The 57,671-nt window shown below is 50.4% G+C and carries 13 protein-coding genes (1 of these 13 running past the window's edge); 8 read left to right on the top strand and 5 right to left on the bottom strand.

Going from position 1 to position 57,671, the window contains the following annotated elements:
• The 3 genes from aptA to Xsto_RS00790 all read left to right on the top strand — a co-directional run.
• Positions 1-176: the 3' portion of an omega-aminotransferase AptA gene (gene aptA, locus Xsto_RS00805; protein WP_099123804.1), read on the top strand. It extends 1,186 nt beyond the left edge of the window; the window shows 176 of its 1,362 coding nt (coding positions 1,187-1,362); its start codon lies off the left edge, out of view; it ends in the stop codon at positions 174-176.
• Between the two features lie 104 nt (positions 177-280).
• Entirely contained in the window at positions 281-643 is a 363-nt protein-coding gene (locus Xsto_RS00800; RefSeq protein ID WP_099111707.1) for a nuclear transport factor 2 family protein, read from the top strand.
• A gap of 613 nt (positions 644-1,256) precedes the next feature.
• Complete coding sequence (locus Xsto_RS00790; protein WP_169926568.1) at positions 1,257-1,661, top strand: ASCH domain-containing protein; 405 nt, start codon at positions 1,257-1,259, stop codon at positions 1,659-1,661.
• On the opposite strand, the gene Xsto_RS00785 is transcribed toward Xsto_RS00790, so the two are convergent.
• The 4 genes from Xsto_RS00785 to Xsto_RS00770 all read right to left on the bottom strand — a co-directional run bounded on the left by Xsto_RS00785 (position 1,639) and on the right by Xsto_RS00770 (position 51,878).
• On the bottom strand, positions 1,639-3,378 hold the full coding sequence (locus Xsto_RS00785; protein ID WP_244590311.1) for a cyclic peptide export ABC transporter: 1,740 nt from the start codon (positions 3,376-3,378) through the stop codon (positions 1,639-1,641). The genes Xsto_RS00790 and Xsto_RS00785 overlap by 23 nt on opposite strands.
• Complete coding sequence (locus tag Xsto_RS21835; RefSeq protein WP_099123800.1) at positions 3,327-37,403, bottom strand: non-ribosomal peptide synthase/polyketide synthase; 34,077 nt, start codon at positions 37,401-37,403, stop codon at positions 3,327-3,329. The genes Xsto_RS00785 and Xsto_RS21835 overlap by 52 nt, the downstream gene beginning before the upstream one ends.
• Entirely contained in the window at positions 37,400-50,467 is a 13,068-nt protein-coding gene (locus tag Xsto_RS00775) for a non-ribosomal peptide synthetase (RefSeq protein ID WP_099123799.1), read from the bottom strand. Before Xsto_RS00775 ends, Xsto_RS21835 begins: the two co-directional genes overlap by 4 nt.
• Positions 50,468-50,996: 529 nt before the next feature.
• On the bottom strand, positions 50,997-51,878 hold the full coding sequence (locus tag Xsto_RS00770; protein ID WP_169926567.1) for a DMT family transporter: 882 nt from the start codon (positions 51,876-51,878) through the stop codon (positions 50,997-50,999).
• Between the two features lie 302 nt (positions 51,879-52,180).
• Here Xsto_RS00770 and Xsto_RS00765 point away from each other — a divergent pair, with 302 nt between their 5' ends.
• The 3 genes from Xsto_RS00765 to Xsto_RS00755 all read left to right on the top strand — a co-directional run bounded on the left by Xsto_RS00765 (position 52,181) and on the right by Xsto_RS00755 (position 55,019).
• Positions 52,181-53,518 carry an aminotransferase-like domain-containing protein gene (locus tag Xsto_RS00765; protein ID WP_099123798.1) on the top strand — a complete coding sequence of 446 codons (1,338 nt, stop codon included), beginning with the start codon at positions 52,181-52,183 and terminating at the stop codon, positions 53,516-53,518.
• Positions 53,519-53,710: 192 nt separating this feature from the next.
• Complete coding sequence (locus tag Xsto_RS00760) at positions 53,711-54,460, top strand: SDR family NAD(P)-dependent oxidoreductase (RefSeq protein ID WP_099123797.1); 750 nt, start codon at positions 53,711-53,713, stop codon at positions 54,458-54,460.
• Positions 54,461-54,551: 91 nt separating this feature from the next.
• Entirely contained in the window at positions 54,552-55,019 is a 468-nt protein-coding gene (locus tag Xsto_RS00755) for a MarR family winged helix-turn-helix transcriptional regulator (RefSeq protein ID WP_099110277.1), read from the top strand.
• A gap of 76 nt (positions 55,020-55,095) precedes the next feature.
• Here Xsto_RS00755 and Xsto_RS00750 read toward each other — a convergent pair whose 3' ends face one another.
• Complete coding sequence (locus Xsto_RS00750) at positions 55,096-55,599, bottom strand: GNAT family N-acetyltransferase (RefSeq protein WP_099110189.1); 504 nt, start codon at positions 55,597-55,599, stop codon at positions 55,096-55,098.
• A gap of 155 nt (positions 55,600-55,754) precedes the next feature.
• Between Xsto_RS00750 and Xsto_RS00745 the strand changes: the two genes are divergently transcribed.
• Both Xsto_RS00745 and Xsto_RS00740 read left to right on the top strand, forming a co-directional pair.
• Positions 55,755-56,339 (top strand): TetR/AcrR family transcriptional regulator, encoded by a 585-nt coding sequence (locus tag Xsto_RS00745; protein WP_099123796.1) that lies wholly within the window; start codon positions 55,755-55,757, stop codon positions 56,337-56,339.
• Positions 56,340-56,394: 55 nt separating this feature from the next.
• Positions 56,395-57,498 carry an alkene reductase gene (locus Xsto_RS00740; protein ID WP_099123795.1) on the top strand — a complete coding sequence of 368 codons (1,104 nt, stop codon included), beginning with the start codon at positions 56,395-56,397 and terminating at the stop codon, positions 57,496-57,498.
• Positions 57,499-57,671 lie beyond the last annotated feature (173 nt).

Genomic DNA, 57,671 nt, shown 5'->3' with positions numbered 1-57,671 from the left:
GGAATGGCGATGGCGTGATACGTCCTTTTGAAGCTGGAATTGCATTATGGAAAGCCGGTTTTTATGTCCGCTTTGGTGGCGATGGACTCCAATTCGGCCCAATGTTTAATGCTAAACCTGAAGACCTTGACCGGATGTTCAATGCAGTAGGTGATGTTTTGCATCAGGTTAAATAAAGGGAAAGAGTCCTATCCGACTTTATCTATAGAATTTGTAGATTTATTTCAATATACAACTATCAAAAAATTAGCAGGCGAAGGACAACGGAGAGATAAAATACATGAGTGATAACGCAAAGCGTAGTAAATGGGTATACGAATTTTTTGAATTCATTGATAACAGAGAGTTTAATAAAATTTTAAACCTTGTCACCAAAGATGTTGTATATGAACGACCCGGCTATTCTACAATTCAAGGCAAGGAGTCTTTATTTAATTTTTATTCTAAAGAAAGAGTAGTGCTAGAGGGTAAACATACAATAACAAATATAGTCACCGAAGGAAGTTCCTCTGTATTTATCGGTGTTTTCTCTGGCACATTAAAAAATAAGGAGCATATTGAACTTTCGTTTTGTGATTTTTGTCAGTTTGACAATCATTTGTTAAATAAAAGGAAAACCTTTTTCTACTCCCCTCTGATTTAGTTTTTCGGAAATGTCCCACCAATACCCACTTTATAGAACAAGATTTTATAACTTGGTGAGGTGGCTTCCATCTCGTTTCTGACTAATATAAATTTGATGCTAAGCAAAGACCCTGTAACCCATCTGGGCTTTGTTTGGCTTTGTCTCCGGATTCGAGTGAACTAGATCAGGCTATTACGATCAGAACAGTGATATTCATAACCTGCCCAGTAACAAGTCCCCCTCTAAAAACAGAAATACTCATACCGTTCGCCGTATTGCTATCACTTGCTCTGTTTTTTGTTCTGAGTAGTCTTGATGTCTTTTGCAACCTTAATGATATGCTTTGTACCTTTTTTATAGGCGCATGCGTGGGCAATAGCCAGCGCATATAAGTGTTACCATAAAATTGGAGTAAAAGTGCAGCGGGCAGGAGAAGAGGCGTGGGATCATCGCCAACATACTTCTCATTTAGAAAAGCTGTCTTTACTTTTTTCTGGGGGCATTTTGGCTTTAAGTTTACGCAACACAAATATAATTCCTAGATCTTCTTCCTTATGGCAAAGACCTAAGTGAAAATATTGCCGCTAATAGTAGTTGTCACATAATAGTTGTAACGATGGAATCTCATAACATGATGAATATGGTCAAAAACAAATATCCGGCAGCAGAACACTGGAAGTTTGGTGATTCTCCTGAACTACAGGACGTTCTTGCTGAATTAGTCTCCAAAGAAATTAAAACTGCAACCAGCTGTTCATTTTCCTCCTATAAACAGTGTGGCAGCAGTATTTTAATTGGTAATGAATACATTGTATTGAACAGCAAAGATACGCCAGCCTGTGTTGTCAGAGTGATGGCGCTACACCTCATAAAATTCTCAGAAATGACAACTGAACTCGCCTGGAAAGAAGGCGAGGGAGATCGTTCGGTGAAGCACTGGCAACAGGAACATCAATGTTTCTTTGAACGTGAAGGTTCATTTTCACCGGACATGGAAGTTGTTGTCATCGAATTCAAAGTGATTGATGCTCTGTAACGCCATTGTGTATATCAGATGTCTGCCCGGTCAGCTGACCATTTTCCAGCTTGATGCAATGATCGGCTAAATGGAAAAAACGGTCGTCATGAGTAATCGCCAGTACAGCTTTACCGCGTGCCGCCAATTCGGGCAATAGTTCCTGATAAAATACACTTTTAAATAGTGGGTCCTGATCAGCGGCCCACTCATCGAACAGATAGAATGGTCGATCTTCCAAATAAGCAACCACTAAAGCGAGGCGTTTCCGTTGCCCTTGTGAAAGCTCACGAGTTGAAAAACAACCATCCTTAATTTTAACCTTGTGCTCCAAATGTAATTTAGCGAGCAGGGCGTTCGCTCGTGCATCCAGTACTGAATCTGTATCAGTCAAACCTATCAGTGTTTCAAAGAGATGAAAATCCGAGAAAATGGCGGAGAACAGCTGACGATAGTTAGCTCTGTTGCTATCAGTAATCAAATTTCCGTCAACAGTCATTGTGCCGCTTTCCGGTGTATACAGCCCGCTTAACAGTTTGGCCAGTGTCGTTTTCCCACTGCCGTTACCGCCAATCAGAAAAGTGATTTCTCCGCGTTTAAGCGTCATATCGATTGGGCCAAGCTGAAACATATCGTCTTCTTTCTCACGATAATAGCTGTGTGTAATGCCTGACAGTTGCAGTAAATTAGCGTTACCAAATTCGCTGGCAGAAACCTGCTCGTCCAAGTGATCCTGCTCAGTCAGTTCAGACAGAACATAACCGATGCGGTTTAGCGATACGCGAGCCGCATTCAGTGATGGAATACTGTTCAGCAGACTGTCCAGCGGCATCAATATAAACAGAAAGACAATCACGTAACCTGCGATTGTAGTGACTTTCAGTCCCGGTATTACCGCCGGAGCGAAAATAACCAGCCCGAGAAATATATAAAATAGAAGATACATCCAGCCGGCACCAAAGGCATAAACACTGAAAGCACGGATACGATGCTGTCTAACCGCACCAATTTCACGGCCAAGTGAATGGGTGAAGAAAGCCTGAGCGCGTGAAAAATGTAACTTTAGCTCTTTTGCTCCGGTAAATAAGGCATTGAAATGATTAAACAGGCGATCTTGTGACTTACCTGCTGCTTTTAGTGATGCGAGTGCGCTGGTTCCACCGACAGCATAGCCGAGTGAGCCAATCACTATCACCGTTAATACCAGAAAAAACACTGACCATGACAGCCACGCCAGATAGCCCAGACAGCCCAGCACAATGGAACTCTGCGTCACAATATTGGGTAAGGTGAAAAACAACAGTGAAACATTGGTTGTATCATCGGTGATGATAGACTGGGCACGGGAAGCGCCCAGTATTTCTATCTGGCGAAAAGGAGCACGGGTAATACGCTCAGAGATAAACTCACGCATCCTTGCGATGGTATTTTGGCTGAGTCTGGCGAAAATCACCCCGCTCATTATATGACAGACAATTGCCAACACCGCCAGAATACAGAAATATCCGGCGAGTAAGTGATAACTATTACCAGACGTGGTGACTATTCTGTTAACCAATGTGATAAGGAAAACGTTGGAAATGCCATTAACGATACTGGCTAAAATGGCAATGAGCAGGATCCAACGTGAACGATTTAAAAGTGTGAACAAAATCCGGTAAGCCGATTGTTTAATGGTTGGCGTCATCATTTCTGCTCCGGTATCTCGGTCATTAATTTTTCCCGCAGAATTTTCCACAGCAACGTCGCCAGCTGTTTAACCTGAGGATTGGATAGCATAGTCATGTGATTACCGGGCACGATCTCAGTATTTAACTGAGTCACATACTGACGCCAGATATTTTCTCGAGTGGCTATTTCATCAATATTCTCCCCCTGAGCATTAATCAAATAAACGGGGCCGTTATAGCAGTTTTGGGGGGTATAGTTTGAGTTCAGGTTGGCCTGCATAACCTGAACGATACCCTGTAACAAAGATTTCTCTGTATTTTCAGGGAATAGCTCTACATCGATCAAAGCCTGAAGCAAGAGAATGAGCTGTTCGTCTTCTGTCAGATTCTCGAAATCCTGCCTTGTTAGCGTTAATGGCTGAGTCAGCATCATGTTGTAGATATCAATCAGACTCATTAACGTTTCAATCCGGTCGATAACCTTAGGGGGGCTGTTTTTTGAAGTGCTCTCCTGTGGTTCAGGCCCATCGGAATCAATAAGAGTAAGAACCGCAATCTCTTCCCCTTGCTTTTGTAATTGTAATGCGATTTCAAAAGCCAGCCAGCCGCCGTAAGAGTGCCCGAGCAGATAATAGGGGCCATGAGGCTGTGCCTGACGAATTGCCTTAATGTAAGCGCGGGCTGTACCTTCCACACTGATATAAGGCGGAAGGTCTGTATTTATCAGGCCACGAGCCTGCAAAGCGTGGACAGGCAACTGTGGGGGAAGGGCTAATGCCAGCTCAATAAAACTGGAAATACTGGCACCTGCGCCGGGAATACAGAAAAGTGGTGAAACAGAGTCATTGCCATGTTGAATAATGATGTGCGGTGAGTAAGAAGCCGGTAATAAATGCTCAGTCATTGAATCGGCCAGATGGTTTATCCAGGGTGGCTGCATGATGGTGTAATGCCCTCCGCCAATAGGGTGGCGTTCAGAATGTTCACCAACAATATCGTGCCAGCCATGCCAACAGTCGAATCCGTCCGCTAAATCATCGCAGGTATAGAGATGAATGGGTAATGAAGAAGCAGAAATAATATATTTTTTACTAAGTTGCAGGATCAGTTCCTGTGTATTCAAACGGAAGAGAATATCCTCTTTTTTAACGTCCGCAGGCAACCATTGCAGAGCTTCACAATCGCGGAAATGATAAAGATTATCCAAATCATCTCCATCAGGTTGCTCTCTGTAATTATGCAGAGACTGGATAAACAGATTGATATCTTTCTGTCTGTCTGTTTCATGGTCACTGAAATTGTAAGAATCTAAATTGTAAGAATCGATCATGCCAAGGTAATCGATTTTTTCACCATCGCTAACCAATTGCAGGGCTATCTCGTAAGCGATGGTTCCTCCGATGGACCAGCCAGCCAGACGATAAGGGCCATGCGGCTGAACCCGGCGAATAGCATCAATATGGTAAGTGGCAAGTTCCTCAATAGAAGCTGGTGGATTTTCTACTGTGTGTAGGCCCATAGCCTGCAATGTATAAACGGGCAGTTCGGCTGGCAGCAAAGCTGCCAGTCGCGAATACACCAGCGGATCACCTGTGGTTTCGTGTATCAGGAATAATGGCGGTAAATGACCCTGAGGCCTTAAAGGCACCGGATTGGCATCAAGAGGGGAGCTTGGTTTAGCTGACTGACTATTAATCGCCTGAGCCAGATCACATAATATCGGGTAAGAGAATAATGTTGTCAGTGATACCGCCATGCCTTGCTTGCTCATGCAGTTCATTAACCGCACCGCGATAAGCGAATGACCACCCAGCTCAAAGAAATGGTCATGACGGCCGACCCGTTCCAGCCCCAGTAACTCCTGCCAGATTTGTGCCAGCGCAATTTCTAGATCACCTATCGGCGCTTCATAGTCTCGGGTGATCACTGCTGACGCATCCGGCGCAGGCAGCGCCTTGCGGTCGAGCTTACCGTTGGGAGTCAGCGGGAAAGTATCCAGTATCACAAAGGCGTTGGGGATCATGTATTCCGTCAAACGATGAGTCAGTTGCTGACGTAATTCAGCCGGCACCAGTTCAATACCGGAATGTGGGCGGAGATAAGCTACCAAAAGCTCTTCACGCACTATTACCACAGCTTCATTTACACCGGAACACTGGACAAGCTGAGCTTCGATCTCACCCGGTTCAATCCGAAAACCGCGCAGTTTGATCTGAAAATCGTTACGCCCCAGATAGTCGATATTGCCATCTGGTAGCCAGCGCCCTAAATCACCGCTTTTATACATTCTGGCATCAGGCTGCGAGCTGAAAGGATCGGTCACAAACCGCTCTGCGGTCAGTTCAGGCCGGTTCAGGTATCCCCGGGCGACACCCGCCCCTCCGATATAAATCTCGCCAGTGACGCCAAGGGGCACAGGCTGCCCATAATCATCGAGAAGATAAATTCGGGCATTGATTATCGGATGACCGATACTGGGAGATGGCAGTGAATGATCTATCACACAAAAAGTCGTATCAACGGTACATTCTGTTGGGCCGTAAACATTGATAAAACGCGACATTTTTATTTGTTGCAAGCGTGACCATAAGACCGGAGAAATGGCCTCTCCCCCGATTAGAACCTGTTGAGGCTGATAACCTGTATCGGTACCTAACCCCGCATTCAGTAGCCATTGCAGTTGCACGGGAGTGCAATCAAACAGATCCACCGCGTGGTGCGCCAGATAATGCCAAAGCTGTATCCCATTGGCACGAATAGCCTCCGGAATGATGACCAGTGTATGGCCCGCCAGCAATTGCAGCCAGCTCTGTACCGAAGCGTCAAATACAATGCTGGCATTCAGGGCGGTGCGACACGGTGGTGTGATATCGACCATCGATTGCAGCCCGGTATACAGATTGATGACATTGCGGTGAGTCACCATAATTCCTTTGGGCTGTCCGGTGGAGCCGGAGGTATAAATGACATAAGCCAGATGACGTGAATTCAGCCCCAATGTGGTTGTATCGGGATTATGGTCAGGCTGGATATCCAAAAGCGATGTTTGGCTATCAAGCAGCACCGTGGAGATCAGATGGCTGAATAAGCCCGCCAGCTCTGTCTGGGTCAGTAAGGCCACGGGTTCAGAATCAGCCAGCATATAAGCCAGCCGCTCAGATGGATAAGCCGGGTCGAGAGGCACATACGCACCTCCGGCTTTGAGAATTGCCAATATTCCTACCATCATATCTAAGCTGCGTTCAACACAGATAGCTACCCGAACATCCGGTTTGACGCCCAACGTCATCAGGTAATGCGCCAGTTGGTTAGCTTTACGATTGAGGGCATCATAACTCAGGGAATGTTCTTCGAATTGTACGGCAAGGGCATCAGGTGTCCGGGCGACCTGTTGTTCAAACAGCTCATGAATAAGGACATGCTGCGGAAAATCGACCTGTGTGGCGTTGAAATCCACCAGTAATTGCTGACGCTCGGGTGCCGGCAGGATGGATAAGCTGAGTACCGGCTGCTGAACGTCAGCGGTCAGTGCATCAGCCAGCTCACTGAGGGCAGTGTACAGATAATGCACGATTCTGTCCGGCTCAATCCCGTCCACGGTCTGAGCAGTCAGCGTGAAACCGTCCCCATGATCATCCACGGAGAGGGCAATAGGATAGTTCGTCCGCTCCTCAGCCTGCAATACGCGTATGCCTGCCCAACCGGGATTTTCACCCGAGTCTGACGGATTGTGCCGGTAATTAAGCAGGACGCTGAACAGAGGCAAGGGTGGGATCACTCCGCTGCACCGTTGCGCCAGCGCCAACGGCGCCTGTTCATGTTCCAGTAAGGCAGCCAAATCCCGCGACGTGGTCAGCACGGCTTCCCGTACATTCTGAGTGCTCAGGGATATCCTGATCGGCAGGGTATTGATAAACATCCCCATCACCTTATCGGCCCCGGTTGTACCTTGCAGCCGTCCCAACAATACCGTGCCAAATACCACGTCATCACGGCCGCTGGTGTGGGCCAGTACCTGCGCACAGGCCACATGGAACAACACCCCGGGACTAATACCCAGTTGGCGGGCCAGTGTGCGCAGGGTATCAGCCAGCATGCTATCCAGCGGCAAGCGGGCTTCTGTAATAGCCTGCCCGTCGCCCTGTACATTCAGTAAGCCAAACGGGGCGGTGGGTTCATCAATCCCGGCCAGTCGCTGACGGAAGTAATTCTCGTGCACTGAAACGGGTACGCTCAGCGTCTGGGCAATAAAGTTGCGGTACGGCAGTGGCACAGGCAGGGATCCCTCTCGTCCCTGTAAGACTTGTTGGATTTCATCCATGATTAATTCCAGTGTGACATGGTCGCTGACCAGATGATGGAAATTCAGCGTTAACAGCCATTCGTCACTGTCCGGATCATGGGTGGTACTGGCCGCGAACAACGGAGCTTGACTGATATCTAACCGACACGGCATGTTTGCCTGTAATTGTGCCGGGATATTCTCGGCTGATGTAGGAGTGAACGGTATTACAAACAACTTCGCCTGTCGCCAGACCACCTGTACAGGTTGGCTCAACCCTTGCCAGTAAAAAGCCGTCCGCAAAATATCATGGCGATCGATGACCTGTTGCAGAGCCGCAAGGAAAGTATCCAAACGTGAGCGGGTATCAAAAGCCAGTATGCTGTTTGACAGGTAAGCATCGCCACTTTCCTGTAACTGGTGATGGAACAGAATACCTTCCTGTAAAGGGGATAGGGGATAGATATCCTGTACATTGGCGGCACCATCGGGAACAGTGGCAACAATAATATCAATTTCTTCTTGTGACAGCGTCACCAACGGTAGCATATCCGGGGTGATAACCGTGCAACCATCGGGAATACGATTGGCGGGAACAAAAATATCGGAAGTATCCTGTTGTGCGTGTATTGTTTGCGCCATTTCCGAAAGCAATGGAGTTGCAAAAATGCTGCGTACATCCAGTGCGTATCCCCGGCAGCGCAACCGTTCAATCAGGCTGACCGCGATCAACGAATGCCCGCCCAGTTCAAAGAAATGGTCATGACGGCCGACCCGTTCCAGCCCCAGTAACTCCTGCCAGATTTGTGCCAGCGCAATTTCTACATCACCTATCGGCGCTTCATAGTCTCGGGTGATCACTGCTGACGCATCCGGCGCAGGCAGCGCCTTGCGGTCGAGCTTACCGTTCGGCGTTAATGGGAAAGCCTCTAAGATAACAAAGGCACTAGGAAGCATAAATTCCGCCAGATGCTGCATTAATTGCTGACGTAATTCAGCCGGAATCAGTTCAACACCGGGCTGAGGTAAGATATAGGCAATCAGCCGCTTCTGCGCGCCAGCACTTTCTCCTTCACGTGCCAATACTACTGCTTCGTGTACACCGGGACATTGCAATAACTGACTCTCGATTTCTCCCAGTTCAATGCGGAATCCCCTTAGTTTGACCTGAAAATCATTACGGCCTAAGTATTTAATATTACCATTCGGTAACCAGCTACCCAGATCGCCGGTTTTGTACAGACGGGCCTCTGGCTCGGTGGAGAATGGATCGGGCAGAAAACGTTCGGCAGTCAGTTCAGGACGGTTGAGATATCCACGGGCTACACCGATGCCTCCGATATAAATTTCACCGACCACGCCAATAGGGACAGGTTGACCAGAGGGATCGAGAATATAAATTCGGGTATTGGCTATCGGGCTGCCGATAGGCGGTGCTATATCGTCCTGACTATTACACAGATAAGTGGTTGCACAGACCGTAATTTCAGTCGGTCCATAGCCATTGATCATGTTCCGTCCATCAGACCAACGTCTGACTTGCGAAAGCGGGCAGGCTTCGCCAGCTGTGATCAGCGTTTTTAATGTGGTAGGGAGAGTATCCATCGCCGCTAATGCAGTGGGTGACAGCGTCACATGCGTAATGGCATCAGTTTCTAAAGTTCTTAACAGAGCAGCACCGGGCAGGATATCTTCGCGCTCAGCAAGATAGAGACTGGCACCACTCAGCAAAGCCATAAAACATTCTGAAATACAGGCATCAAAGCTGTGTGAAGCAAATTGCAGGACACGGTCGGTTGGTTCTACTACCAAGAGATCCAGATGATACAAGGCTAAATTGCAAAGACTGCGATGTTCAATCATAACGCCCTTCGGTTGACCGGTTGAACCGGAGGTGTAAATCACATAGGCCAGATGGCGTGAGTTAAGCCCACATGCCCGCCGTTCAGGGTTTGTGTCTGGCATATCATCAAGGGCATATAAAACAGGTTCATCAAGCAGGATAGTGGGGAATTGACTCTCCAGTTTTTCCGTCAGGGCGGATTGAGTAAGAAGCACAACAGGAGCAGCATCATTAAGCATATAACTCAGGCGCTCCTGCGGATAGGCCGGATCGAGGGGAACGTAGGCACCACCTGCCTTCAGAATAGCCAATAATCCTACAACCATGTCCGGACTACGCTCAACACAAACGGCAACGCGATCATCCGGTTTTACGCCCAGTTTAATTAAATAATGGGCGAGTTGGTTGGCCCGGCGATTGAGTACGTCATAGCTCAGGTTCTGCTCTTTGAATACGATAGCGGTGGCTATTGGAGTTTGTATCACCTGCTGCTCAAACAGTTCATGGATCAGAGTGGCCTGTGGGAAATCGGTCTGCGTGTCATTGAATCCGACCAATAACTGCTGACGCTCAGGCTCGGGTAAAACAGGTAGTTCCTGCACGAGCTGACTAGGGTCAGTAACCAGCGCGTTAATTAACTCGTTGATCGCAGTCTGCAAGTAATTGACTACTCTCTCAGCATCTATCCCGGTTACAGACTGGGCGACCAAATCGAAATCCTCCCCTGAATCGTCCACCGCAAGGGCCAGGGGATAATTTGTCCTCTCCTCTGATACCAGCAGACGTACGTCTCCCCAAACAGAATTTTCGATAGCATCTGAGGCGTTGTGACGATAGTTAAACAAAACATTAAACAGAGGTATCGGCGGGATGACGTTACTGCAACGCTGGGCCAAAGCTAATGGAGCCTGTTCATGAGTTAACAAAATCGCCAGATCTCTTGCAGTCGCCTGTACTACATCCTGCACACTGCAATTTTTCAGGGATATCCTGACCGGCAGGGTATTGATAAACATCCCCATCACCTGAGCAACGTCAGTTGTGCCTTGCATCCTCCCCAGCAGTACGGTGCCGAACACCACGTCATCACGGCCACTGGTATGAGCCAGCACCTGTGCACAGGCCACATGGAACAGCACGCTCGGACTAACACCTAAACGACGTGCCTGCATCCTCAGGGTATGAGCCAGTGTCTTATCCAGCGATAAACGGGCTTCTGTCACGTCAGCACCATTTCCCTGAACATTGAGCAGGCCAAACGGAGCCGTGGGTTCATCAATCCCGGCCAGCCGTTCCCGGAAGTAATTTTCATGCACCGAAGTGGGTACGCTCAGGGTCTGAGCAATAAAGTTGCGGTACGGCAATGGTGGGGGCAGTGCGTCCGTCTGTTTCTGTACCATTTGTTTCTGTAATAGCTGTTGAATTTCCGCCACTATCAGCGCCAGCGTCATATGGTCGCTGACCAGATGGTGGTAACTCAGAGCCAGCAACCATTCACCACTGTCAGCATCATAAGCCGTACTGACAGCGAACAACGGGGCCTGACTGATATCCATCCTCGGAGCGATATTGGCCCGCAGTTGCGTCGGAAGTGGTTGTGTCGGAATAGGTTGCGCGGGGATATTGTCTGCCGAAGTGGGAATAAGGGGCGTCACAGACAGCTTCGCCTGCCGCCAGACCACTTGTACCGGCTGACTCAGTCCCTGCCAGTAAAACGCCGTGCGCAGAATATCATGGCGGTCGATGACTTGTTGCAGGGCATCAAGGAAAGCCACCTGACTTTCGCGGGTTTTAAAAGCCAGCACACTGTTTAGCAGGTAGGCATCTTCGTGTTCCTGTAACTGATGATGGAACAGGATACCCGCCTGTAACGGGGCCAGCGGGTAGAGATCCTGCACATTGGCATGACCACCGGTCACGGAAGCCGCAATGGTGTCAATGTCAGTCTGTGTGAGCGTCACCAGTGGCAGCATGTCGGGGGTGATACGTGTACAATTATCGGGGATACGGTTCGGTGGAACAACCATATCCGGCGTCTCTTGCCGGGTCTGTATCGCCTGCGCCATCTCCATGAGCAACGGAGTGGCAAAAATACTACGTACCTCCAATGAGTATCCCCGCTGGCGCAGTTGTTCAATCAGATTGACCGCAATCAGCGAATGCCCGCCCAGTTCAAAGAAATGGTCGTAACGACCGACTCGCTCCACTCCTAACAGAGATTGCCAGATTGCCGCCAATGCAATTTCTATATCACCTGTCGGTTCAGCATAGTCTCGGGTGATCACGGCGGATAAATCCGGCGCGGGCAGCGCCTTGCTATCTAGCTTACCGTTGGGAGTCAGCGGGAAGGATTCCATTACCACAAAGGCACTGGGGATCATATATTCCGCCAGACGGGTACGTAGCTGCTCACGCAGACAGCCCGCGTCCAGCGTGATATCCGGCTGTGGCACCAGATAAGCGACTAGCCGTTTTTCGCCGTTATTCTCCTCACTCTCCTCACGGGCTATCACGACGGCCTCCTGTACGCCCGGGCACTGCATCAGGCTTGCTTCTATTTCCCCTAATTCAATGCGGAAACCGCGTAGTTTCACCTGAAAATCATTCCGACCAAGGTATTCGAGATTGCCATCCGGCAGCCACCGGCCCAGATCGCCGGTTTTGTACATGCGCATCCCGGGTTTATCGGAGAACACGTCAGGCAGAAAACGCGCTGAGGTCAGTTCCGGTCGGTTCAGATAACCACGGGCCACGCCTGCACCGGCAACATAGAGTTCGCCCACCACGCCCAGAGGGGCAGGCTGACCATAGGCATCAAGGATATAAATACGTAAATCGTCAAGGGGCTGACCAATCAAACTGCCTCGCTCTGAATAAATATCCGCTTCGGTTAGTTCCCGATAAGTGGCATGTACGGTAATTTCCGTGATGCCATACATATTCACCAGACGCGTCTTCGTGGTGGGATTGCGCTCAACCCACGGTGCCAGAGTGTGCAGCTCTAACGCTTCACCACCAAAGATAATGCAACGCAGGGTGTGTGGCGCATCCGGCATTGTATTCTGCGCGACAATCAGTTGACGGAAGGCGCTGGGCGTCTGGTTCAGAATCGTCACTTGTTCACGGCACAGCAGCGCATATAACTGATGTGGCGAGCGGGCACATTCAGCCGCAATAACGACCAGCCGCCCGCCGTAAGCCAACGCGCCCCATAATTCCCAGACGGAGAAATCAAAGGCAAAAGAGTGGAACAGCGTCCAGATATCGTTGTGATCAAACCGGAACCGCGCCTGTGTTGCTGCCAGCAGGCGAGTGACATTGCTATGTTCGACCATCACGCCTTTTGGTTGCCCCGTGGAGCCGGAGGTATAAATCACATACGCCAGATGGCGTGAAGTGAGTCCCTGCACTGTGGCAACAGGATTGGTTTCCGGCAGATTCGCCAGCGTAGAGAAGGGCAGATCATCAAGTCTGACAGTGGGTAATGCTGAGTTGCCAGTGATTTCGCCCAGTGCAGTTTGTGTCAGCAACACCACCGGTGCCGCATCTTCCAGCATATAAACCAGCCGTTCAGGCGGATAAGCCGGATCAAGGGGCACATACGCCCCACCGGCCTTGAGGATAGCCAATATTCCCACGATCATGTCTAAGCTGCGTTCAACACAGATAGCCACCCGATCATCCGGTTTTACGCCCAATTTAATCAGATAATGGGCCAGTTGGTTAGCCAGACGATTCAGTTCGCCATAACTGAGCGTTTTGGCCTCCCACACCACGGCAATCGCTTCTGGTGTTCGGGCAACCTGTTGTTCAAACAGTTCATGGATAAGAGCATGCTGCGGAAAATCGACCTGTGGAGTGTTGAAATCCACCAGTAACTGCCGGCGTTCTGCTGCCGGCAAAATAGATAAGCTGAGCACCGGTTGCTGAGTGTCCGTGGTCAGCGCATCCGCCAGCTCACTGAGGGTGGTGTACAGATAATGCGCTACTCTATCAGGATCAATCCCGTTCACAGTCTGAGCGATCAGCGTGAAACCGTCTCCGTGATCATCCACAGTGAGGGTGATGGGGTAGTTCGTCCGCTCCTCCGATGCCAACACGCGCATACCTGCCCAGCCGGGATTGTTACCCGCGTCTGACGGGCTGTGCCGGTAATTGAACAGGACACTGAACAGCGGCAGCGGTGGCATAACCCCGCTGCACCTCTGGGCCAGTGCCAGTGGGGCCTGTTCATGCTCCAGTAAGGCCGCCAGATCCCGCGCCGTCACCTGCACGACTTCCCGCACACTGCGATTTTTCAGGGATATTCTGACCGGCAGGGTATTGATAAACATCCCCATGACCTGATCGGCTCCCGTCGTGCCTTGCAGCCGTCCCGACAACACCGTGCCGAACACCACCTCATCACGGCCGCTGGTGTGAGCCAGTACCTGCGCACAGGCCACATGGAACAGCACGCCGGGGCTGATGCCCAACTGGCGCGCCTGCGCACGCAGGGTATCCGCCAGTGCGCTGTTCAGTGGCAAACGGGCTTCGGTAATAGTCTGCCCGTCGCCCTGCACATTCAGTAGGCCGAACGGGGCGGTGGATTCATCAATATCGGCCAGTTGCAGACGAAAATAATCTTCATGCACCGAAGTCGGTACACTCAGGGTCTGAGCAATAAAGTTGCGGTACGGCAGTGGCACAGGCAGGGCTCCCTCTCGTCCCTGTAATAGCTGCTGGATTTCATCCATGATTAATTCCAGTGTGACATGATCGCAGACCAGATGATGGAAGTTCAGTGTTAACAGCCATTCCCCGCTATCGGCATCATAAGCCGTACTGGCGGCAAACAACGGGGCCTGACTGATATCCAGCCGGTGGGCGAGATGTGCCTGTAATTGCGCGGGGATATTTTCCGGCGAGGCGGGAATAAATGCATTCACGTTCACGGAAGCCTGCCGCCAGACCACCTGTACCGGCTGGCTCAGTCCCTGCCAGCAGACCGCCGTGCGCAGGATATCGTGGCGGTCTATCACTTGTTGCAGGGCATCAAGAAAAGCCTCCCGACGTGCTTGGGTATCAAACGCCAGCAGGCTGTTTAACAGGTAAGCATCCCGATCCGTCTGTAACTGGTAATGGAACAGAATACCGGCCTGTAAAGGCGACAGCGGGTAGATATCCTGCACATTGGCATGACCGTTGGTTACGGAGGCCGCAATGGTGTCAATGTCCGTCTGTGACAGCACCACCAATGACAGCATCTCCGGCGTGATATGTGTGCAACCGTCAGGAATAAGGTTGGGCGGCACCCCATCATCCGGTGTATTTTGCCGAACCAGTATCGCCTGTGCCATCTCCGCCAGTATTGGCATTGAGAAAACACTACGTACTTCCAGTACGTATCCCCGACGACGCAACTGCTCAATCAGATTAACGGCAATGAGGGAATGACCGCCCAGTTCAAAGAAATTATCGTAACGACCAACCTGTTCCAGCCCCAGTAATGTCTGCCAGATATCCGCTAATGCGGTTTCCACGTCGCCGATCGGCGCTGCATAGCCGTGTGTTATCACAGCCGACTGATCGGGTTCAGGCAGGGCCTTGCGATCAAGTTTGCCATTCGGGGTCAACGGGAAAACGTCTAACATGACAAAGGCAGTGGGGATCATAAATTCCGCCAGACGGGTACGTAACTGCTCACGCAGACTGGCAGCGTCCAGCGTGATATCCGGTTGTGGCACCACGTAGGCCACCAACCGTTTTTCGCCGTTACTCTCCTCACGGGCGAGCACCACGGCATCCCTGACCCCGTCACAGGCCAGCAGTTGCGCTTCAATTTCCCCCGGTTCAATGCGGAATCCCCGGATCTTGACCTGAAAATCCGCGCGGCCCCGATATTCAAGGTTACCCTCCGGCAACCAGCGGCCTAAATCACCGGTTTTATACAGGCGGGCATCCGGTTGAGTACTGAACGGGTCGGCAACAAAGCGCTCTGCCGTCAGGTCAGAACGATTCAGGTAACCCCGTGCTACACCCGCACCGCCGATGTAAATTTCACCGGTAACCCCCAGCGGGACCGGTTGTCCGGTGGGATCAAGCAGATAGATTTGGGTATTGGCAATCGGGCGGCCAATATGGGGGGCAAAGCCATCGGCTCTGTCCATCCGTGTCCAACTGGAATAGGTGGTGGTTTCTGAAGGGCCGTATAAATTACACACTGACCGGACAGCGGATTGAGCAAACAACTGTTCCACCAGAGACGCTTTCAGGGCTTCTCCGGCGACATTCACGGTGTGTAGGGACGGAGGTAAAGCATCCGAATTCATCAACGGCGTGAGGGCGGACGGGACAGTATTGATCAGACTTATCGTCGTGTCTGACGGGGCATGGATCAGTGACAGGATATCGGTCACAAGATGTACCGTTCCGCCGGAAATCAGCGGCGCAAAACATTCATATACCGCCAAATCAAAATTCAGCGACGTAGCAAACAGGGTATGTGCCAACTCTTCGGCGCTGAACGTCTGTTTTGCCCAACTGAGGAAGTTCACGGTATTCCGGTGCGTAATGGCGACCCCTTTGGGTTGGCCGGTGGAGCCGGAAGTGTAAATCACATACGCCAGATGTTGTGAGGTCAGCCCCAGCCTATTCCTCTCCGGATTATGATCCGGCAGGGCAGCAAACAGGGCGGTCTGAGCGTCAAGCCGCACGGTGGGGATTGAGTTGGCCCATGCCTCTGCCAATCCGGTTTGCGTCAGCAACGCAACAGGCGCTGCATCTTCCAGCATATAGGCCAACCGTTCGGCGGGATAAGCTGGATCGAGGGGCACATACGCGCCACCGGCCTTCAGGATAGCCAATATTCCCACGATCATATCGGGGTTACGCTCTGTGCAAATCGCCACCCGATCATCGGGTTTGACCCCCAATTCAATCAGGTAATGGGCCAGTTGGTTGGCCCGGTGATTCAGTGCGTTATAGCTCAGCGAGTGTGCTTCACCCACCACGGCAAGGGCTTCTGGTGTCAGCGCGACCTGTTGCTCAACCAATTCATGGATAAGGATATGCTGCGGAAAATCAGCCTGTGTGGCGTTGAAATCCACCAGTAACTGCTGGCGTTCTGCTGCCGGCAGAATAGATAGGCTGAGCACCGGTTGCTGAGCGTCGGTTATCAGGGCATGAATTAATCGGTCAAGGGCCGTGTACAGGTAATGTAACATTCGGTCAGGATCAATACCCGTCACGCTCTGGACTCCCAGAATGAAGCCATCTCCGGAATCATCCACGGAGAGTGTGATGGGGTAGTTCGTCCGCTCCTCCGATGTCAACACGCGCATTCCCTTCCAGCCAGCATTTTCCGCTGAGACTGACAGATTGTGACGATAGTTAAACAGCACACTGAACAGGGGTAGCGGTGGCATAACCCCGCTGCACCGCTGGGCCAGTGCCAGTGGGGTCTGTTCATGCTCCAGTAAGGTAGCCAGATCCCGTGCCGTCGCCTGCACGGCTTCCCGTACACTGAGATTTTTCAGCAATATTCTGACCGGCAGGGTATTGATAAACATGCCCATTACCTGACTCACGTCGGTCGTGCCTTGCATTCTTCCCAGCAGTACGGTGCCGAACACCACGTCATCACGGCCACTGGTATGAGCCAGTACCTGCGCACAGGCCACATGGAACAGTACACTCGCACTGATGCCCAATTGTCGGGCCTGCGTACGCAGGGTATGAGCCAGTGCGCTGTCCAGCGGCAAGCGGACTTCAGTAATCTCCTGCTCATCGCCCTGTACATGCAATAAGCCAAACGGGGCGGTAGGTTCATTAATGTCGGCCAACTGTTGGCGGAAGTAATCTTCATGTACCGAAGCCGGTACGCTCAGGGTCTGGGCAATAAAGTTGCGGTACGGCAAGGGGGAAGGCAGCGTTTCGGCTTGACCCTGTAATAACTGCTGAATTTCCGCCACTATCAGCGCCAGTGTCATATTGTCACTGACCAGATGGTGGAAGCTCAGAGCCAGCAGCCATTCACCGTTATCGGCATCATAAGCCGTATTGACGACGAACAACGGGGCCTGACTGATATCCAGCCGGTGGGCGAGATGTGCCTGTAATTGCGCGGCGATATTTTCCGGCGAGGCGGGAATAAATTCGCTCACGGTCAGGGAGGCCTGCCGCCAGACCACCTGTACCGGCTGGCTCAGTCCCTGCCAGTAAAATGCCGTGCGCAGGATATCATGACGGTCGATGACCTGTTGCAGGGCATTCAGAAAGTCATCCAAATAAACACGGGAGTCGAAGGCCAGTACACTGTTTAACAGGTAGGCATCTCGATCCGCCTGCAACTGGTAATGGAACAGAATACCGGTCTGTAAAGACGACAGCGGGTAGATATCCTGCACATTGGCATGACCGCCGGTTACGGAGGCCGCAATGGTGTCAATGTCAGTCTGTGACAGCGTCACCAATGGCAGAATCTCCGGCGTGATGTGTGTGCAACCGTCCGGAATGCGGTTGGGTGGCACCCCATCATCCGGCGTATCCTGTCGGGTTATCGCCTGCGCCATCTCCATAAGCCGTGGGGCGGAGAAAACGCTGCGCACCGCCAGTGAATAGCCCCGGTGGCGCAGTTGTTCAATCAGACTGACGGCAATCAGGGAATGTCCTCCCAGTTCAAAGAAATGGTCGTGACGGCCAACCTGTTCCAGCCCCAGTAATACCTGCCAGATGTCCGCTAACGCGGTTTCCACGTCACCGATCGGCGCTGCATAGCCGTGTGTTATCACAGCCGACTGATCGGGTTCAGGCAGGGCCTTGCGATCAAGTTTGCCATTCGGGGTCAGCGGGAAAGCGTCTAACATGACAAAGGCAGTGGGGATCATAAATTCCGCCAGACGGGTACGTAACTGCTCACGCAGACGGCCCGCGTCCAGTGTGATATCCGGTTGTGGCACCACGTAGGCCACCAACCGTTTTTCGCCGTTACTCTCCTCACGGGCGAGCACCACGGCATCCCTGACCCCGTCACAGGCCAGCAGTTGCGCTTCAATTTCCCCCGGTTCAATGCGGAATCCCCGGATCTTGACCTGAAAATCCGCGCGGCCCCGATATTCAAGGTTACCCTCCGGCAACCAGCGGCCTAAATCACCGGTTTTATACAGGCGGGCATCCGGTTGAGTACTGAACGGGTCGGCAACAAAGCGCTCTGCCGTCAGGTCAGAACGATTCAGGTAACCCCGTGCGACACCCGCACCTCCGATGTAAATTTCACCGGTAACACCCAGCGGGACCGGTTGCCCGGTGGGATCAAGCAGATAGATTTGGGTATTGGCAATCGGGCGGCCAATATGGGGGGCAAAGCCATCGGCTCTGTCCATCCGTGTCCAACTGGAATAGGTGGTGGTCTCTGAGGGGCCGTATAAATTACACACTGACCGGACAGCGGATTGAGCAAATAACCGTGCCACCAGAGACGCTTTCAGGGCTTCTCCGGCGACATTCACGGTGTGTAGGGACGGAGGTAAAGCATCCGAATTCATCAACGGCGTGAGGGCGGACGGGACGGTATTGATCAGACTTATCGTCGTGTCTGACGGGGCATGGATCAGTGACAGGATATCGGTCACAAGATGTACCGTTCCGCCGGAAATCAGCGGCGCAAAACATTCATATACCGCCAAATCAAAATTCAGCGACGTAGCAAACAGGGTATGTGCCAACTCTTCGGCGCTGAACGTCTGTTTTGCCCAACTGAGGAAGTTCACGGTATTCCGGTGCGTAATGGCGACCCCTTTGGGTTGGCCGGTGGAGCCGGAAGTGTAAATCACATACGCCAGATGTTGTGAGGTCAGCCCCAGCCTGTTCCTCTCCGGATTATGATCCGGCAGGGCAGCAAACAGGGCGGTCTGAGCGTCAAGCCGCACGGTGGGGATTGAGTTGGCCCATGCCTCTGCCAATCCGGTTTGCGTCAGCAACGCAACAGGCGCTGCATCTTCCAGCATATAGGCCAACCGTTCGGCGGGATAAGCCGGGTCAAGGGGCACATACGCGCCGCCAGCCTTCAGGATAGCCAATATTCCCACGATCATATCGGGGTTACGCTCAGCACAAATCGCCACCCGATCATCGGGTTTTACGCCTAATTCAATCAGATAATGGGCCAGTTGGTTGGCCTGACGATTGAGAGCTTCATAACTCAGCGCTTGCTCTTCAAAGAGTACGGCAATCGCCTCTGGTGTCAGCGCAACCTGCTGTTCAAACAGTCCATGGATAAGCGCATATTGCGGAAAATCAACCTGTGTTGCGTTGAAATCCACCAGTAACTGTTGGCGTTCTGCTGCCGGCAAAATAGATAAGCTGAGCACCGGTTGCTGCGCATCCGTGGTCAGCGCATCCGCCAGCGCACTGAGGGTGGTGTACAGATAATGTGCTACTCTGTCAGGATCAATTCCGTCCACGGTCTGAGCAGCCAGCGTGAAACTGTCCCCGTGATCATCCACCGAGAGGGTAATGGGATAATTCGTCCGCTCCTCAGACAGTAATACACGCATACCTGCCCAAGCGGGATTGTCACCCGCGTCTGACGGGCTGTGCCGGTAATTTAACAGGGCACTGAACAGCGGCAGGGGCGGAAGCACTCCGCTGCACCGCTGGGCCAGTGCCAGTGGGGCCTGTTCATGCTCCAGTAAGGCCGCCAGATCCCGCGCCGTCGCCTGCACGGCTTCCCGTACACTGCGATTTTTCAGCGATATTCTGACCGGCAGGGTATTGATAAACATCCCCATGACCTGATCGGCTCCCGTCGTGCCTTGCAGCCGTCCCGACAACACCGTGCCGAACACCACCTCATCACGGCCGCTGGTGTGAGCCAGTACCTGCGCACAGGCTACATGGAACAGCACACCGGGACTGATACCCAGCTGGCGGGCCTGTGCACGCAGGGTATCCGCCAGCGCGCTGTCCAGTGGTAAGCGAGCTTCGGTAATCGACTGTCCATCGCCCTGTACATTCAGTAAACCAAACGGGGCGGTGGGTTCATCAATATCGGCCAGTTGCTGACGAAAATAATCTTCATGTACCGAAGCCGGTACACTCAGCGTCTGGGCAATAAAGTTACGGTACGGCAGTGGCACAGGCAGGGATCCCTCTCGTCCTTGTAATAGCTGCTGGATTTCATCCATGATTAATTCCAGTGTAACATGGTCGCAGACCAGATGATGGAAGTTCAGTGTTAACAGCCATTCCCCGCTATCGGCATCATAAGCCGTACCGGCGGCGAACAACGGGGCCTGACTGATATCCAGTCGGGAAGCGAGATGTGCCTGTAATTGCGTGGCGATATTTTCCGGGGAAACGGGAATAAATTCATTCACGGTCAGGGAAGCCTGCCGCCAGACCACCTGTACCGGCTGGCTCAGTCCCTGCCAGCAGACCGCCGTGCGCAGAATATCATGGCGGTCTATCACTTGTTGCAGGGCATCAAGAAAAGCCTCCCGATGTGCTTGGGTATCAAACGCCAACAGGCTGTTTAACAGGTAAGCATCCCGATCCGTCTGTAACTGGTAATGGAACAGAATACCGGCCTGTAAAGGCGACAGCGGGTAGATATCCTGCACATTGGCATGACCGCTGGTTACGGAGGCCGCAATGGTGTCAATGTCCGTCTGTGACAGCACCACCAATGGCAGCATCTCCGGCGTGATATGTGTGCAACCGTCAGGAATAAGGTTGGGCGGCACCCCATCATCCGGCGTCTCTTGCTGGGCTTCTATCGTCTGTGCCATCTCCGCCAGTATTGGCATTGAGAAAACACTACGTACTTCCAGTACGTATCCCCGACGGCGTAGTTGTTCAATCAGATTAACGGCAATCAGGGAGTGTCCCCCCAGTTCAAAGAAATTATCGTAACGGCCAACCTGTTCCAGTCCCAGTAATGTCTGCCAAATGTCCGCTAATGCGGTTTCCACGTTACCGATCGGCGCTGCATAGCTGTGTGTTATCACGGCTGACTGATCCGGTGTGGGCAGGGCCTGACGGTCAAGCTTACCGTTGGGCGTCAGCGGAAATGTTTCAAGGATAATAAAAGCACCGGGCAGCATATAGTCAGCAAGGTGCTGAGCCAGTTGCTGACGTAGTTCAGCCGGAACCAGTTCAGTACCTTCTTCCGGTTTCAGGTAGGCAACCAGCCGTTTCTGATCTGGTTCGTCTTCCCGAATCAGAGCCACGGCTTCGCGTACACCATGACACTGTACCAGTCTGGCTTCAATTTCCCCCAGTTCGATACGAAAACCGCGTAGTTTGACCTGAAAATCATTGCGGCCAAGGTATTCGATATTGCCGTCAACACGCCAGCGACCCAAATCCCCGGTTTTGTACATACGTGCATTTGGCTCCAAAGAGAATGGATCGATCAGGAAACGCTCGGCTGTCAGCTCAGGTCGGTTCAGATAACCACGGGCAACACCGGCACCAGCGATATAAATCTCTCCGGTGATCCCCACAGGAACAGGCTGAGCATTGGCATCAAGAATATAAACCTGTGTATTGGCAATGGGGCGGCCAATAGGCAGCAGTGTGCTTGCCTGACTATCACACGGATAAAGTGTTGCACAGACGGTAATCTCTGTCGGCCCGTAGGCATTGAGCATCTGCCGTCCCGCTGACCAGCGTTTGACTAAACCCGGTGTGCAGGCTTCACCGCCGACCAGTAATGTCTGGAGGGTATCGGGCAGGGAATCCATTGCTGCCAGCGCGGTAGGCGACAGGAGCACATGGCTGATGGCATGGGTTTCCAGATAGTTGGATAGAATTACACCGGGCAGAAGATCGGCTCGTTTTGCCAGATAGAGGCGGGCTCCCGTCAGCAACGCCATAGTGCATTCCCAGACAGAGGCATCGAAACTGCCGGAAGCAAATTGGAGAACCCGGCTCTCAGGCGTGAGGGCGAGTGTATTTCGTTGGGTGATTATCAGATTACACAGGCTATGATGCTCAATCATCACGCCTTTCGGCTGACCCGTTGAACCGGAGGTATAAATAACGTAAGCCAGATGACGGGATGTCAGCCCTAATACCTGAGCATCCGGATTATCGATTCGTTGTGAAGTCAGAAGCGGTTCAGGGTCATCGAGTAAAATAGTCGGTAATGTGCAGGCGAGCTGGTCTGCCAATTCAGCGGTGGTTAACAAAACAACCGGAGAGGCATCTTCCAGCATAAAGTTAAGCCGCTCCGCCGGATAAGCCGGATCAAGGGGCACATACGCGCCACCGGCCTTCAGGATAGCCAATATGCCCACAATCATATCGGGGTCACGCTCTGCGCAAATCGCCACCCGATCATCGGGTTTAACACCCAATCCAATCAGATAATGGGCCAGTTGGTTGGCCCGGCGATTCAGTGCATCATAACTCAGCGTGTGTGCTTCACCTACCACGGCAAGAGCCTCTGGCGTCAGCACAACCTGTTGTTCAAACAGTTCGTGAATAAGAGCATGCTGCGGAAAATCAGCTTGTGTGGCGTTAAAATCCACCAGTAACTGCTGCCGTTCTGCTGCCGGCAGAATAGATAAGCTGAGCACCGGTTGCTGAGCGTCGGTCATCAGAGCATGAATTAATCGGTCAAGGGCGGTGTACAGGTAATTCACTATTCTGTCAGGATCAACCCCGTCCACTGTCTGAGCGACCAGCGTGAAGTTATTCCCGTGATCGTCCACGGAGAGGGTGATGGGGTAGTTTGTCCGCTCCTCTGATGCCAGCACGCGCATCCCCTTCCAGCCAGCATTTTCCGCTGAGTCTGACAGGTTATGACGATAGTTAAGCAGCACACTGAATAGCGGTAGAGGTGGGAGCACCCCACTACACCGCTGAGCCAGTGCCAGGGGGGCTTGTTCATGCTCCAGTAAGGCCGCCAGATCCCGTGCCGTCACCTGCACGGCTTCCCGTACACTGCGATTTTTCAGCGATATTCTGACCGGCAGGGTATTGATAAACATCCCCATCACCTGATCAGCACCTGTGGTGCCTTGCAGCCGTCCCGACAACACCGTGCCGAACACCACGTCATCACGGCCACTGGTCTGGGCCAGTACCTGCGCACAGGCCACATGGAACAGCACACCGGGGCTGATACCCAACTGGCGGGCCTGTGCACGCAGGGTATCCGCCAGCGCGCTGTCCAGCGGCAAGCGGGCTTCGGTAATAGCCTGCCCATCGCCCTGTACGTTCAGTAAACCAAACGGGGCAGTAGGTTCATCAATGTCGGCCAACTGTTGGCGGAAATAATCTTCATGTACCGAAGCCGGTACACTCAGGGTCTGCGCAATAAAATTGCGGTATGGCAAGGGGGGTGGCAGCGTTTCGGATTGACCCTGTAATAGCTGTTGAATTTCCGCCACTATCAGCGCCAGTGTCATATTGTCACTGACCAGATGGTGGAAGCTCAGGGTCAGCAGCCATTCATTATTATCGGCATCATAAACCGTACTGACAGCGAATAACGGGGCCTGACTGATATCCAGCCGGTGGGCGAGATGTGCCTGTAATTGCGCGGCGATATTTTCCGGCGAGGCGGGAATAAATTCGCTCACGATCAGGGAGGCCTGCCGCCAGACCACCTGTAACGGCTGGCTTAGTCCCTGCCAGCAGACCGCCGTGCGCAGAATATCATGGCGGTCTATCACTTGTTGCAGGGCATCAAGAAAAGCCTCCAGAAGTTCTCGGGTATCAAACGCCAGCAGACTGTTTAACAGGTAAGCATCCCGTTTTTCCTGCAACTGGTAGTGGAACAGGATACCGGCCTGTAAAGGCGACAGCGGGTAGATATCCTGCACATTGGCATGACCGCCGGTTACGGAGGCCGCAATGGTGTCAATGTCAGTCTGTGACAGCGTCACCAGTGGCAGCATCTCTGACGTGATGTGTGTGCAACCATCCGGAATAAGGTTGGGCGGCACCACACAATCCGGCGTATCCTGTCGGACCTGTATCGCCTGTGCCATCTCCGCAAGCTGTGGGGCGGAAAAAACGCTGCGCACCGCCAGTGAATACCCACGGCTGCGCAGTTGTTCAATCAGGCTGACCGCAATCAGGGAATGCCCCCCCAGTTCAAAGAAATTATCGTAACGGCCAACCTGTTCCAGTCCCAGTAATGTCTGCCAGATGTCCCTTAGTTCGGTTTCCACATCACCGATCGGCGCTGCATAGCCGTGTGTTATCACAGCCGACTGATCGGGTTCAGGCAAGGCCTTGCGATCAAGTTTGCCATTCGGGGTCAACGGGAAAGCGTCTAACATGACAAAGGCGCTGGGAACCATAAATTCCGCCAGACGGGTACGTAGTTGCTCACGCAGACTGGCAGCATCCAGCACGACATCCGGTTGTGGCACTAAGTAAGCGATCAGCCGTTTCTCTCCGGCATTATCCTCACGGGCGAGCACCACGGCATCTCTGACCCCGTCACAGGCCAGCAGTTGCGCTTCAACTTCCCCCGGTTCAATGCGGAACCCTCTAATTTTGACCTGAAAATCTGCGCGGCCCCGATATTCGAGGTTGCCCTCCGGCAACCAGCGGCCTAAATCACCGGTTTTATACAGACGAGCATCCGGTTGCGCACTGAACGGGTCGGCAACAAAGCGCTCTGCCGTCAGGTCAGAACGATTCAGGTAACCCCGGGCGACACCCGCACCCCCGATGTAAATTTCACCGGTAACCCCCAGCGGGACCGGCTGTCCGGCGGGGTCAAGCAGATAGATTTGGGTATTGGCAATCGGGCGGCCGATATGGGGAACAAAACCATCGGCTCTGTCCATCCGTGTCCAACTGGAATAGGTGGTGGTCTCTGAGGGGCCGTATAAATTACACACCGACCGGACAGCGGATTGAGCAAATAACCGTGCCACCAGAGACGCTTTCAGGGCTTCTCCGGCGACATTCACGGTGTGTAGGGACGGGGGCAAGGCATTCGCATTCATCAACGGCGTGAGGGCGGACGGGACGGTATTGATCAGGCTTATCGGCGTGTCTGACGGGGCATGGATCAGTGACAGGATATCGGTCACAAGATGCACCGTGCCACCGGAAATCAGCGGGGCAAAGCATTCATACACCGCCAAATCAAAATTCAGTGACGTAGCAAACAGGGTATGAGCCAACTCTTCGGCGCTGAACGTCTGTTTCGCCCAACTGAGGAAGTTCACGGTATTCCGGTGCGTAATGGCAACCCCTTTGGGTTGGCCGGTGGAGCCGGAAGTGTAAATCACATATGCCAGATGTTGTGAAGTCAGCCCCAGCCTGTTCCTCTCCGGATTATGATCCGGCAAAGCGTCAAACAAGTCAGACTGAGGTTCAATCAACACAGTGGGAACAGCACAGGCCCATGATTCTGCCAGCCCGGTTTGCGTCAGCAACGCCACCGGCTCCGCATCTTCCAGCATATAGGCCAACCGTTCGGCGGGATAAGCCGGATCAAGGGGCACATACGCACCACCGGCCTTCAGGATAGCCAATATGCCCACGATCATATCCGGGTTACGCTCTGCGCAAATCGCCACCCGATCATCGGGTTTGACCCCCAATTCAATCAGGTAATGGGCCAGTTGGTTGGCTTGACGATTCAGTTTGCTATAGCTGAGCGTTTTCGCTTCCCATACCACAGCAATCGCCTCTGGTGTCAGTGCAACCTGCTGTTCAAACAGTTCATGGATCAGGGTATGTTGCGGAAAATCAGCTTGTGTGGCGTTGAAATCCACCAATAACTGTTGCCGTTCTGCTGCCGGCAGAATGGGCAAATCCAGAATCGGTTGTAAAGGTTCTGTTTGCAGCGCTTCTGTCAGGCTCTGAAGTGCCGTATACAGGTAATGCATCATGCGATCAGGATCAATACCCGCCACGCTTTGTGATCCCAGAATGAAGCTATCTCCGGAATCATCCACGGAGAAGGTGATGGGATAGTTGGTCTGCTCTTCCGATACCAACACGCGCATTCCGTTCCAGCGGGCATTTTCTGCTGAGTCTGACAGATTATGGCGATAGTTAAGCAGCACACTGAACAGCGGCAGCGGCGGCATAACCCCGCTGCACCGCTGAGCCAGTGCCAACGGAGCCTGCTCATGCTCCAGTAAGGCCGCCAGATCCCGCGCTGTCGCCTGCACGGTTTCCCGTACATTCTGCGTGCTCAGGACTATCCGGATCGGCAGGGTATTGATAAACATCCCCATCACCTGATCGGCGCCTGTGGTGCCTTGCAACCGTCCTGACAACACCGTGCCGAACACCACATCATCGCGGCTACTGGTGTGAGCCAGTACCTGCGCACAGGCCACATGGAACAGTACACCGGGACTGATACCCAACTGACGCGCCTGCGCACGCAGGGTATGTGCCAGCGCGTTGTCCAGTGGTAAGCGGACTTCTGTCACATCTGCGCCACTTCCCTGTACATTGAGCTGACCAAACGGGGCGGTGGGTTCATCAATGTCGGCCAACTGTTGGCGGAAATAATCTTCATGTACCGAAGCGGGTACGCTCAGGGTCTGGGCAATAAAATTGCGGTACGGCAAGGGGGGAGGCAGCGTTTCGGCTTGCCCCTGTAATAGCTGTTGAATTTCCGCCACTATCAGCGCCAGTGTCATATTGTCACTGACCAGATGGTGGAAGCTCAGGGCCAGTAGCCATTCACCGTTATCGGCATCATAAACCGTACTGACAGCGAATAACGGGGCCTGACTGATATCCAGTCGGGAGGCGAGATGTGCCTGTAATTGTGCTGCGATATTTTCCGGTGCGACGGGAATAAATTCGCTCACGGGCAGGGAGGCCTGTCGCCAGACCACCTGTACCGGCTGGCTCAGTCCCTGCCAGCAAAACGCCGTGCGCAAAATATCATGGCGGTTTATCACCTGTTGCAGAGCGTTCAGAAAGTCATCCCGATAAGTGAGGGAGTCGAAAGCCAATACACTATTTAGCAGGTAGGCGTCCCGATCCGCCTGTAGCTGGTGATGGAACAGAATACCGGTCTGCAAAGGCGACAGCGGGTAGATATCCTGCACATTGGCATGCCCCCCGGTCACGGAAGCCGCAATGGTGTCAATGTCAGTCTGTGACAGCATCACCAGTGGCAGCATGTCGGGGGTGATACGTGTACAGATATCGGGAATACGGTTGGGTGGCACCACACAATCCGGTGTATTCTGTCGGGTTATCGCCTGTGCCATCTCCATAAGCCGTGGTGTGGTAAAAACGCTGCGTACTTCCAGTACATATCCCCGACGGCGCAGTTGTTCAATCAGACTGATCGCAATCAGGGAATGGCCCCCCAGTTCAAAGAAATGATCGTGACGACCGACCCTTTCTAAGCCCAACAGAGACTGCCAAATTTCTACCAGTACAATTTCTACATCATCTGTCGGTGCTTCATAATCCTGACTGATCACAGCGGATAAGTCCGGCGCAGGCAGGGCTTTGCGGTCGAGCTTGCCGTTGGGTGTCAGCGGGAAGGCATCCAATATGACAAAGGCATTGGGGATCATATATTCCGCCAGACGTTGTGCCAGTTGCTGGCGTAGGTCAGCCGGTTCTGGCTTCATACCCGGTTCCGGACAGAGATAAGCCACCAACAGATCTTCACGCGCTATCACCACTGCCTCATCCACACCGGAACAGCACACAAGCTGAGCTTCGATCTCACCCGGTTCAATCCGGAAACCGCGCAGTTTGATCTGAAAATCATTCCGGCCGAGGTATTCGATATTGCCATCCGGTCGCCAGCGGCCTAAATCACCGGTTTTGTACATGCTGGCATCAGGCTGTGGACTGAAAGGATCAACCACAAACCGTTCTTTCGTCAATTCAGGCCGGTTCAGGTATCCCCGGGCAACCCCTGCGCCTCCGATATAAATCTCGCCCGGGACTCCGAGGGGAACAGGCTGGCCCCCATCATCAAGCAGATAGATGCGGGCATTGGCTATCGGATGACCGATGCTGGGAGACGGCAGGGAATGATCTATCACACAAAAAGTCGAATCAACGGTACATTCTGTGGGTCCGTAGACATTGATAAAACAGGTCGTTTTTATTTGTTGCAAGCGCGACCATAAGACAGAGGAAATGGCCTCGCCGCCGATTAACGTCAGTTTGGGCTGATAATCCGTATCGGTACCCAGCCCCGCATTCAGCAGCCATTGCAGCTGTACGGGGGTACAGTCAAACAGATCCACCGCATGATGTGCCAGATAACGCCAGAGTTGCGCCCCATTAGCACGAATAGCCTCCGGGATGATGACCAGTGTATGACCCGCCAGCAATTGCAGCCAACTCTGTACCGAGGCGTCAAACACGATACTGGCATTCAGGGCAGTGCGACACGGTGCCGTGAAGTTAATCACTGATTGCAGGCCGGTATACAGATTAATGACATTGTGGTGAGTCACCCCGATTCCCTTGGGCTGTCCGGTCGAACCGGAGGTATAAATCACATAGGCCAGATGGTGTGAACTCAGCCCCAATGAGGTTGTATCGGGGTTATGGTCAGGCTGGATATCAAAAAGCGATGTTTGGTTATCGGATGTTTGGCTGTCAAGTTGCACCGTGAGGATCGGATAAACCAATTGACCCGCCAACCCGGTTTGCGTCAGCAACGCCACCGGCGCCGCATCTTCCAGCATATAGGCCAACCGTTCGGCGGGATAAGCCGGATCAAGGGGCACATACGCGCCGCCAGCCTTCAGGATAGCCAATATGCCCACGATCATATCCGGGCTACGTTCAGCGCAAATCGCCACTCGATCATCCGGCTGTATACCCAATTCAATCAGATAATGGGCCAGTTGGTTGGCCCGGCGATTCAGTGCATCATAACTCAGCGTGTGTGCTTCACCTACCACGGCAAGGGCCTCTGGCGTCAGCACAACCTGTTGTTCAAACAGTTCGTGAATAAGAGCATGCTGCGGAAAATCAGCTTGTGTGGCGTTGAAATCCACCAGTAACTGCTGACGTTCAGACTCAGGCAGGATGGGCAAATCCAGAATCGGCTGTAAAGGTTCCTTATGCAGAGCTTCTGTCAGGTTCTGAAGTGCCGTGTACAGGTAATGAACCATTCGGTCAGGATCGATACCCGTCACGCTCTGGACTCCCAGAATGAAACTATCCCCAAAATCATCCACGGAGAGAGTCAGCGGATAATTTGTTTGTTCTTTGGCATCCAACAGACGCATTCCTTCTAGTATGGGATGCTTTGCGGGAGATGATGAATTGTGACGATAGTTAAGCAGCACACTAAACAGGGGTAAGGGCGGGATCACTCCGCTGCACCGCTGGGCCAACGCCAGTGGGGCCTGTTCATTCTCCAGTAAGGTGGCTAAATTCCGGGCCGTATTCTCCACGGTTTCCCGCACACTGAGATGACCAAGAGAAATTCGGATCGGCAGGGTATTGATAAATATCCCCATAACCTGATCAGCTGCGATGCTGCCTTGCAATCTCCCCAGTAATACCGTACCGAAGACGACATCATCACGGCCACTGGTATGAGCCAGCACCTGAGCACAGGCCACATGGAACAATACGCTCGGACTGATACCTAAACAACGGGCCTGCTCGCGCAAGGTGTTCGCCAGCGCGCTGTCCAGTGGCAAATGAGCTTCTGCTATATCAGTGCCATCTTCCTGTACATTGAGTAAGCCAAACGGTGCAGTAGGCTCATCAATATCAGCCAGTTGTTCACGGAAATACGCCTCATGCACTGAGGCGGGTATATTTAAAGTCCGGGCAATAAAGTTGCGGTACGGCAAAGGAGTAGGCAGCGCGTCTGCCTGTCCCTGCAATAATTGTTGAATTTCCCCCAATATCAGTTCAAGCGTCATATGGTCGCTGACCAGATGATGGAAGTTTAGTGTTAACAGCCATTCATCACTGGCGGGATCGTAAGTGGTACTGGCGGTGAACAAGGGTGCCTGACTGATATCCAGTCGGGTGGCGATATGCGCTTGTAATTGCGCAGGGATATTGTCTGTCGAAGTGGGAATAAAGGGCGTCACAGGTAGTTTCGCCTGCCGCCAAACCACTTGTACTGGCTGACTCAGCCCCTGCCAATAAAATGCTGTCCGCAGGGTGTCGTGGCGATCGATGACCTGTTGCAGAGCATCAAGAAAAGCGTCCCGACGTGCTCGGGTATCAAAGGCGAGCAGACTGTTTAACAGGTAAGTATCCCCTGTCTCCTGTAGCTGGTGATGGAAGAGGATACCGGCCTGTAAAGGCGCCAGCGGATAGATATCCTGCACATTGGCATGACTACCGGTTACGGAGGCAGCAATGGTGTCAATGTCAGTCTGTGACAGCGTCACCAGTGGCAACATGTCGGGGGTAATTGCTGTGCAACCATTAGGAATGCGGTTGGGCGGTACCCCATCATCCGGCGTCTCTTGCCGGGTTATCGCCTGTGCCATATCCGCCAGTATTGGCATTGTGAAAACACTACGCACCGCCAGTGAGTATCCCCGACGGCGCAGTTGTTCAATCAAGCTGACCGTAATCAGGGAATGGCCGCCCAGCTCAAAGAAATGGTCGTGACGCCCGACCCGTTCCAATCCGAGTAAATCCTGCCAGATTTGTGTCAGTGCAATTTCCACATCACCGATCGGCGCTTCATAATCCCGTGTGATCACTACCGACAAGTCAGGCGTTGGCAGGGCCTTGCGGTCGAGCTTACCGTTGGGGGTCAGCGGGAAGTTCTCTAACATGATAAAGGCATTGGGCAGCATATAATCCGCCAGACAACTTTTCAGTTGCTCACGCAGTCTGGCCGCTTCCAGCGTGACGTCAGGTTGCGGCACAAAATAAGCCACCAGACGTTGTTCACCCTTATCAGTTTTATGGGCGATAACCACCGCTTCCCTGACCCCTTCACAGGCCACTAATTGCGCCGCAATTTCCCCCGGCTCGATGCGGAAACCGCGGATCTTGACCTGAAAATCATTACGACCAAGGTATTCGATATTTCCATCCGGTAGCCAGCGCCCCAGATCGCCGGTTTTATACATTCTGGCATTCGGTTGGGAACTGAAAGAATCAGCAACAAAGCGCTCAGCAGTCAGGTCAGAATGATTCAGGTAACCCCGTGCTACGCCCGCACCACCGATATAGATTTCACCCGTTACGCCCAGAGGAACAGGTTGTTGTGCTTTATCAAGTATATAAATCCGACAATTGGCTATCGGGCGGCCAATGGATAACGTTTCAGCAGCATTTAGTAAAGCACCACCATTGAGTGACAGAGAAGTGACAATGACAGTCGCTTCTGTTGGGCCGTAGGTGTCTGTCCAACGACAGTGTTGTGTTTCAGGCAGGGATTGCCAGTCGGCAAGCGAGTGAAGGTGAGTTTTTTCCCCGCCGACAGTGATTGAACGCAGGGTTGAGCAGAACCCACTGCGACCGGCTTTTATTTCCTGTCCCCACTGATGCCAGAAAGCGGTCGGTAGATCGACAACGCTGATAGCTTGTTCTTGCAGGAAGTGACTGAAGGCGGCATCCGGTATCTGAAGGTGAGAGGGCCGTAGAATTAAAGTGGCCCCTGTTGCCAGAGTCGGGAAAATCTCTGCCACGGAAGCATCAAAGGCTATCGTGGCAAATTGCAGAACGCGATCTGCCGCATTAAGCGCCGTTATCTGACATTGGGCATGAATAAAGTTCACTGCATTACAGTGCTCAATCATCACGCCTTTAGGTTGCCCCGTCGAACCCGAGGTATAGATCACATAAGCCAGATGATGACTCTGTAATCCCAGTGGTTCCGGTTCAGGATTAGCGACAGAGTATTGGGCTACCCGTTCCAGATAATCAGCCTCATCCAAGAACCAGACAGGGATATCATTGTTCAGAGCCTGTGACTGTAAATGCTGTTGGGTAAGGAGTAATTTAGGCGTACTGTCAGACAATATGTAAGCCCGTCGCTTATCCGGATGATTCGGATCTAGCGGTACATACGCCGCTCCGGCTTTTAAGATACCCAGTATGCCAATAATCATATCCGGGCTGCGCTCAACACATAGAGCAACCCGATCATCCGGCTGGATACCCACTGTAATCAGAGCATTGGCTAGCTGGTTAGCTCGCCGGTTCAGTTCATCATAACTCAGCGAGCCATGCTCAGAAATGATGGCGATGGCATCCGGAGCTTGCTGCGTCCGTTGCTCAAACAGCGTATGGATAAGTGCTTCTGACGGGAGGAAGTCAGTTTGTGTGGCATTGAAAACCTCCAGTAATTGTTGGCGTTCGGCTATCGGCAGAATGGACAGCGCCAATACAGGCTGTCTGGGATTGTTTTGCAGTGCGTCAGTCAGCCCACAAAGAGCAGTATACATATAATTCACCACCCGATTGGGGTCAACGCTGTTCACTGCTTGAGCGACCAGTGCAAAACCGTCTCCAAAATCATCCACCGACAGATCCAGCGGATAGTTTGACCACTCTTCAGAAGGCAACGAACGAACACCTTTCCAGCCGGGTTTATCCGTGGAATTTGATGGAGAATGGCGATAGTTAAACAGGGCACTGAACAAAGGTTGGGAAGGTATAACACTGCTGAAACGCTGGGCGAGAACGAGCGGAAATTGCTCATGTTCCAGCAGGTCAGCCAGATCTTTTGCCGTTGCCTGAACCACTTCAAGTACAGTGTGATTGTTCAGGGATATTCTGACCGGCAGGGTGTTGATAAACATTCCCATCACCTGATCGGCCCCTGTGGTGCCTTGCAGCCGTCCCGACAACACCGTGCCGAACACCACGTCATCACGGCCGCTGGTGTGGGCAAGCACCTGTGCCCAAGCAACATGGAATAGCACACTCGGACTGATCCCCAGTTGACGAGCCAGTGCGCGGAGGGTTTGTGCCAACGTTATATCCAGACACAATTGGGCTTCCGTCATCTCTGTCCCATCCCCCTGTACATTGAGCAAGCCGAAGGGGGCGGTGGGTTCATCAATCTCAGCGAGCCGCTCGCGGAAGTAATCTTCATGCACTGAAGGCGGTATATTCAGCATTTGGGCAATAAAGTTTCGGTACGGCAGTTGCACAGGTAGAGACTCAATTTCTCCTTGTAATAATTGCTGAATCTCATCCATGATCAACTCTAGTGTGACATGGTCACTAACCAGATGATGAAAACTCAGTCCCAGTAACCATTCATGATTGTCAGGATCGTAAACAGTACTGGCAGCGAATAAGGGTGCCTGAGTGATATTTATGGGGATGACAATATGCGCCTGTAATTGTGCCGGGATGTTCTCTGGCGATGTCGGGATAAAAGGAGTCACCGGTAAGCGCGTTTGCCGCCAAACCACTTGTACTGGCTGACTCAGTTCCTGCCAACAGAAGGCGGTACGCAGGATATCATGGCGGTCTATCACCTGTTGCAGAGCCGTAAGGAAAGTCTCCAGACGCGCTTGGGTATCAAAAGCCAGCAGGGCATTCAATAAGTAAGCATCACTGTTTTCCTGTAACTGGTGGTGGAATAAAATACCTTCCTGCAAGGGCGATAGCGGATAGATATCCTGTACATTAGCAGCCCCGCCGGTTACCGTCGCAATGATGGCGTCAATTTCGGTTTGTGACAGCGTCACCAGTGGCAGCATCTCAGGCGTAATGGCTGTGCATCCATCGGGAATGCGGTTGGGTGGGATCAGAACCGGTGGAGTATCTATCCCTGTCTGTATTGCCTGCGCCATATCTGCCAGCAACGGTGTGGCAAAAACGCTGCGTACTTCCAGTAAATATCCACGGTTGCGTAATTGTTCAATCAGACTGACGGCAATCAGCGAGTGCCCGCCCAATTCAAAGAAGTGGTCATGACGACCAACGCGCTCTAATCCCAGTAACTCCTGCCAGATTTCCGATAATGTGATTTCCACATCGCCCACAGGTTCAGCATAGTCACGCGTTATCACCGCAGACAGATCCGGCGCAGGTAGTGCGTTGCGGTCAAGTTTACCGTTGGGCGTCAGCGGGAAAGTATCTAAAATGACAAAGGCACTGGGTAGCATATAGTCTGCCAGATGCTGAGTGAGATACTGCCGCAGTTTGGTTGGTATCAATTCAATATCAGGCTGAGTTTGCACGTAAGCAACCAAACGCTTATCCCCGGGAATGTCTTCACGCGCGATAACGATGGATTCATTGATCCCCGGGTATTGATTCAGACGCGCCTCGATTTCATCCAGTTCAATACGGAAACCGCGTAATTTAACCTGAAAATCATTGCGACCAAGATATTCAATATTACCATCCGGCAACCAGCGACCAAGGTCACCGGTTTTATACAGCCGGGCATCCACTTCAGCAGAGAACCAATCAGGCAGGAAACGCTCCCGCGTAAGTTCAGGCCGGTTCAGATAACCCCGGGCTACACCGGCACCACCGATATAGATTTCGCCCACCACCCCAAGCGGAGTAGGTTGGCCAGAAGAGTCAAGAATATAGATTTGGGTGTTAGCAATAGGGCGTCCGATTGGAATGGTATATGCAACATTAGTAGTCGATGTTATTGCATAAGTGGTGGCTATTGTGGTGGTTTCTGTCGGACCATAAGCATTAATCAGATGGGTTGGCCGGGATTCAGATAATTGTACCTGTTGTATTTTTTTCGGATTGAGTACTTCACCGCCGACAAGCAGATAGCGCAATTGCTTGAACAGGGGAGAGAGTATTTCCAGATAAGCGTTGAACAGCCCCACCGTTAACAACATTGCCGTGACTTCACCGCTGATTAATTCGTCACGGAAACGTTCAGGGTTAAGTAATACGGCTTGTGGGATCACATGCAGGCGTCCACCGTTTAACAGGGCTGACCAGATTTCCCATGTTGAGGCATCAAACGCAATATTGGAACAGTGGGCTACGCAATCATTCGGCCCGATATCCGCATAACCCCCATTGATAGCCAGCCGATTAACATTGCGGTGCTCAATCATTACACCTTTTGGTTGCCCGGTTGAACCGGAGGTATAGATCACATAAGCCAGATGGCGTGATGTCAGTCCCAATGCTTGTGCATCCGGGTTATGGCTCGGTTGTGTGACCAATGACAGGGTTTCTAATGAGGTATCCTGAGCATCAATTACGCGTACAGGTACGATATCCGGTAACTTATCGCGCTGGGCGATCTGAGTCAGTAAGATGACCGGAGCGGCATCTTTCAGCATATAGGCTAACCGTTCTGCGGGGTAAGTCGGATCGAGGGGGACATAAGCACCACCCGCTTTCAGGATACCCAGCAGGCAGACGATCAATGCCGGGCTGCGCTCGACACAGATAGCCACCCGATCATCCGGTTGTATACCCAATCCAATCAGATAATGGGCCAGTTGGTTGGCCTGACGGTTAATTTGTTCATAACTCAGCGTTTGCCCTTCACACACGACAGCAATCGCTTCCGGCGTTTGAGCCACTTGCTGTTCAAACAGTTCATGGATGAGGGCATTCTGCGGAAAGTCGGCTTGCGTGGCATTAAAATCCACTAATAATTGTTGTTCCATTGCAGATAACATAGGCAGCGATGAAATCGTCTGATTCACATCAACAACCATTGCGGTTATCACGTTCTTAAAATAACCGGCAATACGAACCACGGTTTCCCGATCGAATAAATCAGTTGCGTATATTAGCGTTCCGATTAAGCCCGAATTTCCGGCTGTTTCAGTTAACGACAGCGTTAAATCACATTGAGCACTGTATTGCGGTTGTTCAATAATAGAAAGTTCAAGGTCGGGCAGTTTCAATTCCTGAGCCGGAGTATTGTCCAATGCCAGCATCACCTGAAAGATGGGGCTGTGACTCAGGCTACGTTCGGGCTGTAACACTTCCACCACCTGCTCAAAAGGCAGATCCTGATGAGCATAAGCCGCCAGTGTCTGTTTACGAACATGGGCCAGCAGTTCCGCTATGGTATGACATTGGCCTGATTCAATACGTAAGGCGAGCGTGTTGACGAAAAAACCAATCAGATTATCCAGTTCGGTGCGGGTACGATTGGCGATGGGAAGGCCGATCACAATATCGTTTTGACCACTCAAGCGGGAGAGAACAACAGCCCACGCCGTGAGAAGAGTCATAAATAATGTGGCTCCCTGATTTTGTCCGAATGTTTTCAGAGCAGTGAGTAATTCCTCATCAAGGTGAACAGGTATCTGACTGCCACTATAGCTCTGCACAGCGGGACGAGGGCGATCCGTAGGCAGTTCCAACAGGGATGGTGCGCCATTAAGCTGGTGATACCAAAAATCTCGCTGTGTGGTCAATTCATCGCTATGTAATGCACTGCGTTGCCAGGCAGCATAGTCGGCGTACTGGATAGGCAGTGGTGGCAAATAAGCCTCATGGTCGGTCAGGGCAGCCTGATAAAATGCCGCCAGTTCACGGATTAAAATACCACTGGACCAGCCATCAGAAATGATGTGATGCTGAGTTAACAACAGGACATGTTCTTCATTATCCAGCTGCAATAGCTGACCCCGGATTAACGGACCCTGAGTAAGATCAAAAGGCGTCCGAGCTTCAGATTCAGCCAGTTCGTCAACACGGGCCGAACGTTCGTCTTCACTCAGAGAACGTAAATCCATATAACTCATTGAAAAGCCAGTATCCGGAGGGGCTATTTTCTGACAAGGTTGATCATCCACCAATGTAAAGTGGGTGCGCAAACTTTCCTGACGGGCCACAAGGTTATCAAGAGCGGAGATGAGTGCCTGATGTTCAAGTTTCCCCGTAAGACGCAATGCGACAGGGATATGATAGGCCCGGCTTGCGGCTGAATCGAATTGTCCGATAAACCATAATCGTTGTTGGGCAAAGGATAATACTAAAGGTGCATGGCGATCTGTCTTCGTTATCGGCATGTGTAATGAACGAGTTTCATTAGCGGACTGTTTAATTTTTTCTTTAACTTTTTTCTCTAAAACAGCTCGTTTTAACATTTCGATATTGATATTAGCTTTGCTCATTCTTCAGTATCTCCACTTAAAATTGCGATTAATTCTTCTGCGGACATTGCATCGAGGTTTTTCTTGATTAACTCTGAGTCATCTCCCCATGCTGAACTCATTTGGGCAGAGAGAATGAGTTCAGACAGTTCTGATAATCCGGATGACTGGAAAATTGAAACGATAGGTATCTGGACTAAAAATTCGGTTTGTATACGGGCTATCAATCTTGCGGCTAAAAGTGAGTGTCCGCCGATTTCAAAAAAGCTGTCATGCCGCCCGATTCGTTCCAGACCCAGCAGTTCCTGCCAGATTTGTGCCAGTCTGTTTTCTACGTCACCCACAGGTTCGGCATAGTCACGGGTTATTACCGCCGACAAATCAGGAGCGGGTAGTGCTTTACGGTCGAGCTTACCGTTGGGAGTCAACGGGAAGGTATCCAGCATTACAAAAGCGCTGGGTAGCATATAACTGGGTAAACAGAGTTTCAGTTGTTCGCGTAGGTTGGCAGTTTCCAACATAACGTCTGGTTGTGCCACCAAGTAAGCTATCAGGCGTTTCTCGCCGTTATCTGCCTCATGGGCAATAACGATGGCTTCTTTGACGCCATCACAGGCCAACAGTTGTGCCCCAATTTCTTCGGGTTCAATCCGAAATCCACGGATCTTGACCTGAAAATCATTACGGCCCAGATATTCGATATTGCCACCCGGAAGCCAACGCCCTAAATCACCGGTTTTGTACATTCTGGCTTCTGGTTCGGGGCTGAATGGATCGACAACAAAGCGCTCGGCGGTGAGATCAGGGCGATTGAGATAACCCCGCGCGACACCGACACCACCGATATAGATTTCACCGCGGACACCAAAGGGAACGGGTTGCTTTTGTTTATCAAGAATATAAATACGGGTATTAGCTATCGGGCGCCCGATCGACAGTTTTTCAGTGGCATCCGGCCAGATACTTCCGTTAAGCTTCATGGATGTGGCAATCACCGTCGTTTCCGTCGGGCCGTAAGTATCTATCCAGCGGCAGTGTTCAGTTTCGGGCAGGGAGAGCCAGTCTGCCAGATAGTGAGGGTCTGCTTTTTCTCCTCCGATAGTGATTGAACGCAGAGTCGGGCTGAATTCACTACGTCCGGCCTTTATCTCTTGCCCCCACTGATGCCAGAAAGCGGTTGGCAGATCAGCGATGCTGACGGCTTGTTCTTGCAGGAAGTGGCTGAAAGCGGCATCGGGTATCTGAAGATGAGGAGGACGCAGGATCAAGGTTGCGCCTGTCGCGAGTGTCGGGAAAATTTCGCCCACGGAGGCATCAAAGGCTATCGTAGAAAATTGCAGGACACGATCTGCCGCGTTGAGGCCACTTATCTGACACTGGGCGTGGATAAAGTTCACCACATTACGATGCTCAACCATCACGCCTTTGGGTAGCCCTGTCGAACCAGAGGTATAGACAACATAGGCCAGATGGTGGCTCTGTAATCCCAGTTGCTCTGGTTCAGGGTTAATTACAGGATACCGGGCTACCCGTTCCAGATACTTAGCCTCATCCAAGAACCAGACAGGGATATCGCTATTGGATACGTACTCCTGTAAATGTTGCTGGGTAAGCAGTAATCTGGGGGCACAGTCAGATAATACATAAGCCCGTCGCTTATCAGGATGGCTTGGGTCAAGTGGCACATATCCCGCCCCGGCTTTTAAGATACCGAGTATGCCAATAATCATATCCAGGCTGCGTTCTACACACAGGGCGATTCTATCATCCGGCTGGATACCCACTGCAATCAGGGCATAGGCCAGTTGATTGGCCCGCTGGTTCAGCTCACCATAACTGAGTGAACTATTTTCGGTGATCACAGCAATAGCATTTGGTTTATATTGTGCCTGTTGTTCAAATAACGTATGGATAAATGCTGTTGATGGAAAATCTGTTTGTGTGGTATTGAAGTCTTCCAGAAGCTGCTGGCGTTCAGCGTCCGACAAAATGGGTAATTCCCGTACAAGCTTCTGAGCGTCAGTTTGCAGTGCTTCCATCAGGCCACAGAGTGCAGTGTTCAGATAATTGACTATCCGCTCTGGATCAACCGTGTTCGCTGTCTGAGCGATCAGTGTGAAGCCATCTCCTGAATCATCCACCGACAGATCCAGAGGGTAGTTTGTCCGTTCCTCAGCAGCCAACAAATGGACACCTTCCCAGCCTGACTTTTCTTCGGGAACTGACGGGCTATAACGATAGTTAAACAGGGCACTGAACAACGGTAAGGGAGGGATAACACGACTGCAACGTTGGGCCAGAGCCAACGGAGCCTGCTCATGCTCAAGTAGTTCGGCCAGATTTGCGGCTGTCGCCTGCACGACCTCCCACACATTGAGATTGTTCAGGGATATCCTGATCGGCAATGTATTGATAAACATCCCCATAACCCGATCTGCCCCGGCTGAACCGTGCAGCCGTCCCAGCAGTACGGTACCGAACACGACTTCTTCACGATCACTGATATGAGCCAACATCTGGGCAAAAGCTATATGAAACAACACACTAGGGCTGACTCCCAGACGGCGTGACTGTGCGCGAAGAGTCTGAGCCAGCGTATCATTTAGACGCAAACGGGCTTCCACCAAGTTTGCACCACTTCCCTGAATATTCAGCAGGCCAAAAGGTGCTGTGGGTTCATCAATATCGGCAAACCGCTCACGGAAGTAACTTTCATGTACTGAATTCGGTATTTTCAGAATCTGGGCGATAAAGTTACGATAAGGCAGTGGTGCAGGTAGAGATTCTTCCTGACCGTCTAATAACAGAAAAATCTCCTTCATAATAAATTCCAGTGTCATATGATCACTGACCAGATGGTGAAAATTCAGCGTCAGAAGCCATTCGTTACTGTCCGAGTCGAGAGCAATACTGGCGGCAAACAACGGAGCCTGAGTAATATCCAGTCGGGAGATACTCTGCGGCGGCTGTTGTTGCGCTAGAACAAACGATGTCACAGGCAGTTTTGCTTGCCGCCAAACCACCTGTACCGGCTGGCTCAGTCCATGCCAACAAAACGCCGTGCGCAGAATATCATGGCGGTCTATCACTTGTTGCAGAGCGTTCAGAAAGGTATCCAGACGGGAGCGGGTATCAAAAGCTAACAGCGTGTTTAATAAGTAAGTATCGACGTCTTCCTGCAACTGGTGATGGAATAAAATACCTTCCTGCAAGGGTGACAGTGGGTAGATATCCTGTACATTAGCCACGCCCCCCGCCACAGTTGCAACAATCGTGTCAATCTCAGTTTGTGACAGCGTTACCAGCGGCAGCATATCGGGGGTAATGCGTGTACAACCGTCAGGAATACGGTTGGGTGGGACAAGCATATCCGGCGCATCTTGCCGGGCCTGTATCGCCTGCGCCATATCTGTAAGCAACGGTGTGGCAAAAATACTACGCACCTCCAGTAAATATCCCCGGCTGCGTAACTGTTCTATCAGGCTGACGGCAATCAGGGAGTGCCCGCCCAGTTCAAAGAAATGGTCGTGACGTCCGACCCGTTCCAGTCCCAGTAACTCCTGCCAGATTTCCGACAACGCAATTTCTACGTCACCGATCGGTGCTTCATAATCCCGGGTGATCACAGCGTATAAATCCGGTGCGGGCAGGGCCTTGCGGTCGAGCTTGCCGTTAGGGGTCAGCGGGAAGGTATCCAGCATGACAAAGGCACTGGGGATCATATACTCCGCCAGATGTTGTGCCAGTTGTCGGCGCAGATCAACCGGCATCAGTTCCGTACCCGCTTCAGCACAGAGATAGGCCACCAGACGGGTATTCCCTTCAGCGTCTTCACGGGCTATCACGACGGCCTCCTGTACGCCCGGGCACTGCATCAGGCCTGCTTCAATTTCTCCTAATTCAATACGGAAACCACGTAGTTTCACCTGAAAATCATTCCGGCCGAGGTATTCGAGATTGCCATCCGGCAGCCAACGGGCCAGATCGCCGGTTTTGTACATACGCATCCCGGGTCTATCAGAGAACACGTCAGGCAGGAAACGCTCTGAGGTGAGTTCCGGTCGGTTCAGATAACCACGTGCCACGCCTGCACCGGCAACATAGAGTTCGCCCGCTACGCCCAGAGGGGCAGGCTGACCATAGACATCAAGGACATAGATACGTAAATCGTCAAGGGGCTGACCAATCAAACTGCCTTTCCCTGAATAAACATCCGGTTCGGTCAGTTCACGATAGGTAGCATGTACAGTAATTTCCGTGATGCCATACATATTCACCAGACGCGTCTGCTCGGTGGGATTGCGGTCAACCCACGGCGCGAGGGTATGCAACTCTAACGCTTCACCACCAAAAATAATGCAACGCAGGGTGTGTTGCGCGTGCGGCATTGCATTCTGCGCGACAATGAGCTGACGGAAGGCGCTGGGAGTCTGGTTCAGAACAGTCACTTGTTCACGGCAAAGCAACTCATAGAACATCTGAGGTGAGCGGGCACATTCAGTCGAAATAACGACCAGGCGCCCACCGTAAGCCAGCGCTCCCCATAATTCCCATACGGAGAAATCGAAGGCAAAAGAGTGGAACAGCGTCCAGATATCGTTGTTATCAAACCGGAATCTCGACTGTGTCGTTGCCAGCAGGCGGGTGACATTGGTATGTTCAACCATCACGCCTTTCGGTTGACCGGTGGAGCCGGAGGTATAAATCACATACGCCATATGGCATGGAGTGAGTCCCTGCGCTGCGGCAACCGGATTAGTTTCGGGCTGGTTCGCCAGCGTGGGTAAGAGCTGATCATCAAGTCTGACAATCGGTAATGCAAGCTCCCCAAAGATTTCGCTCAGTGTTGTTTGGAGCAGTAGCACCACGGGGTCGGCATCAGCCAACATATAAGTTAATCGGTCAGCAGGATAGGCCGGATCAAGGGGTACATAAGCGCCGCCAGCCTTGAGGATAGCCAATATCCCCACGATCATGTCTAAGCTGCGTTCGACACAGATAGCCACCCGATCATCCGGTTTTACGCCCAATTCAATCAGATAATGGGCCAACTGGTTAGCCTGACGATTAAGTTCGCTATAGCTGAGCGTTTTCCCTTCCCACACCACGGCAATCGCTTCTGGCGTTCGGTCAACCTGTTGTTCAAACAGTTCGTGGATCAAGGTATCCTGTGGAAAATCAGCCTGTGTGGCATTGAAATTTTCCAACAATAGCTGGTGTTCAGCCGCAGGCAGAATAGATAAATCAAGCGCAGGCCGCTGGGGTTCGGTCATCAGCGTGTTAACTAATTCACTCAGGGCTGTGTGCAGGTAATTCACCAATCGGCAGGGTTCGGCGCCAGCTACGCTTTGAGCCACCAACGTGAAACCATCCTCTGTATCATCCACTGAAAGGGTGATGGGGTAGTTTGTTCTCTCTACTGATGCAAGCAGGCGTATTCCTTTCCAGACTCGCTTTTCTGCCTCTGCGGGAATGGATGAGCCGTGACGATAGTTGAACAATACACTGAACAACGGCATCGGAGGGATAACACCACTGCAATTCTGCGCCAATGCCAGCGGAGCTTGTTCATGTTCCAGTAAGTTTGCCAGATTTTTGGCTGTCGCCTGCACAACTTCCAATACACTAAAATTACTCAAGGAGACTCGGATTGGCAGGGTATTAATAAGCATCCCCATCATTTGATCGGCATCGGCTGAGCCGTGTAATCGTCCCAATAGCACTGTGCCGAATACGACTTTTTCTTGTCCACAGATTTTAGCCAAAACTTGTGCCCAAGCGACATGGAACAGCACACTCGCACTGATGCCTAAACGCCGAGCCTGCGCGCGCAGAGTATGAGCCAGTGTTTTATCCAGTGATAAACGGGATTCCGTCACATCAGTGCCATTGCCTTGTACATTAAGCAAACCGAAAGGTGCGGTGGGTTCATCAATGTCCGCAAGTTGTTGACGGAAATAGTCTTCATGTACCGAATCCGGTACGTTAAGGGTCTGGGCAATAAAATTGTGGTACAGCAGTGGCGGAGTTAGCTCAATCGCCTGCCCCTGTACCGTCTGTTTCTGTAATAGCTGTTGAATTTCATCCATGATCAACGTCAGTGTCATATTATCGCAGACCAAATGATGGAAACTCAGTGCCAACAACCATTCCTCAGAGGCGGGATCATAGACAGTACTGGCAGTAAACAACGGAGCCTGAGTGATATCCAACCGGTTGGTGATATTTGCCTGCAATTGTGACGGAATATTTTCTGCCGATATGGGAATAAACGACATCACCGACAGTTTTGCTTCTCGCCAGACTACCTGCATGGGTTTGCACAGTCCCTGCCAGCAGAAAGCTGTCCGCAGAATATCATGGCGGTCTATCACTTGTTGCAAAGCATTCAGAAAGGTATCCAGACGGGAACGGGTATCAAAAGCCAGCAGGCTATTTGACAGATAGGCATCCCCATCTTCCTGTAACTGGTGGTGGAATAAAAGACCTTCCTGCAAGGGCGACAGCGGGTAGATATCCTGTACATTAGCCACACCCCCCGCCACCGTTGCAACAATCGTGTTAATTTCAGTTTGTGACAGCGTCACCAACGGTAGCATATCCGGGGTAATATGTGTGCAACCATCGGGAATACGATTGGCGGGAACAAAAATATCGGAAGTATCCTGTTGTGCGTGTATTGCTTGCGCCATTTCCGAAAGCAATGGGGTTGCAAAAATGCTGCGTACCTCCAGTGAATATCCCCGACGGCGTAACTGTTCAATTAGGCTGACCGCGATCAACGAATGCCCGCCCAGTTCAAAGAAATGGTCATGACGACCGACCCGTTCCAGTCCCAGTAATTCCTGCCAAATTTCTGTCAGTATGGTTTCGACTTCACCCACCGGATCCGCATAATCCCGGGTGATCACGGCGGATAAGTCCGGTGCGGGCAGGGCCTCGCGGTCGAGTTTGCCGTTGGGGGTCAACGGGAAACGATCCAGTATGACAAAAGCGCTGGGCAGCATATACTCCGCCAAACGAGTACGCAGTTGGTTACGTAAACCAGCAGGATTCAGTGTGATGTCCGGCTGCGGAATAAGATAGGCCACCAGACGTTGCCCACCGTTCTCTGACTCACGGCCGATAACGACGGCGGCTTTGACCCCATCACAGGCCAGCAGTTGTGCCTCAATTTCTTCGGGTTCAATCCGAAACCCGCGGATTTTGATTTGAAAATCAGAACGGCCGAGATATTCGATATTGCCATCCGGCAACCAGCGCCCCAGATCGCCGGTTTTGTACATTCTGGCTTCCGGCTCTGGGCTGAATGGATCGACAACAAAGCGCTCGGCAGTTAATTCCGGGTGATTCAGATAACCGCGGGCTACACCAACGCCTCCGATATGAATTTCACCGATCACGCCAAGAGGGACGAGTTGTCCCACAGAGTTGAGAATATAGATGCGGGTATTAGCGATAGGGCGCCCGATATGCGGCACAAAGCCGTCAGCTCGGTCCATCCGCGCCCAGGTTGAATAAGTGGTCGTTTCAGAAGGCCCGTATAAATTACACACCGCCTGTATCTGTGCGTGGGAAAACAAATGCTCAACAATACGGGGTTTGAGTGCTTCTCCGGCTAAATTCACCGTTTGCACAGTTATTGGCAGGGCGTCTGCATCAATCAACGGCGTGATAGCAGAAGGCACCGTATTCATCAGGCTGACAGGATTTTCCCCCGTCTCAGCGTGGAGGAGAGACAAAATATTGGCGACAAGATGAACCGTTCCCCCTGAAATCAGCGGCGCAAAGCATTCATACACGGCCAAATCAAAATTCAGCGAGGTAGCAAACAACGTGTGCGCCAGCTCTTTGTCACTGAAAGTTCGTTGTGCCCAAGTCAGAAAATTCACGGTATTTCTGTGGGCAATAGCCACGCCTTTCGGGGTGCCGGTGGAGCCGGACGTGTAAATCACATACGCCAAATGCTGTGAAGTCAGCCCTGAACAGTGCCTATCCGGGTTATGGTCAGGCAGGGTATCAAACAGCGATGTCTGAGTATCAAGCAGCACGGTAGGGGCAGGATGGGACGGTAAATCCTCCCGTCCTGACTGCGTCAGCAGGGCGACAGGCTCTGCATCAGTCAGCATATAAGCCAGCCGCTCCGCTGGATAAGCTGGATCAAGAGGCACATAAGCTCCGCCGGCCTTGAGAATAGCCAGTATCCCCACGATCATTGCCGGACTACGTTCAACACAAATCGCCACCCGATCATCGGGTTTAACGCCAAACTCAATCAGATAATGGGCTAATTGATTGGCCTGACGATTCAGTTCGCTATAGCTGAGCGTTTTCGCTTCCCACACCACGGCAATTGCTTCTGGTGTTCGGGTAACTTGTTGTTCAAACAATTCATGGATCAAGGCTTCCCGTGGGAAATCAATTTGGGTGGCATTGAAATGTTCCAGCAGTAGCTGACGTTCAGCCGCAGGCAGAATCGGTAACGTCAGTACAGACCTTTGGGGGTCAGTCTTCAGTGTGTTAATCAATTCACTCAGGGCAGTATGCAGGTAATGTATGACCCGGTTAGGGTCGACGCGGTTCTCCGTCAGTGCCACCAACGTGAAACCCTCGCCGAGATCATCCACCGAGAGGGTGATGGGATAATTCGTCCGTTCAACTGAGGCCAGCAGATGCACGCCATCCCAAATGGCTTCCGCTGTAAAGTCCGACTGGCTGTGCCGATAATTGAACAGCACACTGAACAAAGGCGTAGGGGGGATAACGCCGCTGCAACGCTGAGCCAGTGCCAGTGAAGCCTGTTCATGGGACAGCAGGTCAACCAAATTTCTGGCAGTAGACTTCACAACCTCCAGCACACTGTGATTTTTCAGCGATACCCGAACTGGCAGGGTATTGATAAACATCCCCATGTTCTGTGTCCCGCCAGTCATGCCTTGTAATCGCCCTAACAAGACAGTACCGAAAACGACATCATCACGCCCGCTGGTGTGGGCCAGTATCTGGGCACAGGCAACATGGAAAAACACACTCGGGCTGACTCCCAGTTGACGAGCCAGTGCGCGAATAGTGCGTGACAAAACGATATCCAGTTCCAACCGGGTTTCTGTCACGTCTGTACCATTACCTTGCACATTCAGCAGGCCAAAAGGCGCCGTGGGTTCATCGATGTCGACAAGTTGCTGACGAAAATAATTTTCATGCACTGACTCCGGTACACTCAGGGTCTGGGCAATAAAATTGCGGTATGGCAATGGCGGGGGCAGTGCGTCCGCCTGTCCCCTCTGTTTCTGTAATCGCTGTTGAATTTCATTCATGATCAACGTCAGTGTTATATGATCGCAGACCAGATGATGAAAACTCAGCGCCAGCAGCCACTCATTACTGTCCGGATCGGGGGCGATACTGACGGCAAATAAGGGGGCCTGACTGATATTCATTCGTTGAGCGGTGTGCGCTTGTAATTGAGACGGAATATCCTGCACGGATGTGGGGATAAATGGTGTCACGAGTAACGGTGCCTGTCGCCAGACCACCTGAACGGGCTGGCTCAAACCCTGCCAACAAACGGCAGTTCGCAGAATATCATGACGGTCTATCACTTGTTGCAGGGCGTTCAGAAAAGTAGCCAAATGAGCGTGATTATCAAAAGCCAGCAGGCTACTTAACAGGTAAGCATCCTCGTTTTCCTGTAACTGGTGATGGAACAGAATACCTGCCTGTAACGGGGAGAGCGGATAGATATCCTGCACATTAGTTACACCACCCGCCACAGTTGCGATAACCGTGTCAATTTCGGTTTGTGACAGCGTTACCAGCGGCAACATATCGGGAGTAATAACTGTGCAACCATCAGGAATAAGGTTCGGTGGGACAAGTATATCCTGCGTATCTTGCCGATCCTCTATCGCCTGTGCCATCTCTGCCAACAACGGTGTAGCAAAAACAGTGGGTACTTCTAGTAAATATCCCCGATCACGCAATTGTTCAATCAGGCTGACAGCAATCAAAGAGTGTCCGCCCAGTTCAAAAAAGTGGTCATGGCGACCGACACGCTCCACCTCCAGCAAATCCTGCCAGATTTCTACTAACGCGGTTTCTACATCTCCGATTGGTGCCGCATAATCACGGGTGAGCACGGAGGATAAGTCCGGGATGGGCAGCGCTTTGCGGTCGAGCTTACCGTTAGGCGTCAGAGGGAAAGTATCTAAAATGACAAACGCACAGGGGAGCATACAGTCTGCCAGATGCTGAGCTAATTGTCGGCGCAGATCAACCGGCACCAGTTCCGTGCCCGCTTCAGCACAGAGATAGGCCGCTAGGCGGGTATTGCCCTCAGTATCTTCACGGACCATCACGACTGCGTCCTGTACACCCGGGCACTGCATCAACCTTGCTTCAATTTCTCCTAATTCAATGCGAAAACCGCGCAGTTTCACCTGAAAATCGTTACGTCCGAGGTATTCGAGACTGCCATCCGGCAACCAGCGCCCCAAATCGCCGGTTTTGTACAGGCGGGCATCAGGCTGTGGACTGAAAGGATCAGCAATAAAGCGCTCTGCTGTCAACGCCGGTCGGTTCAGGTAACCGCGAGCGACACCCACACCTCCGATATGGATTTCACCACTGACACCAAGAGGCACGGGTTGCCCGTTTTTATCCAGAACATACATCTGCGTATTAGCAATCGGGTAACCAATTGGCACAAAATGGCGTTTATCATCACGCTGACACTTCCAGTAAGTGACATCAATAGCGGCTTCAGTCGGGCCATACAGGTTGTGTAATTCGGCATTAAAACGTGAGAAAAAGCGCTGTTGTAATTCTGCGGGCAGGGCTTCACCGCTGCACATGACACGCCGTAGGGAAGGCAGGGTGTGCGGGGATTTCATTCCCTGCACAAATAGCTGCAACATGGACGGCACAAAATGCAGGGTGGTGATGTCGGCTTTCTCGATTAATTGGGCCAGATAATCGACATTCTTATGGCCTTCCGGCCGGGCCATCACCAGACAGGCTCCATATAGCAGGGGCCAGAAAAACTCCCAGACAGAGACATCGAAACTGAACGGGGTTTTCTGTAACACCCGATCTTCGGGAGTCAATTGATAGGTGTTTTGCATCCACACCAGCCGGTTGCACAGGGCACGGTGGCTGTTCATTACCCCTTTCGGCTGTCCGGTCGAGCCGGAAGTATAAATGACATAAGCCAGATGCTGTGAATTCAGCCCCTGCATGGCGGCCACCGGATTGCTTTCCGGCAGGTTTACCAGCGTCGAGAAGGGCAGTTCATCAAGTTTGATAACCGGTAATGAGGGCACTCTAACGATTTCGCTCAGTGTTGTCTGAATCAATAACACTACGGGGGCTGAATCAGCCAGCATATAGGCCAGCCGCTCAGGTGGATACGCTGGATCAAGAGGCACATAAGCCCCGCCGGCTTTGAGGATAGCCAGTAATCCCACGACCATATCCAGGCTACGTTCGACACAAATCGCCACCCGATCATCGGGTTTAACGCCCAATCCAATCAGGTAATGCGCCAGTTGGTTGGCCCGACAGTTAAGTTCGTTATAACTGAGGGACTGTTCTTCAAATACCACTGCGGTAGCTTCTGGGGTCAGTGTTACTTGTTGTTCAAACAACTCGTGGATGAGCGCATCTTGCGGAAATTCAGCTTCGGTATTATTGAACGTGAACAACAGGTTATGCTGCTCTGTTTCAGGTAAGAGAGGAGCCTGTTTGACCTTTGTATCCAGTGATATCACTGCGGCTTCGGTTAACAGTGCCAGCCGGGATTGAAGGGTGATAACGTCTTCATAACTCAGGTAATTACTATCGTAGCTGAATGCAATGGTGAAAGGTTTATTTTCCTTTTCAATCCGGGAGGTTGTGGAGATTGAATATTGGTGAATTGCAATTGAAAGCGGAAACATCACTCCACGATAGGAGCCCTTTAACGCCATAGCTATATTTTCTATACTGGTACAGACATCGAATGGCTCAAATGACAGGGCGATATCAAAAAGTTGGCTACGCCCGGTCTTTTGTTTGATTTGTGTATGCTGATTGATCTCAGTAATAGGGAATCGTTGATGTTTATAGCAATGATGCAGCTCAGTCGCCACTTTATGCATAATATCAAGAACAGAATCATCCGCGTGGATGGTCACTCTGATAGGGATGATTGATGAAAACATGCCGAGTGTCGATTTTTGTTTTTTATTTTTTCGGTTGTGAACGGGGATGCCTATAACAATCTCTTCTGTGCCGTTAATACGAGTAAAATAGCAAGCTAAAATGGCATACATAAAATGAAGGACAGATAATCCATGAGCGGCTGCGATATTTTCTATCTGCTGAGAAAGTGTTTTATCCAGTTGCCAAAAGATGGGTTTAACCAATTCACTCGTGGCAGGCTTCCTTGAATGCGACAGTGGAAGCAGGGCTGATGGCAATGTTTCATAGCGCTTCTGCCAGAACTGCAAGTCTCGCATGTACAATTTAGAATTAAGGTAGGCTTGATCTTCAGTAATAAAATCAAGATAAGAAGGAGCTATATCAGGCAAATTTTCCCCGATCGCTAAATGTCTGTAGTGTTCTAAAAGCGCCTTGATAATCAGTTTTAATCCCATGCCATCTGAGAGCAAATGATGACAGCAGAATTGCCAGTACCAGCGGTTCTCACTGACCCTAAATAATCCGGTATGCCACAATTCATTATATAAACAAAACGGGCGTATAAAATTAGCGTGTATCTGCTGTTCAGCGCGAGATTCAGCATCCGTTTCCTGTGAAAAATCATATATCGTTAAGGGGAGCGGGAGCGTGTCAACAAACGTTTGCCGAGGCATCACATCAGTTTCAATGAGTCTTAAACGCAAAGCATCGTGATGAGAAATGACGGCTTCCAACGCCTGAATAAATAATGATTCATCCAACCAACCCTCAATACAAACTAATATGCTGAGGTTGTAATCGGAGGAAGCAGGGCGAGTCATTTGGTCGAACCAAATAACTTGTTGAGTAGAGCTGAGTGAGAATTCACCACCGGATGATGGATTGTGGTTACGCTGTGTATTCATTTTATAGTTCCAGAATCTCAGGGATTAATCTGTCAACTAAAAACCTGATACAATTCATTTCATTATGAAAGTGGGCATGTAATAACAGGCACAGATATAGCGCTGCATTCTGTATACAAATGCTTCATTCAGAACAAAATTTGTATCTAGGTTATTTTTTAAAGCGCGAGGATAGTGCTTAACTTGCACATCAGGATGCCAACGGAGGTGGCATTAATAATACGTTATCAAAACTAAACCAATGAACTTAAACAGAAACAAAATAATGAAAAAATTATTATGTTTTTTTGTTTTACCCATGTATTGCTTGAGTCCAAAAAGATAAAAGAATTAAGCTTGATCGGCAGTTTAATGTGGCAGGAGTAACGAGTGGTTATAATAATATTACTAAATGTTTATAGGGAACATTAACGTATTATTAAATCAAGGGGGGAACTAAACGGCTGAAGTGTGAACCGACGGAGGGAACATCAACACGATGAATACCACCTTCCTAAGCGGTAAGAAGATGGTTTCACCTGATCGGAAGCTATCTTGCAAATCGTCGGGAACCAAAGACACAGAAAACTACACCAATCGTTACAATAACCATAAGGAAGCTTACAGATTCACCCAGCAAACTCGCAGCTAAAGCCAGACCTAAAAAGGGTTGAAGTAATTGAAGCTGACCGACAGCAGCAATTCCTCCTTGTACTAAACCGCGATACCAGAAAATAAACCCGATCAGCATACTGAAGAGTGAAACATACCCAAGACTTATCCAGGCAGGCATACTGACGTTTTTAAATGTATCCGGTATATATATCAATGTCAGAATCAGCATGATGGGTAATGAGATGAGTAAGGCCCAACATATCACCTGCCAGCCACCCAGTTCCCGGGAAACCTTTGCGCCTTCCGCATAACCAAGCCCGCAGACAATGACAGACGCCAGCATTAATAGATCTCCGGTCAGTGAAGCGCTTGAATCCTGAGTAAATGCGAACCCCACAACCAGTGCACTGCCGATGACAGAAAACACCCAGAAAGCAGGGCGGGGACGTTCTCCTCCACGCCATACACCAAAGATGGCTGTTGCCAGAGGCAGTAAACCCAAAAATACAATGGAGTGAGCAGAAGTTATATATTGCAGTGCCAGTGCGGTGAGAAGAGGGAAGCCAACGACCACACCGATAGAAACGATAACCAGAGACGCGATTTGTTCTAACTTAGGGCGCTTTTCTTTTAAAATTAATAAGATGACCAGAGCCAATAAACCGGCAATGGATGCCCGGGCAACAGTCAGAAACACAGGGTCAAAATCCATTACTGCCACTTTTGTTGCAGGTAAAGAGCCACTGAAAATCAATACACCAAGAAAGCCATTAAACCATCCGTTCGTTCTATCCTGTTTCATGGTTAAACTTTTCATGTTTGTTCTGAAACCTCATGTAATTAGATTCTATACCAACTCGACTTCAAGATACGTGTCTATCTCCCCGCACCGCGGGGAAATATAAGAACTCACCTCATATTACCCGTTGTAACTTGGAGTTTATCGAGTATCTAACTGAAGCCTATAAATAAAATACTGACCAACCTGTGATAACGATAAATCATGATATTGCTCACATTCATGACAATCAAATTATTGTCATGAATACATTTCCGTACAAATCGCATATAAATCAGGCGTTATCATGAGAAATGCACTGAAACCGGAGGCTTTTTTTAATGGCACACTCTCGATATAAATTTATAGTTGATAAATTTGCTGCTGATATACGAACGGGCCGTTTGCCTCCCGGAACACGCCTGCCTACTCACCGACAGCTAGCTATTGATGAAAAGATGTCTTTAGTCACAGCAACCCGGGTTTATACTGAACTTGAAGCGATGGGACTCGTGAGTGGGGAGACAGGGAGAGGGACATTTGTCCGGGAAATATCATTACCTGCGGATTTGGGTCTAGAACACCATGTAGCTTCAGATATGGTTGATTTAAGTTTTAACTATCCCTCTTTTCCCTCCCAGACAGAATTGTTGCGAAATTCCCTCCGCCAACTGGCGACTTCCGGCGATCTTGAAGCATTACTTCGTTACCAACCACATGGCGGGCGTTTGCATGAACGAACGGTGATAGCGCAATATCTGAAAACAAGGGGATTAAAGAGTATCACGACAGATAATACCCTTATCGTTAGCGGTGCTCAGCATGGTTTAGCCACAACAGTTATGGCTATGTTGAAACCCGGTGATGTAGTTGCAGTAGATACTCTGACTTACCCGGGTTTTAAAGCGCTGGCAAAGACTTATCATCTGGAGCTTGTTTCAGTTCCTGCTGGTAACGAGGGGACTGATCTGGATGCCCTGGAAAAGCTATGTCAGCGTCGGCATGTCCGGGCGTTCTATACCATGCCTACATTACACAATCCATTAGGATGGGTGATGAGCCGGCAACATCGGCAACGTCTGGTGGCGCTGGCACGACAATATAACCTGCTGCTGATTGAAGATGGTTCTTATGCTTTTCTTGTCGAGAATGCACCGCCGCCCTTAGCGGAACTGGCTCCTGAATCCACAATCTATGTTTCTGGTTTTTCAAAAAGTATTGCGACCGGATTACGCGTTGGTTTTATTGCTGCTTCGGTAGAAAAGATCCCCGCACTTGAACGGATAATCAGGGTAACAACATGGAATACCCCGGCTTTAATTACCGCCATTACCTGTGAGTGGATCACTAACGGAATGATCACCCAGTTAGAAGAAGATAAACGTCATGATGCACAAGCACGTCAACTCATTGTTAAACGGGTCTTTAAAGGGATGAGATATATCAGCCATCCATCATCCTATTTTGTCTGGCTTCCGCTGGATGAGGGGGTAAGGGCAGATCAGGTTACAATGGCTTTAATGAAGGAGCATATATCAGTATCCACAGCCGAGCCGTTTGCTACATCTTCATATGTGCCACATGCAATCCGTCTTGCTATCGGTTCGATAGAACAAAAATCCCTGCAAACGGTACTGGAAAAAGTAAAAAGCATTGTCAGTCTGTATTCGTGTTTATGAAATTCTGCATTTATAGTTTCTTAATGGAAACTAATATTCTGAAAACACGGATATCATCCTCGTGAATTTTTTAACAAACATCAAATATATTTTCTAAGTGGAAACTATATTGCTGACAAAAATTGTCACTATCGGCTGTTAAAGTCAGATAAATCCATGTGTCTCAATAGTAAAAATGATACGGAGGGATTTATGAGTTTTAACAGTCGGGTAGCTATTATTACTGGTAGCACAGATGGGATCGGAGAAAAAGTTGCGGACATTTTATATGCAAAAGGGGCCAGTGTTGTCATTGCATCCAGATCTAAGTTTTCAGTTGAAAATAAGGCTAAATCCTTATCACCTGATGGTAAACGTGCTCTGGGTATTCAGTGTGATGTGTCTGATCCAGCCCAAGTTTGCCGTTTAATTGATAACACAGTGAATTATTTTGGCAGGCTGGATTTTGCGGTCAATAGTGCCGGAATAACTGGTGAACATAATAAAACCATACCAGAGCAAACACTGGAGAATTGGGATCGGGTTATTTCCACCACATTGAGCAGTGTTTTCTATTGCATGAAATATGAAATACCCGCGATGCTGAAATCAGGAGGAGGGGCGATAGTTAATTTGTCAGCCGTTAATGGGTTCGTTGGTATTGCTGGCTTATCGCCTTACACCGTAGCAAAGCATGGCGTGATTGGTTTAACGAAAACCGCCGCACTGGAATTTGCATGTAAGAATATCCGGGTAAATGCAGTTGCCCCTGGTTATGTTAGTACTCCAAAGATAAATGAATTTCCAGAAGAAGTATTACACCGCTTTTCAGACTGCCACCCCATGAAAAGAATGGCTAAAATGGAAGAAGTTGCTGAATTTATTTCATTTCTTTTATCAGGAAAATCCAGCTTTTGCACAGGGGGGATTTATCCTGTTGATGGAGGATATTTATCACAATAGTGGAGCAATTTGAGTAAAAAATTTAGACAGTGGCGGGATGATTTTCTCCTGCCATTTACCGTTAGCTGAATCACAAAAAGAAAAGCGTTATATGAAAACGGATAATCAGAACACTCATGATATTGCGATAACACCTTTTGGAGATGCATTGAGCAGGCTCCAGTGCGTTCTTGTTGCAAGAAGAACGATGGTAAACCCTGAAGGCGTTTCCTGGGCTCAATATGATGTATTACATTTACTCCGGCAATATCAATCCATGAACCCCGGCGTTATTGGCGAAAAGCTCGGTTTTACCCGCTCAAAAACATCGAAGATTTTACGCTCACTTAAAGATAAGGAGCTGGTTAAACAAGAATCGAGTGAGCATGATAAGCGCGAACTGCTCACTAAATTAAGCCCGAAGGGATTGGTATTCTTGCAGCGAACCGAAGCAAGTAAATGCAATATGGCTGATATTGTCACATCGCATATGTCTCAGGGCGAAATTGCTATATTTACAGAGCTATGTCATCGGGCAGCAGATCTTTTATCCGCGAATACACTCATTCGTAACGAATGATTAAATCTTATGAAGCAAAAATCACGTTTCGCTGTAAAAACGGGTTGAAACGTGATAATTGGTTTTGAATTAACACTTAGATGAACAGACACATCAAGATATTATTGACGTATTTTTCTTCATTAATTTTTAATGAGATAGGCTCCTTCCCATATACCTTGAATCCCATTTTTTCATATAAATGAATCGCTGAGACATTCTCTTCAACCACAGCTAATGATAACTTTTTAACGTTACTTTTTTTCAGTAATATTATTAAGTTATCCATTAGCTTTTCGCCAACTTTCAAACCACGATAACCCGGTTTGACATAAAAACCCCAGATAACTCCTTTATGTAAGGTTTTATAGTTGCTATTTTGCTGAAATCCAATCATACCAATTAACTCATTATTTAAATAAGCGCCCAAAATCAAAGAACCCGTTATTCTGGTGATAAACTCCTGCTCATTTTTAGTTGATTCCTCTTGATACGTTGAACCAAAAGATTCGGGATTGATGTACAAAGATTCAAGCCGAAGTTCTCGGTAATCTTTAACGTCACTTTTTCCTAATACTCTGATAAGTGGTAACGATTCCATACCTGACACCTCAACTAGAAAAGGAAGATATGTGATAAACAAAATTTACCAGTCACGCATCAGAAACAGACCAATGCTATTTCATAATCAGTTGTGAAATTTATAAGACAAATAACTAGACGACCAGTCAGTATTATGATTATGATAAAAGCATTATGAAAAAATCTGCATCAGACACAAGGCAACATATTCTGAATGTTGCCAAATCAATTATCGCTCACAAAGGTTACACTGCCGTTGGGTTGGCCGAACTGGTCACAGCTGCCGGTGTCCCCAAAGGTTCATTTTATTACTATTTCAAATCAAAAGAAGAGTTTGGACAGATCTTGTTGAAGGAATATTTCAATGAATATTTGTCCAGGGCCAGAACACTTTTATCCTCAACCGAAGGCACCGCTCGTGAGCGTTTGCTCAACTATTTCCGCGTCTGTTCTGAAATACAGACAACAGGCCAGCCTGAAGATAAATGCCTGACGGTTAAATTAGGGGCTGAGGTCTGCGACCTTTCTGAAGGAATGAGAGCAATTCTTTGTCGAGGTACTGTCGACATTATCGATCAACTGACACAGTGTATTGAGTCAGGGCAGAGTGATAACTCTATCTCAGCGGATATATCGCCTCGCGTACTAGCTGAATCACTATATCAACTATGGCTGGGGGCATTTCTTGTCGCTAAAGTAGCTAAAGATACCGCTCCATTTGACTCCGCCATAGAGACGACCCAGCGGCTACTATCGTAGTCGCATTTTTTTTATCTTTTTTATAGACGACTGGTCAATTATTAAAGGAAATATTATGGCTGACAATAGTATTCGTACCGACCTTTTTTCACCGGTTAAGTTAGGAGAAATCGAGCTTGCTAACCGTATTGTTATGGCGCCATTAACTCGGACTCGTGTTAATGAAGAAGGGGTGCCGAACGAAATGATGGTGACCTATTATACCCAGCGCGCCAGCGCCGGTTTGATCATTTCAGAAGCAACCAATATTTCAGCTCAGGGACGAGGATATGCCATGACCCCCGGCATCTGGACTGAAGAACAGGTAACTGAGTGGAAAAAAGTCACTAATGCCGTTCACGCAGTGGGTGGAAAAATAGTGATGCAATTATGGCATGTCGGCCGCTGTTCCCATGTTGATCTGCAACCTAACGGTGAATCGCCTGTAGCTCCCTCTGCTATAAAAGCAGCAGGAAATATTTATACCGTAAAAGGCTTGCAGGAAGCCTCGATGCCACGTGCCCTGAATACGGATGAAATTCCCGGCATTATTGAGCAATACAGGCACGCAGCAGAATGCGCCAAACGAGCAGGATTCGACGGTGTAGAAATTCATTCAGCCAACAATTATCTCTTGGAGCAATTCATACGCGATTCAACCAACCACCGAACCGATCAATACGGTGGTTCTATTGAAAACCGGGTTCGTCTGGTTCTGGAAGTGGTAAAAGCTGTTACCGGCGTATGGGGAGATGGTCGGGTTGGCATCCGGTTATCACCTGTTACAACCGAAGTCGGTGAAACTCCACTTGATAGCAATGTTATGGCGACTTATAGCTATCTGGTCCGACAACTAAACCCATTCAAACTGGCTTACCTACATTTTGTGGAAGGAACAACAGGGAAAGACCGTCTGATTCCTGAAGGTGTTGATTTGGATGCTCTACGCTCTCTGTTTGAAGGAGCTTATATCGGTAATAATAACTATGACTTCGAAATGGCCATTTCCCGCCGTTCGGAAGGAAAAGTTGATGCAGTTGCATTTGGACGTCCGTTTATTTCTAACCCTGATCTGGTAAATCGCCTGCGTTATAATATTGAACTGACTGGTCTGGATCGTAATACCCACTACGGTTCTGGAGCAGAAGGCTATATTGACTGGCCGACCGCAAATTATTAGTTAACCTGAATTCTGGATAAGAAATTGACGAGAGGCCTGTTCCAGGAGCAAAGTTTTGGTGAAAGCCTAAAACGACTCCGGGGAGGAACAGGCCATGGACAAGTTAGTTGAAATTTTCTGCGATGTCGACGACTTTTGTCGTCTTTTCATCCCCCAGTGGGCGCAGTTTTGTC

This window comes from Xenorhabdus stockiae (assembly GCF_002632825.1).
GTDB classification, from domain to species: domain Bacteria; phylum Pseudomonadota; class Gammaproteobacteria; order Enterobacterales; family Enterobacteriaceae; genus Xenorhabdus; species Xenorhabdus stockiae.
Note: the sequence above shows the minus strand (reverse complement) of the source record. Positions and strands in the feature narration are given on the sequence as shown.

Excerpts from the sequence above, each read along its gene's own strand:
- Xsto_RS00770 (WP_169926567.1), bottom strand. The coding sequence starts at position 51,878 with ATGAAAAGTTTAACCATGAAACAGGATAGAACGAACGGATGGTTTAAT.
- Xsto_RS00765 (WP_099123798.1), top strand. The coding sequence starts at position 52,181 with ATGGCACACTCTCGATATAAATTTATAGTTGATAAATTTGCTGCTGAT.
- Xsto_RS00745 (WP_099123796.1), top strand. The coding sequence starts at position 55,755 with ATGAAAAAATCTGCATCAGACACAAGGCAACATATTCTGAATGTTGCC.
- Xsto_RS00740 (WP_099123795.1), top strand. The coding sequence starts at position 56,395 with ATGGCTGACAATAGTATTCGTACCGACCTTTTTTCACCGGTTAAGTTA.
- Xsto_RS00760 (WP_099123797.1), top strand. The coding sequence starts at position 53,711 with ATGAGTTTTAACAGTCGGGTAGCTATTATTACTGGTAGCACAGATGGG.
- Xsto_RS00790 (WP_169926568.1), top strand. The coding sequence starts at position 1,257 with ATGATGAATATGGTCAAAAACAAATATCCGGCAGCAGAACACTGGAAG.
- Xsto_RS00750 (WP_099110189.1), bottom strand. The coding sequence starts at position 55,599 with ATGGAATCGTTACCACTTATCAGAGTATTAGGAAAAAGTGACGTTAAA.
- Xsto_RS00800 (WP_099111707.1), top strand. The coding sequence starts at position 281 with ATGAGTGATAACGCAAAGCGTAGTAAATGGGTATACGAATTTTTTGAA.
- Xsto_RS00775 (WP_099123799.1), bottom strand. The coding sequence starts at position 50,467 with ATGAATACACAGCGTAACCACAATCCATCATCCGGTGGTGAATTCTCA.
- Xsto_RS21835 (WP_099123800.1), bottom strand. The coding sequence starts at position 37,403 with ATGAGCAAAGCTAATATCAATATCGAAATGTTAAAACGAGCTGTTTTA.
- Xsto_RS00755 (WP_099110277.1), top strand. The coding sequence starts at position 54,552 with ATGAAAACGGATAATCAGAACACTCATGATATTGCGATAACACCTTTT.